Source organism: Rathayibacter sp. AY1D2 (assembly GCF_002932695.1).
Taxonomy (GTDB): domain Bacteria; phylum Actinomycetota; class Actinomycetes; order Actinomycetales; family Microbacteriaceae; genus Rathayibacter.
The window spans coordinates 1-49,603 of the sequence record NZ_PSVX01000025.1 but is presented as its reverse complement, the minus strand read 5'-3'; the positions used below and the strand labels follow the sequence as shown (position 1 = coordinate 49,603).

Below are 49,603 nucleotides of genomic sequence, written 5' to 3'. Positions count from 1 at the left end.
GCCATCACCTCCTGGCCGTGCCGCTCCCCCGCCCGCCGCCGGCTTCGGCACCCTCTCCGTCGCGGCCATCCTGGCGGAGGCGGCGCGGCGCACCCCTGACACGATCGCCATCCGCGTCGGCGAGCAGGCCGTCGACTACGCGACCCTCTGGCGGCAGACCCGTGCCTACGCCGGAGCCCTGCGCGCCCAGGGGATCGGACCGGGCGACCGCGTGGCCCTGCTCGTCCCGAACGTCCCCGACTTCCCCCGCGGCTACTTCGCCGTCCTCGCGCTCGGCGCCGTGGTGGTCCCCGTGCACGCCCTGCTCAAGCACGACGAGATCGCCTACGTCCTGCGCGACTCCGGAGCCGTCGCGCTCGTGTGCGCCGCTCCGCTGCTCGCCGAGGGGGCCGCCGGAGCGGACCTCGCCGACGTTCCCGTGCTGAGCGTGATGGTGCCCGACGGCACCGCCTCGCCCCTCCCGCGCCTGGAGGACCTCGCCGCGGAGGCGACCCCGATCGACGGCTACGTGCCCCGCTCCCCCTCCGACACGGCGACGATCCTCTACACCAGCGGCACCACCGGCCGCCCGAAGGGGGCGGAGGGGACGCACTTCGCGATCGTCTCGCAGTCGGACGTGCTGCTGATGAACACGTTCGACCTGCACCGCGGCGACGTGGTGCTCGGGGCGCTGCCGCTCTTCCACACCTTCGGGCAGGTCTGCGCGATGAACACGGCCTTCCGCACCGCCGCGACGGTCGTCCTGGTGCCGAAGTTCGACGGCGACGCCGCGCTCGAGGCGATGATCGCCCACGGCTGCACGGTCTTCGAGGGCGTGCCCACGATGTACGTCGCCCTGCTCGACGCCGCGACCCGGCGCGAGGACCGGCCGCCGCTGCGCTACGCGGTCTCGGGAGGCGCCGCCCTGCCCGTCGCCGTGATCGAGCGCTTCCGCGAGGTGTTCGGCGTCGAGATCTACGAGGGCTACGGGCTCACCGAGACCTCCCCGGTCGCCACCTTCAACCACGTCGGAGTCCCGCCGCGGCCGGGCACGGTCGGCACGCCGATCTGGGGCGTCGAGGTCGAGGTCGCCCGCCCCGACGTGACCGACCGCGTCGAGCTGCTCCCCCGGGGCGAGCTCGGCGAGATCGTGGTGCGCGGGCACAACCTGATGAAGGGGTACCTCGGCAACCCGGCGGCGACCGCGGAGGCGGTGATCGACGGCTGGTTCCGCACCGGCGACCTGGGCACGAAGGACGAGGAGGACTACATCCGCATCCTCGACCGCACGAAGGACATGATCATCCGCAACGGCTACAACGTGTACCCGCGCGAGGTCGAGGAGGTGCTGATCGGGCACCCGGCCGTACAGAACGCGGCGGTCTTCGGGATTCCGGACGAGCGCCACGGCCAGGAGGTGATGGCCGCGGTGATCCTCGCCCCGTCGGCGACCGCCACCGCGGAGGAGCTGATCGCCTACGCGAACGAGCATCTCGCCGCCTTCAAGTTCCCCCGCCGCGTCGAGTTCGTCGACGCCCTTCCGCTCGGGCCCAGCGGCAAGATCCTCAAGCGGGAGCTCGTCGCGCGCTACGCCGGCTGACCACTTCCGCGAGATGCCGCTCGGGTGAGCCCACCACGGCGTACCGCGCACCGGAGCGGCATCTCGCGGACGGCGACCAGAGGGCACACGGGAAGGGACGGACGTCAGCCGAGCAGGGACCAGACGGTCCCGGCGAGGACGGTGCCGACCGCGGCGCCCGCGAGGACCTGAGCGGGGGTGTGCGCACCGAGGCGCACCCTCGACCAGAGCACCCAGAGGACGATGGGCACGCTGATCAGCAGGGAGAGCGGTCCGTAGGCGATCAGCACGACGACGGCGCAGGTGGCGACCACCGCCGCGTGCCCGGACAGCTTCCAGACCAGGTTGACCACGCCGACGGCGAGCACCACGGCCACCGTCACCACGCCGAACGTGGTCACCGCGGCAGGAGCGCCGAGCACGGCGAGCAGTACCAGGCCGGCCGCGATCGACCCAAGCGCCAGCGCGATCGGCAGCGCCCGCTCGCGCCGGTCGGGCACGTGATGGTCGCCGTGGATCCGGCCGGTGCGCATCAGCAGGCGGATGACGAGGTAGGGCACCACGCCGACGAAGAGCGCCGCGAGCGCTCCCCAGGCGACGCCGAGCAGGGGCGGATCCGCGACGCGCGCGCCGACCACGACCGGCACGAGCACCGCGAGGACCGCCGGGGAGAACACCTCCGTCGCGAGCCGCGCGGCCGCCGATCCGGCCGCCACCGGACTAGATCTTCTCGATCGGCGCGACCTTGATCAGCAGCTTCTTCGCGCCCACCTGGTCGAAGAGCACGTGCGCGACGCGCTTCGAGCCCTCGCCCGTCACCGCGTTCACGCGCCCCTCACCGAAGTCGGTGTGCCGGATGCGGTCGCCTGCGATCAGCTCGAGGTCGCCGTTGTCGCGCACCATGCCGGTGATCCGGTTCGGGAACTCGCCCTTGGCCTTCGGCGCCGCGGCGAGCGCCTCCCGGAACTCGGTGTTCGATCGCGACTTGCCGAAGCCGGGCCGCTGAGCGTTCAGGGCCCGGGGCTGCGTGCCGCCGCGCGAGGTCGCCGCGCCGGGCGACTGGCGCCACTGGATCAGCTCTCCCGGGATCTCCTGCAGGAACCGGCTCGGCATCGCGACCGACGTCTCGCCGTACTGCGCGCGGGTCATCGCGAGCGAGAGGTAGAGGCGCTTGCGGGCCCGGGTGATCCCCACGTAGAACAGCCGCCGCTCCTCGGCCGGGCCGCCGGGCTCGTTCGCCGAGATGCGGTGCGGGAGCAGGTCCTCCTCGATGCCGGTGAGGAACACGGCGTCGTACTCGAGGCCCTTCGCCGTGTGCAGCGTCATCAGCGAGACGGTGCCGGAGTCGTCGTCGAGGTCGTCGGCCGCGGCGACCAGCGAGACCTCGGTGAGGAAGTCCACGAGCCCGCCGTCCGGGTTGTTGCGCGCGAACTCCTTGGTGACGGCGATGAGCTCGTCGACGTTCTCGGCGCGGGCCTCGTCCTGCGGGTCGCGGCTGGCGCGGAGCATGTCGAGGTAGCCGCTGCGGGTGAGGAGCGCCGTCAGCACCTCGTGCACCTTCGCCTCGCCGCCCTCCCGTGCGGGGTCGAGCATCAGCGCGCACTCGTCGAGGAGGGTCGCGAGGTCGACGATCGCCTTCGTCACCTTCGGGCCCATCCCGAGCGAGCCGGCGTTGCGCATCGCCTCCCGCAGGGTCACCGCGTTGGTGTCGGCGAACGACTGCAGCTGCGCCTCGGTCGCGGGGCCGATGCCCCGCTTCGGAGTGTTCATGATGCGCCGCAGCGCCAGCACGTCGGCCGGATTCGCCACCGTGATCAGGTACGCCAGGGCGTCCTTGATCTCGGCGCGCTCATAGAACTTCGTGCCGCCCAGGATCCGGTAGGGCAGCGCGGAGCGGATGAAGATCTCCTCCAGCGCGCGGGTCTGCGCGTTGGTGCGGTAGAAGACCGCGATCTCGTCGTAGCCGGTGCCCGCCGCGTGCAGGCGGGCGATCTCGTCGACCACGAACTGCGCCTCGTCGTGACCCGAGTAACCGGTGTAGCCGACGATCTTCTCCCCGTCGCCGCTGGAGGACCAGAGGTTCTTCGCGCGACGGTCGAAGTTGTTCGAGATGACGGCGTTGGCCGCCGAGAGGATGTTCTGCGTCGAGCGGTAGTTCTGCTCGAGCAGGATCACGCGGCAGCCCGGGAAGTCGCGCTCGAACTCGACGATGTTGCGGATGTCGGCGCCGCGGAACGCGTAGATGGACTGGTCCGAATCGCCGACGACGGTGAGCGAGGCCCCCGGGATGGAGCCGTCGGCCGTGACCGGTCCGCGGTAGGGGCGGTCGAACTGCGCCGCCGCCATCGTCGCCGGCGGCACGGGCCGGGTCAGCTCGTGGATCAGCGAGTACTGGGCGTGGTTCGTGTCCTGGTACTCGTCGACCAGCACGTGGCGGAAGCGCCGCTGGTACTTCGCGGCGACGTGCGGGAAGGCGCGGAAGAGGTAGACGGTCTGCGCGATCAGGTCGTCGAAGTCGAACGCGTTCGCCCCCTCGAGCGCCCGCGAGTAGGCCCGGAAGACCTGGAGGAACATCTCCTCGTTCGGGTCGCTGAGGTTCGCGGTGCGGGCGTAGGAGTCGACGTCGGCGAGCTCGTTCTTGAGCTTGGAGATCTTCGCGGAGGCGCTCGCGACGGTGATCCCGAGCGAGTCGGCCTCGAGGTCCTTCACGATGCGCTTGAGCAGGGCGCGCTGATCGCCCGAGTCGTAGATCGTGAACGACTTGGTCATGCCGAAGTTCTCGGCCTCGCGGCGCAGGATCCGCACGCACGCGGAGTGGAACGTCGAGATCCACATCCCCTCGGCGCTCTGCCCCACCAGCTTCTCGACGCGCTCGCGCATCTCGGCCGCGGCCTTGTTGGTGAACGTGATCGCGAGGATCTGGCTCGGCCAGGCCTCGCCGTTGCCCAGGAGGCTCGCGATGCGCCGGGTGAGGACGCTGGTCTTGCCCGAGCCCGCACCCGCGACGATGAGCAGCGCGTCTCCGCGGTACTCGACCGCCTCGCGCTGCTGCGGGTTCAGCCCTGCGACGAGCTGCTCGTGCGCCGGGTCGGTGCGGGGCGCGTCCCCGGGGCCGCCGGGGGGACCGACGATGACCGGGGTGGCGCGGGAGTCGCTCGGATCGAAGAGGAAGCTCATGTCCCTCCGAGTGTAGATCGCCCCTCCGACACCGGGAGCGGTCAGGCGGTCCGCTGACGCGGCGCGGGCGAGGTGAGCGCCCCGCCGACGTCCAGTCCGCGCCACGCGAGGGAGAAGCCGAGCACGGCGAGCGCCGACGTCGACACCGCCAGGAGCTGCAGGAGCGCGAAGGCGGTGAGGTCCTTCGTGTCGTCGGGGTAGTACTGGATGCCCTGGACGGCGAGAGCCGCGAGCAGCACCACCACGATCACCGAGCACACCAGGAGCAGCCGGTTCACCCCGCGACGCGCGGGCCTCTTCGGCGCTCGGCCCACCTGGGCCCTGGTGGTCAGCCACGCGCAGGCGGCGGAGGCGGAGGCGAGCGCGACGAGGTCGGCCCCGAGGACGTCGCTCGCCCGGTGCCAGGAGGCGGCCATCGTCAGGTTGCCGACCAGCACCACGACCGCGCCGCCCAGCGCGAGCACGACGGTCCGCGCGCGCCCGGGGACGACCATCGCCAGGGCGAAGACCACCGAGACGGCCGCCGCGGTGTGCCCGCTCGGGAAGCTGCCGCCGGTGTACCAGGAGTCGGTGTCGACCAGCTCGGGCCGCTCGAGGACCACGTTCTTGAGCAGCTGGGTGAGCCCGGCCGTGACGACGATCGAGCCGACGGAGGCGACGGCCAGCGCCGGGCGCCTCCGGATCAGTGCGATCGCCGCGACGAGCAGGGCGCCGACGACCATGGAGAGCGGGGTGACGTCCGCGAGCGCCCCCGCGGCGGCGCCGGTGGCGCGGCCGAAGACGAGGTCGGCGCCCCGGAGCCCCGAGTTCTCGACGCCCTGGCCCTGAGGGGTGAGCACGGCGAGCCAGTACACGACGGCGACGCCGATCACGGCGAGGACGGCGGTGGTGATCCAGCGGCGGGTGATGCGCTCTCGGGTGGACACGGGGCCTCCTCTCGAGGGTCGGGCGGGCGGTGGTGAGCCGATGATGCCAGCGCAGCCTCCGCGTCCGCTCGGCACGCGCCGGAGGAGCGCCCGATCACGATCCGGGTTCAGCCGCGGAGCAGACGCTCCTGCTCGGCCGCCCGCGCCTCGATCGCCAGATCGGGCTGGTCGGCGAAGACGCCGTCCACTCCCGAGCGGAGGATCATCGCGAACTCCTCCTGCCAGCCGCCGTACTCCGCCGGGTCCTTCCCGCGGCGGTGCACCTTCTCGAGGAATCGGTTCTCGGCGCGCAGCGTCCAGCAGTAGACCTCGAGCCCGGCCGCGTGGGCGTCCTCGACGAGCGGACCGGTCCCCGTCGCCCGGCCGGCCGCGTCCCGCGAGAAGAGCATGCTCTTGTCGACGCTGATCCCGTCGACGGCTCCGGCGAGGTTCCGCAGTCCCGGCGGCGTGGTGAAGGCGGAGTAGGGGGCCGCGTCGGCGCCGTGGGCGGCCACGAGGTCGGGCGGGGCGCCCCGCGACTCGAGCAGGTAGATCCGGCGGGTGCCGACTCCGCTCACCGCGAGCCGCTCCAGCACGGTCTTCTCGAAGCTCTCGATCGTGAGCCGCGGGTCGCGCGGTCCCCAGCCCGCGGCGGCGAGCTCCTCGCGAAGCAGCACGTCCAGCGGCAGCCCGATCCTGGCGAAGTACGTCGCGTGCTTGATCTCGGCGACGAGCCCCGGCGGAGCGAGCGGATCGTCCTCCGCCGCCCGGTCCAGCAGCGCCAGCAGCTCGCTGAAGCGCAGCAGCGGGAACTGGCCGTCGAACGTGGCGCTGGAGCCGCGCACCGCCGGCAGCCGCTCGCGGGCCCGCAGCTCCGACAGCTCGTCCCAGGTGAAGTCCTCGGTGAACCAGCCGGTGATCTCGCGGCCGTCGATCCGCTTGGTGGTGCGGCGCGCAGCGAACTCCGGGCGCTTCTCGACGTCCGTCGTGCCGGAGATCTCGTTCTCGTGGCGGAGGACGAGCACGCCGTCGCGGGTCGCCACCAGATCGGGCTCGAGCGCATCGGCGCCCAGCGCGATCGCCAGCTCGTAGGCGGAGCGGGTGTGCTCCGGTCGGTAGCCGCTCGCTCCGCGGTGGCCGATGACGAGCGGTGACTGGCGCGCGGGCATGCCGCGATCCTACGGGCGGCTCTGCACGGCTCGCAGCGGAGTCGAGGTCCGCTCGAAGAGAACAGCCAGACTCTGAGAGGTGCTCTCAGATAAGGTGGTGTCCATCGTCGCAGTCCTCTCGGATCCGCGGCGCACCCCGCACCCACAGCGACTCAGATCCGCGAGTTCCCTCGGAGACCAGCGCACCTGAGAGAAGAGGAACCATGGCAAGCAACAATCCGGCCTTCGGACGCCCGGAGTTCAGCAACCGCGGCTACGCCGGCCGCGTGCAGGACCTCCCGGACGTCTCCCCCGGCACGCTCGACCAGATGTACTCCCGTCCGGCCGCCGGCTCCGTCGAGACCGACCGGATGACCGTCGAGGACACCCTCGCCAAGACCGCCCTCGCCTTCGTCGTGCTCCTCGCGGGTGCGGCCGTCGGCTGGTTCGTCCCGGGCCTGATGCTCCCCGCCGTGCTCGTCGCGCTGGTGCTGGGCATCGTCAACGCCTTCAAGAAGCAGCCGTCGCCCGCCCTGATCCTCGGCTACGCCGCGACCCAGGGCATCGCTGTCGGCGCGATCTCGAAGTTCTTCGAGAGCGCGTACGCCGGAGCGGTCGTCCAGGCCCTCATGGCGACCGTCATCGTGATCGGCGTCACCCTGGCGCTGTTCATGAACGGCAAGATCCGCACCTCGCCGAAGCTCAACAAGATCTTCTTCATCGGCATGATCAGCTACGCGGTGTTCTCGCTGGTGAACCTGGGCCTCGGCCTCTTCGGCGTCGGCGGCGGCTTCGGTCTCCGCACCGGCTTCATCGGCATCGTGATCGGCCTCATCGCCGTCGCGCTCGCCACGTACTCGCTCGTGATGGACTTCGAGTTCATCCAGCAGGGCGTGCGCAACCGCCTCCCCCGCATCTACGGCTGGACCGGCGCCTACGGCATCCTGGTCACCGTCGTCTGGATGTACCTGGAGATCCTGCGCCTCGTCGCGATCTTCCGCGAGTAGCACGGCGCACCACGTCCGACGGGCGCTCGACCTCCGGGTCGGGCGCCCGTCGTCGTTCCCGGCCCCAGCGCCGTTCCCGGTGCACTGCCGGGAGCGCCTGGCACGATGGAGGGATGAGCGCCGCAGACTCCCGGATCGTCGGCCTCGACGTCGCACGCGGCCTGGCCGTCCTCGGCATGTTCGCCGCCCACCTCGCCCCCGTCGAGAGCGAGATGCTCTGGAACGGCCGCAGCTCCGTCCTCTTCGCCGTGCTGGCGGGAGTGTCGATCGGGCTGATGACGGGCGGCGCACAGCGCTCCTCGCGGCCCTGGCAGGACACGGGATCGATCCTGCTCCGCGGGCTGTACCTGCTCGTCATCGGCGTCGCCCTCACCCTGCTCGGGACGCCGATCGCGGTGATCCTGCCGCACTACGGGGTGATGTTCCTCGTCGCGGCGCTGCTGCTCTTCCTGCCGCGGGCGGTCCTCGCCCTGCTGGTCGCGGTCGCGGCGATCGCCGGGCCCCTCGCGGTCGACGCGCTGACGAGCGCCGGCGGCTCCTGGCTCTCGACCCTGTCGCCCGACGAGGCGCTCCTGGCCGCGCAGCCCCTCATCTGGCTCACCCAGTACTACCCGGTGCCGTCGTGGCTGGCGTACGTGGTACTCGGCCTCCTGATCGCGCGCTGCGACGTCCGGTCCGCGACCACCCAGCGCTGGGTCGTCGTCGGCGGCGCCGTCTCGGCCGTGCTCGGCTACGGCGGCGGGCTGCTGCTCGGGGGTCCGGAGGCGGTGGAGGCGCACGCCAGCACCACCGCCGAGCTCCTCGGGGCGGGCGGGGTCGCCTGCGTGGTCCTCGGCGCGCTGACGGCTCTGCTGCAGCGGCTGCCGCTCCTGGCACGGGCGGCGACTCCGATCGCGGCCGTCGGTGCGATGCCGCTGACGATCTACTCGCTGCAGCTCGTGGCGCTGGCGGTGTACCTGGTCCCGTACGAGCCGTTCGACTTCGAGGCGTGGCGCAGCTGGACGCTGCTCGGCGTCTTCGTGGTCGGCTCGATCGTCGCCGCTCTCCTCTGGAGGCGGCTCGTGGGGCAGGGCCCGCTGGAGTGGCTGCTCGCGCGCGCGTCGCTGCGGCCTCGGGGTCCGCGCGCGGCGCTGGGTTAGGGTGGCCGGATGATCACGCGTCGCGAGGCCGCTCAGCGCCTCGACATCCCCCTCGAGATGGCGACGCGGCACGGCATCCCCACCCGTCTGTCGGAGGAGGAGCTCGCCGCCCTCGAGCAGGATCCGCCCGCCTGGCTCGTCCAGTCGCGCGCGAACCGCACCGGCAGGCGTCCCGTGTGGGTGACCCTCGACTGCACCGTCTGCGGCCGCTCCGAGGCCGCCCGCCCGAAGAAGTGGTGGCCCGAGTTCACGTTCCTCGTCTGCGAGGACCACTCCCCCGCCTCCTGGCCGCACCACCCCGAGGGCCACCGCCGCGACGAGTACGACGGCATCGGCACCCGCTTCATCGGCGTGCTCGACACCCCCGCCTGACCCGCGCTCGCGAGCCTGCCGCCTGCACCTCGGCCCCCGGACCAGCGCCGACCCGCGTTCCCCGACCGCTCGGCAGGAGCTCGCTTCTCCGCCGGCACCCCAGGAACGTCCCCGCAGGGCCTCGTCCCGCTGACCGCCACTCGGAACGCCTCGCCAGGCACCGGTCAACCCCGACCGATCCCCCGGCCGAACCGCGGCCACCCGTTCCCTGAACAGCCACCTGAGCTCGTTCCCCGACCTGCATCCCGGGAACGGCCCCGCAGGGGCTCGTTCCCCTCTACCTGCACCCGGGAACGGCCCCGCAGGGGCTCGTTCCCCCACCCGCTCCCCTCAACAAGAAACGGCCCCCTTCGAAGGGAGCCGTTCCTGACGTTCCGCGGGTCTCCGCGCGGTCAGCTGCAAGGCGGAGAAGGGCGCGATACCGGAGGTATCGCAACCGCCGACAACGCCGCAGATGACCGTGCGGAGACCCGCGGAATCACTCCCACTCGATGGTGCCGGGGGGCTTGGACGTCACATCCAGCACCACCCGGTTCACGCCGCTCACCTCGTTGGTGATGCGGTTGGAGATTCTGGCGAGGAGGTCGTAGGGCAGGCGGGTCCAGTCGGCGGTCATCGCGTCTTCCGAGGAGACGGGGCGCAGGACGATGGGGTGGCCGTAGGTGCGGCCGTCGCCCTGGACTCCGACGGAGCGGACGTCGGCGAGGAGGACGACGGGGCACTGCCAGATCTCGGTGTCGAGGCCGGCGGCGGTGAGCTCGGCGCGGACGATGGCGTCGGCGTCCTGGAGGAGGTCGAGCCGCTCCTGGGTGACCTCGCCGACGATGCGGATGCCGAGGCCGGGTCCGGGGAAGGGCTGGCGGCCGACGATGACCTCGGGGAGGCCGAGCTCGCGGCCGATCGCGCGGACCTCGTCCTTGAAGAGGGTGCGGAGCGGCTCGACGAGGGCGAACTGCAGGTCCTCGGGGAGTCCGCCGACGTTGTGGTGGGACTTGATGTTGGCGGTGCCGGTCCCGCCGCCGGATTCGACGACGTCGGGGTAGAGCGTGCCCTGGACGAGGAAGTCGATCGTCTCGCCCTCGCCCTGCGCTTCGAGCACGAGCGCTTCGGCGGCGGCCTCGAAGGTGCGGATGAACTCGCGGCCGATGATCTTGCGCTTCTGCTCCGGGTCGCTGACGCCGGCGAGCGCGTCGAGGAACTGCTCGCGCGCGTCGACGGTGACCAGGCGGACGCCGGTCGCGGCGACGTAGTCCTCCTCGACCTGGCGGCGCTCGTCCTTGCGGAGGAGTCCGTGGTCGACGAAGACGCAGGTGAGCTGGTCGCCGATGGCACGGTGCACGATCGCAGCGGCGACGGCGGAGTCGACTCCGCCGGACAGGCCGCAGATGACGCGTCCGGTGCCGACCTGCTCGCGGATCACGGCGACCTGGTCGTCGATCACGTTGGAGGAGTTCCAGTCGGCCGGGATGCCCGCGGCGCGGTGGAGGAAGTTCTCGATGACGGCCTGGCCGTAGGCGGAGTGCTTGACCTCGGGGTGCCACTGCACGCCGTAGAGACGGCGCTCGTCGTTGCCGAAGGCGGCGACCGGGGTGGAGCTCGTGGAGGCGAGGACCTCGAAGCCCTCGGGCGCCTGTGCGACCGAGTCGCCGTGGCTCATCCACACCGTCTGGTCGGCGGGCTGCTCGCCGAGGAGCACGCCACCGTCGGTCGAGAGGGCGGCGTCCGTCGCTCCGTACTCGCGCAGCCCCGTGTTGGCGACCTCGCCGCCGAGCGTCTTCGCCATCACCTGGAAGCCGTAGCAGATGCCCAGGACCGGGACCCCGAGGTCGAAGATCGCGGGGTCGAGCTGCGGGGCACCCTCCTCGTACACGCTGGAGGGGCCGCCCGAGAGGATGATGCCGACGGGCGACTTCGCGGCGATCTCGGCGGCTGTGGCGTTGGAGGGCACGATCTCGGAGTAGACGTTCGCCTCGCGGACCCGGCGGGCGATCAGCTGCGCGTACTGCGCGCCGAAGTCGACGACGAGGACGGGCTGCGCGGCCAGGTGCGGCTGGGGAGCGGTGGGCTGCTCGCTAATGGGGGGCCTCCACGGAGTCGGTCGGGGTCTTCGGGTCGGTGCCGGCGGTCCGGCGCTCGAGGTACTGCTCGACCTCGCGGGCGATGCGGGTCTCGACGAAGAAGGAGAGGGTGGGCACCACGCCGCCGAGCGCGATGAGCACGAAGCGCGTGAACGGCCAGCGCATGAGGCTCCACAGGCGGAAGTCGGCGAAGAGGTAGACGACGTAGAACCAGCCGTGCGCGATCAGGATGCCGGTGGACAGGTTCGCGCCGGTGCCGCTCGACGTGAACTCACCTCCGGGCACCTCGTACATCGGGGCGAAGTGCAGGACGCCCTGCTGGCCGAAGGCGAACAGCTCGAGGTGGAAGACGTACTTGAGCAGCATCTCCGCGCAGAGCAGGAGCAGCATCACGCCGGTGATGATCGAGGTCACCCGGTAGAAGCGCAGCGCGCTCCGGATCGCAGGGAACTGCGCGGGCTTGGGCTCGAGGGGCATGACGACCAGTTTACGGTGCGGGGGCGGGGGCCTCGGCCCGGTCGCCCAGGTCGGCGCGGGCGCGCTCCTCGGCGTCGAGCGCCTCCTCGGCCTCGCGCTCCCACGCGTCCTTGACGAGGCGGAACCAGAGGTAGAGGGCGAAGCCGGCGAAGACGACCCACTCGATCGCGTAGAAGACGTTGAGCCAGTTCAGCGAGACGTCGCTCACGCGCGCCGGGGAGTCGATGGCCTCGAGGCCGGCGACCGGCTCGTCGACGACGACGTAGCCCTGGTAGACGTCCTGCGGCGGGTCCGGCCAGCGGTTGATCAGCGCGGGGACGGAGAGCGCGGTGAGGGTGGCGGGGTCCAGGCCCTCCGCCGGCGCCTCCGCGGCCTCGTTGGCCACGAGGCGGCCGATGAAGGAGGAGGGCGCCTGCTCGCTCCCGCTGTTGAGCGCGTCCGCGACGGACTGCGCCTGCGCTTCGTCCTGCGTCCAGCCGTAGGCGAGCACCAGATCGGCGTCGGCGGTGCGGGTACGGGCGATGACCCACCAGCCCGGCTGCTCGCCGTTCAGGCGGCCGCCGAGGATCTCGGCACCGCCCGGCACGAAGACGGACGAGCCCTCCACGCGCTGTCCGTCGGCGGTCGCCGTGATCGAGCGGGAGGGGGTCGCGACCTCGGCGAGCGGGAGCGTCGTCTCCGACGCTCCGGAGTCGGGCGCGGCGGCTTCGACCGCGCGGCCGACCTGCCACTGCCCGAGCGCGGCGAAGAGCCCGGCGATCAGGAGTGCGAGCGCCAGCGCGGCGATCCAGCGCGGGCGCCGGGCCACCTGCCCGACCGTGCTCTGCGTCATTCGTCCCTCGTCCGCCCTCGATCCGTGCGGTGTCCCGCGGGCCGGATCGAGCCTAACCCGTGAGTGTGGGAGCTCCGTGGGATCAGTAGTCGGGCTCCCTCGGGCGGCGGGGCCGGGCGTCGTCGGCGCCGTCGGACTGCTGCATCGCCTGGTCGATGAGCGCCTGGCGCATCGGATCGGGGAACTCGTCGTCGAGCTCGTCCGGCTCCGCGGGGCGCCTCGGAGGAGCGGGGGCCTCCTCCGCGGAGACGGCGGGCGCGGCCATCGCCGCCTCCACGAGCGCGAAGTCCTCCTCGTCCATGGCCGTGGCCGCTGCGGGTGCCGGGCGGTGCCGCCGCCGCGAGAGGAACGCGCCGATGCTCTCGGAGCGCGAGGCGAGGATCGGCCCGACGATCGCCATGATCAGCACGTAGAGGCCGGCGAAGGGCTGGATCCGCTCGTCTAGCCCCGCCGAGAGCGAGAGCGTCGCCAGGATGAGCGCGAACTCGCCGCGGTTGTGCAGGATGAACGCCGCGTTCAGGCCCGCGCGCGGTCCGAGCTTGTTGAGCCACGCGACGAACTGCCCCGCGCCGAGGTTGAGGACGATGGTCATCACCGCGGCGATCAGCACCGGGACCACGACGCTCGGGAACGCGCCGGGATCCAGCCCGAGACCGAAGTTGACGAAGAAGAAGGCGCCGAACACGTCGCGCAGCGGGATCGCGATGTGCTCGACCCTCGACCGGAACCGCGTCGCTCCGATGACCAGTCCGATCAGGAACGCACCGATCGCGTCCGTCACTCCGAGGACCTCGCCGATGCCGCCGAACAGGATGGCGAGACCGAAGAACAGGATCGTGAACAGCTCGTCGTCGCGGGTGCGGAAGAAGCGGGAGACGACCTTCCCGCCCCAGCGGGCGATCGCGAACATCACCACGAGGAACGCGAACGCGATGACGAGCTTGAGCACCACCGGCCACGGCTCCGTCTCGCCCGAGAGCACGACGGATACGATCGCCAGGTAGACCGCGATGAAGATGTCCTCGACGACCGTGACGCCCAGGATCATCGGCGTCTCGGGGTTCGCCAGGCGCTTGAGCTCGATCAGCAGCTTGGTGACGATCGCGCTCGAGCTCGTCGCCGTGATGCCGGCGATGATCAGCGCCTCGCGGCTCCCCCAGCCCAGCGCGAAGCCGAAGCCGAGGCCGACGGCCATGTTGACCGCGATGTAGGAGCCGCCGGAGAGGATCAGGCGGCCGGCGTTCCCGAAGAACTCGTCCTGGTCGAACTCCAGGCCGAGGTTGAACAGCAGGAGTATCAGCCCGAAGACCGCGGTCAGCTCGATGTAGCTCGACTCGAAGTCGAGCGGGAAGAGGTGGAAGTTCGGGCTCGCGAGGAGCCCGACGACCATGTAGATCGGGATGGCCGGGAGCCCGATCGTCCTCCCCAGCCGGCCGAGGACGTAGGCGACGACGAACAGGACGCCGAGGACGATGAGGTCTTCGCCGTGGTGCATCCTCAGGCTCCGGGCGGGGCGTCGACCGTCTTGGCGAAGCTGCCGGTGCGGAAGAACGCGAACGCCTTGGCGACCTTCTCGGGGCTGCCGGCGACCACGAGGGTGTCGCCGGGGAAGACGCGGAAGTCGGGGGCCGGCGCCGGATTGGCGGCGTCGCCCCGGACCACGGCGACGACGGTCAGCCCGACGATCCCGCGGTCGGCGGGCTTGCCGAGCTGCTGTCCGGCGATGTGGTCGTCGTAGTCGACGGTGAACCAGTCGATCGAGAGGCCCGGGATCTGGTCGAGCGCGGTCAGCGACTCCGTGATCTGCGTGCCGCCGAGGAGCTCGGCGAGGGTGTGCGCCTCGTCGTCGCTCAGGCGGAGCGACACCTTGGCGCCGTCCTGGTCGCCCTCGGCGAACGTGATCAGGTCGCTGTGGCCGGAGCGGTGGGCGATGACCCCGACCTTGCCGCCGTCGGCCGTCAGGAACGTGTGCAGAACGCCGACTCCGGGCAGTTTGACCCTGCGGACCTCGACCATGCGTGCTCCCTCCGCGCCGTGCGGCGCTCCCACTCGGGACTTCCAGCTTAGGCGCGTGCGGAGCCTCCCTACCGAGGGAACCCCGACCCGTCGAGGGATCCCGCCGTTTCCCGGCGGCCTCGGCGGTCCTGCGTCCCTCGCTGTCCACAGGGGGTGGGGGGAGTCTCCACAGGAGGAGCGGAGGGAGGGAAAGGGGGGCGGAAGCGTGCAGTGGGGATCTATCGAGGCGGGGCGTGAGGCCGGTCGGACGAGTCCGTGCGGCTGCGCCGCGGTACGCGCGGACCGGCGAGTGGGCGGGGGCCTCCGCGGACGAGCGGCAGCGGGCGCGGATCGACGCCGTGGCCGCGACCTGGAGCGCGCCCTTCGTCCTCCGCGAGTCGGCGGCGGCGGCGGCGGTCCGGGACGCCCCTTGGTCGAGCCTCTTGCGGAGACCGTGCATGTCGAGGGGCGACGGACCCGGGCAGCCGGACGTGGAACGGCGTCGCGGAGCGCGCGTCCGCCCTCACCCGCACTGATCGACGGACTCGCCGTCTCGGATCTCGCGCAGACCACCGTCGATCCGAACCGACCCGGCGTTCCTCGGGGGCCGCTCGCCCGAGCTCGTGCTTCTCGCCGAGAAGCGCCGGGAAGACCGGATCCGCGCGCGCGGGTCCGCAGCGTCGTCCGCCGGGCTGGCGCGAGGCCTACGACGCCAGCCCGTCCGGCCGACCCGCGCCGGCGTCCGCCGCGTCCAGGGACCCCCGGGCCGTCGAGGGAGCCCGCTGTTCGCGGCGGCCTCGACGGTCAGGATCGCCTCGGTCGGTGAGCGTCAGCTGGGCTGGTACGGCGCGACGACGACCTCGACCCGCTGGAACTCCTTGAGGTCGGAGTAGCCGGTCGTCGCCATCGAGCGGCGCAGGGCGCCGATGAGATTCGCCGTGCCGTCGGCGCCGGTTGCCGGGCCGTAGAGGACCTGCTCGAGGGTGCCGACGGTGCCGACCTCGACGCGGCGGCCGCGCGGCAGCTGCGGGTGGTGCGCCTCCGCGCCCCAGTGCCAGCCCCCGCCGGGAGCGTCGGTCGCGCGGGCCAGCGCCGAGCCGAGCATCACGGCGTCCGCGCCCACCGCGACGGCCTTCACGATGTCGCCGGAGGTGCCGAGGCCGCCGTCCGCGATGACGTGCACGTAGCGTCCGCCCGACTCGTCGAGGTAGTCGCGGCGAGCGCCGGCGACATCGGCGACCGCGGTCGCCATCGGAGCCTGGATGCCGAGCGTCGTGCGGGTGGTGGAGGCGGCACCGCCGCCGAACCCGACGAGGACGCCCGCGGCGCCCGTGCGCATGAGGTGCAGGGCCGCGGTGTAGGTGGAGGCGCCGCCGACGATGACGGGCACGTCGAGCTCGTAGATGAACTTCTTGAGGTTCAGCGGCTCGGTGTCGCGCGAGACGTGCTCGGCCGAGACGGTCGTGCCGCGGATGACGAACACGTCGACCCCGGCGTCGACGACGGTCTGGTACAGCTCCGCGGTCCGCTGGGGCGACAGGGCCCCGGCGACCGTCACGCCCGCGGCGCGGATCTCGGCCAGGCGCGCGGTCACCAGCTCGGGGCGGATCGGAGCGGAGTAGATCTCCTGCATCCGCTGCGTCGCGGTCTCGGCCGGAAGCCGACGGATCTCCTCGAGCAGCGGCTCCGGGTCCTCGTACCGCGTCCACAGACCCTCGAGGTCGAGGACGCCCAGCGCCCCCAGATGCCCGAGCCGGATCGCCGTCGCCGGCGACACCACCGAGTCCATCGGCGCGGCGAGGATCGGCGTCGCGAACTGGTACGCGTCGATCGACCACTTCACCGACACGACCTCGGGGTCGCGCGTCCGGCGGCTCGGGACGACGGCGATGTCGTCGAAGGCGTACGCGCGGCGGGCGCGCTTGGCGCGCCCGATCTCGATCTCCATGACGCAGAGTTTACTGTGGCTCGCTCCTCGCTCCGCTCGTCGCTCGCCCGCGGTCGGCCCGAGCGGGCGGTCGCGTTCCCAAGAGCGTCCCGCGTCCGCGCTACGACGATCCGCTCGCACGCGGATCGCCGGTCACCGCTGAGCGGTATCAGCCGTGGCTCGCTCCTCGCTCCGCTCGCCGCTCGCCCGCGGTCGGCCCGAGCGGGCGGTCGCGTTCCGCAGAGCGTCACGCGTCCGCGCTACGCCGATCCGCTGGAAAGCGGATCGCTTGCTTCCGCTCCCACCGGGCTCCACACCAGGCCGCGATCGACGCGAGCGGGCGCACACCACCAGCAGGTGAAGCCTGCGCGGCCGAGACGACGACTTGCTGGGACACGGGACGCCAGTCCCCACTCCGTCGCGCTCACGCGGTGAGGCACGACCACTCCCCCGCATGCGGAAAGGCGGAGGCCCTCCCCCCGCAGTCGCGGCGGCGCCCCGCGCCGCTCGCGCTGCGTCCCCCGCCCCTCAGCCGAGAATCGGTGCTCGTCTCCCGGAGGGAGGCGGCGGATCGGGATCCCGGCCCCTCCGGCGTGGTGGGCGTATGGGCCGCAGGCCCATCGGGCAGAGGGGCCGCGATCCCGATCCGCCGCCGGCCCCCACCAGACCCCTCAGCGCCGGTAGTTCGGCGCCTCCACCACCATCTGCACATCGTGCGGGTGCGACTCCTTCAGCCCGGCCGCCGTGATGCGCACGAACTTCCCGCGCTCCTTCAGCTCGGGGATGGTGCGCGCTCCGACGTAGAACATCGACTGGCGGAGCCCGCCGGCGAGCTGGTACGCCACGTTCGCGAGCGGGCCGCGGTAGGGCACCTGGCCCTCGATGCCCTCGGCGATCAGCTTGTCGTCGGTGGGCACGTCCGACTGGAAGTAGCGGTCCTTCGAGTAGGAGGTCCGCTCGCCGCGGGTCTGCAGGGCGCCGAGGGAGCCCATGCCGCGGTAGGTCTTGAACTGCTTGCCGTTCTGGAACACGAGGTCGCCGGGGCTCTCCTCGCAGCCCGCGAGGAGCGAGCCGAGCATCACGGTGTCGGCGCCGGCGACGAGCGCCTTGGCGATGTCGCCGGAGTACTGGAGGCCGCCGTCGGCGATCACCGGCACGCCGGACTCGCGCGCGGCGAGGGACGCCTCGTAGACCGCGGTGACCTGCGGGACTCCGACGCCGGCGACGACGCGGGTGGTGCAGATCGAGCCGGGGCCGACGCCGACCTTGATGGCGTCGGCGCCCGCGTCGACGAGGGCCTGCGCCCCGGAGCGGGTCGCGACGTTGCCGCCGATGACGTCGACGCCGGCGAACGCGGAGTCGGACTTCAGGCGGCGGATGATGTCGAGCACGCCGGCGGAGTCGCCGTTGGCGGTGTCGACGACGATCACGTCGACTCCCGCGTCGAGCAGGGCGGTGGCGCGCTGCCAGGCGTCGCCGAAGAAGCCGATCGCGGCGCCGACCCGGAGGCGGCCCTCGTCGTCCTTCGTGGCGTTGGGGTACTGCTCCGACTTGTCGAAGTCCTTGACCGTGATGAGGCCGGCGAGCTTGCCCTGCGCGTCGACGAGCGGCAGCTTCTCGATCTTGTGCTGCGCGAAGAGGGCGATGACCTCGCTGTCGGGGATGCCGACGCGGCCCGTGATCAGGCCGGTGCTGGTCATCACGTCGCGGACGAGCGTGGTCGCCTTCTCGAACGGCGAGACGAAGCGCATGTCGCGGTTGGTGATGATGCCCACGAGCACGCCGGTGGAGTCGACGACGGGGAGGCCGCTGATCCGGTACTGGCCGCAGAGGTCGTCCACCTGGGCGACGGTGGCGTCCGGGGTGGTGGTGACGGGGTTCGAGACCATGCCCGACTCGCTCCGCTTCACCCGGTCGACCTGGTCGGCCTGGTCGGCGATGGAGAGGTTGCGGTGCAGGACGCCGAAGCCGCCCTGGCGGGCCATCGCGATCGCCATGCGCGCCTCGGTGACGGTGTCCATCGCCGCGGAGAGCAGCGGGGTCGCCACGCTGATGCGCTTGGTGAGACGGGAGGCCGTGTCGGCCTCGCTCGGGATGACGTCGGTGTGCCCCGGAAGGAGCATGACGTCGTCGTAGGTGAGTCCGAGGAATCCGAAGGGATCCGGCTGGTCCATCAATGCCCCTTAGCAGGTCGAGTGCGGGAGCCCGGAGAGGACGGGAGGAGTCCGCTCACGAGCGCCACGGTTGTTCGATCTTAAGCGCCGCAGGGCCCGCGGTATTCCTCGACGGCGCGGCCGCCGGGCCGCGGATGGGCGCTGGAGCGCTCTCCTCTCCCTCATAATGTCGTCACGCGTAAGTGCGGACGGTGAAACACCGCCGACACATGCGGAACGTATGGTCAACCAACGTTGTTTGACGACGGCGATTCGGGCGTGCCCGGAGACCCCATCCGTCTGTGCACCCTGACGAGAGGTAGACGTCTTGCTCACAGCCAGCCGTTCGATGCGCCGCCAGCGCTCGACGACCCTGCATCCGACGGACCGGGAGGCGCCCCGTGGATAGGAGACGCCCGAGGCTCCGAGACCGGCTCCTGGCCCTGGGTCTGCTCGCCGCGACCCTCACCGGGATCGCCGCGGCGGCCCCTGCCGCACTCGCCGCCACCACCGCCGACCAGTCGATCATCGCCTGGGTCCGCGTGCAGGGGACGAACGAGAACCTGACGGGGGTGACCGTCGAGATCGGCGGCGACGCCTCCGCGACCGTGACCACCGGCGAGGACGGCCGGGCCACGTTCCCCCTCGACGCCGCGGGCACCTACACGGTGACCGTCGACGAGGAGTCCCTGCCCGCCGACAAGGGCTACCCCGCCGCGGGTCAGAACCCGAAGCAGGTGAAGATCGTCGCCTCGCAGAACCAGATCGTGAACTTCATCGTCTCGACGGCCAACCCGAAGGGCTCCGGAGCGACCGTCCCGGTCCCGACGGACTCCGCGGCTCCGACGAGCCCCGCGACCGAGGGCACGACCGGCAACGACGCGACGAACCCCGACGGCACGTCCAATGCGGTGAACCAGCCGGTGTCGGCCGACACGTTCTGGATCATCTTCTGGCCGAAGGTCGTCACCGGCCTGATCTTCGGGCTCCTGATCGCCCTCGCGGCGATCGGCGCCTCGCTGATCTACGGCGTGACCGGCCTGAACAACTTCGCCCACGGCGAGCTGGTCACCTTCGGCGCGCTGATGGCGTACCTCTTCTCCGGGGTCTTCGGACTCCCGGCGCTGCTGGCCATCCCGATCGCGGTGATCCTCGGCGGGGCCTTCGGCTTCGTCCAGGACGGACTGCTCTGGAAGCCGCTGCGGAAGAAGGGCATCCAGCTCATCCCGCTGATGATCGTGACGATCGGCCTCTCGCTGGCCCTGCGCTACGTGTTCGTCTTCTTCTTCGGAGCCGACCGCCTCTCGCTCCCCAACAGCACCGCTCCGTTCTTCACGGTGCCGGAGCTCGGGATCAGCCTGAAGTTCACCGACATCGTCGGCGCCGTCGTCGGCGTCGTCTGCATCGTCGCCGTGGCCTACGTCCTCACGAAGACGAAGATCGGCAAGGCGATGCGGGCGGTCTCGGACAACCGGGCCCTCGCCTCCGCCTCGGGCATCAACGTTGAGCGCGTCATCCGCGTCGTCTGGGTGATGTCGGGCGCTCTCGCCGCGCTGGCGGGCGTCTACATCGGCTACTACCAGTCGCTGCGCTGGGACACGGGAGCGTCGATCCTGCTGCTGATCTTCGCGGCGATCACGCTCGGCGGACTCGGCTCCGCCTACGGCGCGCTGGTCGGCTCGCTCATCATCGGACTGATGATGAACATCTCGACGATCTGGATCCCGGAGAACCTCAAGTACGTGGCTCCGCTCGTTCTCATGATCATCATCCTCCTGGTCAGGCCGCAGGGAATCCTGGGCCGCAAGGAACGGATCGGCTAGGACACCATGAACCTCAACTTCATCTGGCTGGCGATCGGGCAGATCGTCGATCCCACTGTCGCCGCGTACGCGCTGGCGACCATCGGCCTGGTCATCCACTTCGGATTCACGGGGCTGCTCAACTTCGGACAGGCCGGCTTCATGGCAGTGGGCGGCTACGCCTTCGCCATCACCTCGGTCAAGTTCGAATGGCCCGTCTGGGGCTCCTTCCTCGCGACGATCGTCGCGGCGACCGTCTTCGCGCTCATCCTGGGCATCCCGACGCTGCGGCTGCGGGCCGACTACCTCTCGATCGTCACGATCGCGGCGGCGGAGATCATCCGGCTCTCGGTCAAGACCCCCGAGTTCTCGGCGATCACCGGCGGCTCGGAGGGCATCAACGGCGCGGCGAAGGCGTTCAACGACCTCAACCCGCTCCCCGAGGGCCGCTGGGGCATCGGCGTCCTCACCTACAGCCAGGACCAGTGGTGGGTGCGGATCGTCGGCTGGGGCCTCGTGCTCCTGGCCTGCCTCCTGGTGTTCCTCCTGATGCGCAGCCCCTGGGGCCGCGTCATCAAGGGCATCCGCGAGGACGAGGACGCCGTGCGCTCGCTCGGCAAGAACGTCTTCTCGTACAAGATCCAGGCGCTCATCCTGGGCGGCGTGCTCGGAGGCCTCGCAGGAGCGCTGTTCATCCTCCCCCGCTCGCTCCAGCCCGACAACTACGGCACCCAGCTCACGTTCTTCCTCTACACGATCATGCTGCTGGGCGGCGCCGCGACGGTCTTCGGACCCGTCGTCGGCTCGATCATCTTCTGGGTCGTCCTCGGTCTGACCGACGGACTGCTCACGCTCGGGATCGACACCGGGGTCCTCAACAACGACCTCATCCGCCTCACCACCGTGCAGACCGGACCCATCCGGTTCATCGTGGTGGGGGTAGCCCTCATGCTCCTGGTGATCTTCAGACCCCAGGGGATCTTCGGCAAGAAGAAGGATCTGCACTTTGCCTAAGACGCCGGTCTCGGACATCACCGAGGAAGCAATCGTCCCCGGGGTCAGGAAGAAGGACCCCATCGTCGTCGCCGACAACGTCAGCCGCCGCTTCGGCGGCCTGACCGCGGTCGACGTCGAGCACCTCGAGATCCCCCGCGGATCCATCACCGCCCTGATCGGCCCGAACGGGGCCGGCAAGACCACGTTCTTCAACCTGCTGACGGGCTTCGACAAGCCCAATACCGGCAAGTGGAACTTTAAGGGCAAGAACCTCGCCAACGTCCCGGCCTACCGGGTGTCGCGGATGGGCATGGTGCGCACGTTCCAGCTCACCAAGGCGCTCGGCGGCATGACGGTGCTCGAGAACATGCTGCTCGGCGCGAAGGGGCAGAAGGGCGAGAACATCTTCACCTCGCTCATCCGCCCGCTGTGGTCGAAGGAGGAGGACTCGATCGAGCAGCGCGCGATCCGCCTGCTCGAGAAGTTCAAGCTGGACACGAAGCGGGACGACTACGCGTCGAGCCTGTCGGGCGGCCAGAAGAAGCTGCTCGAGATGGCGCGGGCGCTGATGTCGGAGCCCGAGCTCGTCATGCTCGACGAGCCGATGGCCGGGGTGAACCCGGCGCTGACGCAGTCGCTCCTGGGCCACATCGTGAACCTGAAGGACGAGGGCATGACCGTGCTCTTCGTCGAGCACGACATGCACATGGTCAACACGATCGCCGACTGGGTGATCGTGATGGCCGAGGGCAAGGTCGTCGCCGAGGGCCCGCCCTCGACCGTGATGAACGACCCGGCCGTCATCGACGCGTACCTGGGCGCGCACCACGACACCGACCTGGGCACGATCGAGGGCCAGCTCGAGATCGCCGAGGAGATGGACTCCGACCTCGTCCGCGAGGACGTGGAGCGGCAGGCGGAGCAGGCCGGCATCCCGACGCCCGGCCACGACGCTCCGGCGGCCGGAACGGCGTCCCCGTCGGCCTCCGCGCCGACGAGCGTCGCCCCGACGACCGACGCCCCGGCCGTCGAATTCGAGAAGGACGAGAGATGACCGCCGACACGACGACTCCGAACACCCTCGAGACGCACGATCTGCACGCGGGCTACGTGCCGGGGGTCAACATCCTCAACGGCTCGAACGTCTACGTGAAGCGCGGCGAGCTCGTCGGGATCATCGGCCCGAACGGCGCCGGCAAGTCGACGCTGCTGAAGGCGATGTTCGGCCTGGTCAACATCCGCCAGGGCACCGTCCTGCTGAACGGCGAGGACATCACCGGCCTCAAGGCCGACAAGCTGGTGTCCAAGGGCGTGGGCTTCGTGCCGCAGAACAACAACGTCTTCCCGTCGCTCACCATCGAGGAGAACCTCGAGATGGGCATGTACCAGAAGCCGAAGCTGTACAAGGAGCGGCTCGAGTTCGTCACCGAGCTCTTCCCGGAGCTCAGCAAGCGGCTCAAGCAGCGCTCGGGGTCGCTCTCGGGCGGTGAGCGCCAGATGGTGGCGATGTCGCGGGCTCTGATGATGGACCCGTCGATGCTGCTGCTCGACGAGCCCAGCGCCGGCCTGTCCCCGATGCGGCAGGACGAGACCTTCGTCAACGTGCAGCGGATCAACCGCGCAGGCGTCTCGATCATGATCGTCGAGCAGAACGCGCGGCGGGCGCTGCAGATCTGCGACCGCGGCTACGTCCTCGACCAGGGCCGCGACGCCTACGAGGGCGCGGGCCGGGAGCTGATGAACGATCCGAAGGTCATCGAGCTCTACCTGGGCACGCTCGCGACGACCAACGAGGTCACCACGAGCACCCCGACCGTCGGCGGCTGACCCCCGCTGCGAAGGGCCCGTCGTCTCCGGACGGCGGGCCCTTCGTCGTTGCCGGGGCGCGGAGCGGGCGCGAGCGGGGCCGAGGGGCCGGTGCGGCTCCGGGGCGGAGGCGGGGCCGCTCGCCCAGGGCGCCGGGCGGCTCGGAGACCACTCCGAGCAGGGCGGGAAGGCAGGCGGCTCGGTGCCCGGAGACGCGCCGGCACGGGGTGCCGCAGAAGGGAGGCGGGGGGGCCGCTCTCCCGGCGCGGACAGGCCTTCACCGGTCTCTCCGCGATGCCCGCCGAACCCCCGGGAAGTCGGCGGAACGGCGGGCCGGACCCTCGGTCTCCTGTCCGCGGTACGAGGGCAGGACAGCGAGAGTCTCTCCGCACCAGCGACCCCCACGAGGGGGACAGGATATCGCCCTGCCTGCCGTAGTTTTGGGGACACGGGACAGCCCTGCAGGGGGACGTCCCGCTCCCCTCTCCCCCGGTAGGGACCGCGATCGGTCGCCGATCTCCTCCCCTCCCCGCAGCGTCTCGATCGCCGCGTCGTCCGCCTCGAAGGAGCCGACCATGAAGAGCTACACCCCCGCCCCTGTGGAACTCGGAGCCGGCTTCGGCACCGGTGCGATCGGCGACTACGAGCGCTGGCGCGTCGTCGGCGTCTACGCCCAGGTCGTCATCGCCGAGACCACCGGCGGCAAGCGCCGCAACTACAGCCGTTCCTTCGTCACGTACCGCCTGGCGCAGGAGGCGGAGCTGCTCCGCGCCTCCTAGGTCCTCCGCACTGCGCGAGCGCGCGTCCTCCCTCGGGAGGGCGCGCGCTTCTGCCTTCCCGCTCGACGTCGTCGCTCCCGCCCGCGGTCCGGCAGGGCGCCCTCGAGGCCGGGAGAGGCGCTCGGAGGCGCGTGCAGGCCGTCCGAGCCGCTCCTCCCCGGAGTGGCTCCTCGACGCCACGCGGGGCCCTGGACGCCGCGGAGCCGTCCGCCCGCACCCGACAGCGGTCACCCTCCCGGACGACCGCCGCGCCTCGCTGCGTCCGCACGACCGGCGCGTCTCCTGCTCTGCGCTCCGGGAACGGCGGAGGGGCCCGGTCCGAAGACCGAGCCCCTCAGGGATGCGGCAGGAGCCGCGTCACCGCGTCGTCAGTTCAGCGAACCCTCGACGGTCTCCTCGAAGGAGGTGGTGTTGCCCGTGCCGTACTTGTAGATCGAGACCGAGGCCTCGCTGGTGTCGCCGTTCTCGTCGAACGAGATCGGGCCGGAGAGGCCGTCGTAGTCGACGTCCTCGCCGTCGGCGATGAGCTTCGCGCAGTCGGCGAAGGTCGTGCACTTGGTGCCGCCCTCCGAGACCGACATGAGGTTGTCGCGGATGGTCGCACCGTCCGTCGCCTTGCCCTGGAGCGCGGCGAGAGCGGTCAGGACCGTGGCGTCGTACGACTCCGGCGCATAGCTGAACACGGTCAGCGCGTCGTTGCCCTGCGACTCGACGAGCGACTGCAGCTTGCCCTGGAAGTCCTCGGACGCCTGGACGCCCGGGTTGGTGAACTGCGCGCCGGCGATGTCGACGTTGGTGTCGGACTCGCCGATGACGCCGTAGTTGCCGTCCGTGCCGTAGAGCTTCGAGAAGTCGAAGCCCTTGGCCGAGAGCTGCTCCGCAATGGTCTTGATCTCGTCGAACGAGATGACGACCAGCGCGTCGGGGTTCGGGGCGAGGACCGAGGTCAGCGCCGAGTTGAAGTCGGTCGAGGCCGGCTCGAAGATCTCCTCGGCCGCGACGGATGCTCCGCCCGCCTCGAGGGTCTCCTTGATGTTCTTCTCGAGGCCGGTGCCGTACGCGTCGTTCATGTACAGGATCGAGACGTTGGTCTTGCCGTCGCCGAGGATCTTGTTGCCGAGGATGCGGCCCTGGAGCACGTCCGAGGGAGCGGTGCGCCAGTAGTAGCCGTCGTCGTCGTAGGTCGTGAAGTCCGGCGAGGTGTTGGCCGGCGAGATCTGGACGACGCCCGCCTGGGTCACCTGGTCGATGAAGGTCTTCGAGACGCCCGAGGACGCCGCGCCGATGATGGCGGAGACGTTGTCGGCGATGAGGGACGTGGCCGACTGCGTCGCGATGTCGGTCGTGGTGTCGCCCGAGTCCTTCTGCTCCACGTCGATCGTGATGCCGGCCTTGGCGTCGTTGATGTCGACGACCGCCTGGTCGACGCCCGCGATCTCGGGCGGGCCGAGGACGGCGAGGGTGCCGGTCTGCGGGAGGATCGTGCCGATCTTGAGGGACAGGTCGCCCGAGCCGCTGTCGCCGCCCGATCCGCTGTCGCCGCCGCCGGCGCAGCCGGCGAGGACGAGAGCGCTGGCGCCCAGAATGGCGACGCCGCCGAGGGTTGCCCGGAGGGACCGCGCGCGGGCCGAGCCGGCCTTCGCGTAAACGCCCATGTTGCTCCTTGAGAAGTGTGTGTCAGTGGGAGCGGCGCCGGTGGCAACCGCTCGGCCAACCTAACCTCCGAAGCAGCCGTGAACAATACAGGGGTGTTACCAATACGTTTCGCGACCGGATCGTTACCATTCCGCTGTCGCGCCGCGCCAGGACGACGCGTTCCGCAGATCAGACGGAGGAACGGCGCCGTCTGCGCTCCGCGGCGACGAGGTCGCCTGAGAAGATCGCCAGGGCGGCCCACACCAGAGCGAAGCCGATCCAGCGCTCGAGCGGCATCTCCTCGTGCAGGACGAAGGCCCCGACGAGGAACTGCAGGAACGGCGTCAGGTACTGCACCAAGCCGACGATCGACAGCGGGAGCCGGCGGGCGGCGCCCGCGAACAGGAGCAGCGGGACGGCCGTGACGATGCCGGCCGAGGCGAGGATGAGGGCGTGCCCCGTCCCCTCCGTCGTCAGGGTCAGCCCCACGGTAGAGCCGACAACCGCCAGCTGCACGACGGCGAGCGGCGTCAGCCAGAGCGTCTCGAGCGTCAGCCCGCCGACCGCGTCCACCGTGCCGCCGACGCGGCTCTTCACCAGGCCGTAGAGGCCGAACGAGAAGGCGAGGGCGAGCGAGATCCACGGGAAGGATCCGTAGCCCACCGCGATGACCAGCACCGCGACCGCGCTGACGCCCATCGCGGCCCACTGCAGTGGCCGGAGGCGCTCGCGCAGCACCAGGACGCCCAGCAGCACCGTGACCAGCGGGTTCATGAAGTAGCCCAGGGCCGCCTCGATGACGTGGCCCGTGGTCGTGGCGATCACGTAGACCTGCCAGTTGACGTAGATGAGCACGCCCGCGATCGCCATCACGCCGAGCAGGCGGGGGCGGCGCAGCAGCGCGCCGAAGGAGCGCCAGCCGCGGAGGACCGTGAGCAGGATCACGCAGAAGACGAGCGAGAAGAGCACCCGGAACGCGACGATCTCGAACGGCGAGGCCGGCGCCATCGCGATGAAGTAGAGGGGCATCGCACCCCAGAGCAGGTAGGCCGAGAACGCGAACAGCAGCCCCGTGCCTGACATCCCGCCCGGGCGTCCCGCCGCTCCGAGCGCCTCCACTCCTTCGCCGACGGGCACGTCCGAAGGGGACGGCGAGACGGACTCGGCAGGGGTGCGGGAGCTGGTCACTCCCCCGATGCTACGCAGCCGCGCGGTGGGGAGACGGCCCCGTAGCGGGCGGATCAGGCCACTGGCCGCGAGGAGGACCGGGAACGACGGAAGGGCCCGCCGACCGAGGTCGACGGGCCCTTCCGAGGGATGCTGCCTAGCGGACGACGACCGCGAGGACGTCGCGAGCGGAGAGGACCAGCAGGTCCTCGCCACCGAACTTGACCTCGGTTCCGCCGTACTTGGAGTAGATCACCTTGTCGCCGACGGCGACGTCGAGCGGCACGCGGTTGCCGTTGTCGTCGATGCGACCGGGTCCGACGGCGACGACCTCGCCCTCCTGCGGCTTCTCCTTGGCGGTATCGGGGATGACGAGACCGGAAGCGGTCACCTGCTCCGCCTCGACCTGCTTGATGACGATGCGATCTTCGAGCGGCTTGATGGACACCGACACGGTTGACCTCTTTCTTGACGACGATGTGGGCGGAACGCGGTTCTGGCACACACGCTCCGAGAGTGCTAGATCCATCGTAGGGGCTCCGCTGGCACTCGTGCAATCAGAGTGCCAAGCGGGGCGGCGGACCCGCCGGGAGGCCGTGGCCTACCATGGCCGGATGCGACGCGACGAGCTGGTCGAGCTCCTCTCCCCCGAGGGCCTCCGGCTCCTCGACTCCCTCGACGGCTACCGGTCCGACGACCTGGTGCGGGCCGTGGCACGCCTCCGGGCCGCCGGCCACTACCCCGTCCTCGTCGCCGCGGTGCTCACCCAGGCGAGGCTCCGGCAGAAGGCGGAGGCGAAGTTCGGAGAGTTCGCCCGCTCGATGCTCTTCACGGACGCGGGACTCGAGCAGGCGACGCGGCTGCGCGTCGCCGCCCTGCACGCCGGCCGGTTCGCCGCGGCGGGAGCGGCGCGCGTCGCCGACCTCGGCAGCGGGATCGGCGGCGACGCCCTCGCGATGGCCGCGATCGACCTGGCGGTCACCGCCGTCGAGGCCGACGAGGTCACCGCGACCCTGGCCAGCTTCAACCTCGCCCCGTTCCCCGCGGCGAGCGCCGTGCACTCGACGGCCGAGGCCTTCGACCTCGACGGCTTCGACGCCGTCTACCTGGACCCGGCACGCCGCACGGCGGGCCACCGCGAGACCCGCCGGCTCGACGATCCGGACGACTACTCCCCCTCGCTCGACTTCGCGTTCGGCCTGGCCGAGCATCGTCCCGTGGGCGTGAAGGTGGGTCCCGGCTTCGACCGCGAGCGCCTGCCGCGGGACGCCGAGGCGCAGTGGGTCTCGGTCGACGGGGAGCTGGTCGAGACCGGGCTCTGGTTCGGTTCTCTGGCACGCCCGGGCGTGCGCCGCTCCGCTCTGCTGCTCGGCGCGACCGGCTCCTCCGAGCTCACCGCGGCGGGCGACAGCGAGGACGAGGAGGTCGGCCCCCTCGGCGCGTTCGTGCACGAGCCGGACGGCTCCGCGATCCGCGCGCGCCTCCTGGGCGAGCTCGCGCGCTCCAGCGGCTCGCGGATGCTCTCGCCCGGCATCGCCTACCTGACCGGCGACCATGCGGCCGCCTCGCCCTTCCTCCGCAGCTTCCGAGTCCTCGCCGAGCTGCCGCTGGACGAGCGCACGCTGGCGAAAGAGCTGCGCACCCGCGGCATCGGCGTGCTCGAGATCAAGAAGCGCGGGGTGGACGTCGACCCCGCCCGCTTCCGCAAGCGGCTGGGCCTCTCCGGCACCGGCAGCGCGGTGCTGATCCTGACGCGGATCGCCGGGCGCCACCGCGCGCTGCTCGCGGAGCGCGTCGAGCGGCCCGCGCCGGCTCAGTAGCCGGAGGTGCCGGCGGCGAGGGCCACCACGACGAAGACGAGGAAGACCGCCAGGTAGATCAGCGAGACGGCGATGCCGGCGAACCCGGTGATGATCGCGGTCAGCGCGAAGCCGCGTGCGGCCGGCTCGCGCCGGCGTCCGAGGAAGCCGAGCACGACGGCTGGAGCCGACAGCAGGAAGCCGAAGCCGGCGGCGAAGAGCGTGATGACCAGGCCGACGATGCCGAGGATCATCCCGACGAGGCTCAGCGTGCGCGGGACGACGGGCGCCGGTGCGGCCGCGTAGGCGGCGGGGTGGCCGGGCGCGGAGGAGTACGCAGGCGCCGAGGGGTACGCCGGCGGGGGCGGCGGCGACCCGTAGGTCGGCGGCGCGGAGTCGGCGAGCGGCACCGACGGCTGCGACGCGGCCGAGGGCGGAGCGGGCGGAGCCGGGGGGACGGGCGGGGCCGGCGGGACCGGGACGGAGCCGTGCTGCTCGTCGGAGCCGGGGCCGGGACGGGTGCTGTCGTCGCTCATGGCGCGAGTCTAGCCAGCACCCGGGCGGCGGCGGAGGGGTTCCGTCCGCTCACGCGGGCAGATACCCGCCGTCGCGCAGGTCGCCGACGAAGGCCGTCCAGGCGAGGTAGGCGATCACCGCGAGGACGATCGCGAGGTAGCCCAGCACGAAGCCGGCGACCGCGAGACCGCGGCCGCGCTGTCCGGAGCGTCGGGCCTGGGCGAAGCCGATGTGGCCGAGGACGATGGCGGCGGGCGCCAGCCCCAGCAGTCCGCACACCAGAGCCGCGACCGCGAGCGGGTTCATCGGCGGGCGGCGGGGCGGGAGCCCGGGGTAGGGATCGGCGGCGGCCGTCGGCGGCGGGTAGGCCGCCGACGGCTCGCCGAGCGGAGGGGCGAACGGCGCGGGCGCCGGTCCGGTCTGCGGTCCGGGCGCGGTGTCGTCGGTCACGGTGTCCTCCTGGTGGTGCGGGCGCCCCCGAGCCTCGGAGGCGTGTCGATCAGTACCCGGTCGAGGGCATGGTCGCCGCGATCGAGAAGAGCGCGACGAACGAGATGATGGTGATGATGATCGCGACGAAGCCGATGATGACGGCGGCGAGGGCGAGGCCGCGGCCCTTCTCCCCCGTGCGCTTGATCTGCGACAGGGCGATGAAGCCCAGCACGATGCCCACGATGGAGACGAAGAACGAGGCGATGAAGCCGATGATCGCCAGGATGTTGTAGCGGTCGGACGCGGGCGTGTACGGAGTGGTCATGGAATCCCCCAGGGTCAGGAACGAGCGGATGCGGCCAAGAGTGGCAGTGGCACGATCCGCCTGTCAAAAAGCTGGACGGCGCTTGCGCGGCCCGGCCGCCGCCCGGTAGAGGCCTCAGCGGACCTGGATCTCGGTGACCGGGAGGGTCGAGTCGGCCCCGAAGCCGAGCCCCGACGGCGGATGCCCCGCCTCGATCAGCTGCGCCGCCAGTGCGGCGATCATCGCGCCGTTGTCGGTGCAGAGCGAGAGCGCCGGGATCCGCAGGGTCACTCCCGCGGCCGCGCACCGCTCCTCCGCAAGCGCGCGCACCCGGGCGTTCGCGACCACGCCGCCCCCGAGCAGGAGGCGCGGCACGCCCCGGTCGCGGCAGGCGGCGAGCGCCTTCGTGAGCAGGACGTCGGCGACCGCCTCGCGGAAGCTCGCCGCGACGTCGGCCACGGGCACCTCCTCCCCCGCGTCCTGGCGCTTCTCGACCCAGCGGGCGACCGCGGTCTTCAGCCCCGAGAACGAGAAGTCGTAGCGGTGGCGCTCGAGGTCCTTCGGCAGGCTGAGCCCGCGGGGGAAGCGGATCGCCTTCGGGTCCCCGTCCGCCGCCACCCGGTCGATCTGCGGTCCGCCCGGATAGGGCAGGCCCAGGACTCGCGCCACCTTGTCGAAGGCCTCGCCGGCGGCGTCGTCGATGGTTTCGCCGAGCAGCTCGACGTCCGACACCAGATCGCGCACGTGCAGGAGCGAGGTGTGCCCGCCCGAGACCAGCAGCGCGATCGTCGGCACCTCGACGGGGCTGCCCTCGCTGCCGTCTGCACGGAGGACGTCGGCTCCCACGTGGCCGACGAGGTGGTTCACGGCGTAGAGCGGCAGGCCGAGCGAGACGGCGAGCGCCTTCGCCGCTCCGACGCCGACCATGAGGGCGCCCGAGAGCCCCGGTCCGCTGGTGACCGCGATCGCGTCCAGGTCGCCGAGCGCGACACCGGCCTCGGAGAGCGCCGCGTGCAGGGCGGGCTCGAGCGCCTCCAGGTGCGCCCGGGCGGCCACCTCGGGCACGACGCCGCCGTAGCGGGCGTGCTCCTCCATCGAGGAGGCGATGGTGTTCGAGAGAAGCGTCGTGCCGCGGACGATGCCGATCCCCGTCTCGTCGCAGCTGGTCTCGATGCCGAGGACGAGGGGTCCGGTGCTCACGGGGTCTCCTGGGTCGGGGTCGGCGGCCGGCGCATCACGATCGCGTCCACTCCGTCGGGCTGGTAGTAGGCGGGGCGGACGCCGATCTCCTCGAAGCCCTCCGAGCGGTAGAGGGTCTGCGCGGCGGGGTTGTCGGCGCGGACCTCGAGGAAGACCTCGCGGGCGCCGCGCTCGCGGGCCGCCTCGAGGAGCGCGCGCAGCAGTCGGCGGCCGAGGCCGGTGCGGCGGACCCGGGCGACGACCGCGATCGTCTGCACGTCGCCCTCGTGGGCGCCGACGGGGCAGAGGAGCCCGGCGTAGCCGACCACCTCGCCGTCCTGCTCGGCGACCAGGTACCGGGTGTGACGGCTCCGGATCTCCTCCGCCATCATCCCGCGCGACCAGGCGTCGCCGGCGAACTCGGACTCCTCGATCGCCATGACGGCGTCGAGGTCGTCCGCCTGCGCGTCGCGGAGCACGGCCTCGCTCATGCGGTCACCCGCTTGGGGCCGGCGGACAGCGTGACGTCGGGCGAGCGGAGGTAGAGGGGCTCGTCCGCGGCACCGGGCCGACCGGCCGCGCGCAGGCGGGCGGCCACGACTCCGAGCTCGCCGGCGGAGACAGACTCGGCCTCCAGGCGCGGGAGCTCCGGATGCGGGAGGGCCGGCGGCTTGTCCAGGCCCGGGCCGGCGAGGCGGACGGGGAGCCCCTGATCGTCGAGCCCGTCGTAGGCGCTCCAGTACAGCTCTCGGCGGCGGGCGTCGGTGACGACGAGGAAGCCCGCGGCGCGCCCGTGCCGCAGCGCGGCGAGCGCGATCGCGTCGTGCGAGACCACGGGGAGGGTGCGGACGCCGCGGCCGAGCGCGAAGGCCCGGGCGGCGGCGATCCCGACTCGGAGGCCGGTGAAGGGGCCGGGGCCCATGCCCACGGCGACCGCCTCGATGCCCCCGGGAGCCACGTCGGCCGCCTCGAGCGCCTCCTGGATCAGCCGGCCGACCACCTCCGCGTGGCGCATGGTGTCGGTCTCGGTGCGCTCCGAGCGCACGGCGCCCGCGGAGTCGACGACGGCGACGGAGGTTCCGGAGGAGGTGTCGATCGCGAGGAGCACGCGTCCAGGGTACCCGCGGGCTCAGCTCCAGCCGGTGCCGCGGAAGCGGACGGTCCGCGGCTCGATCGGCTCCTCGCCCTCCTCGGCGTCGGAGCCGGCGGTCGGCCGCTCGATGACCACGTCGAGCCAGGACTCCGCGACGCCGTCCAGCATCCCGGCCCCCCACTCCACGACGACCACCGAGCGCGCCGGATCGAGGTCGAGGTCGTCGAGCTCGACCGGCGAGCCCACGCGGTAGGCGTCGACGTGCACGAGCGGCGGCCCGTCGTGCAGCGGCGGATGCGTCCGCGCGATCACGAAGGTGGGGCTCGTCACGGGACCCCGCACGTCGAGGCCCTCGCCGAGCCCGCGCGTGAAGGTCGTCTTGCCCGCGCCGAGCGGCCCGGTCAGCACCAGCAGGTCGCCGGCGCGCAGCACTCGGCCGAGCTCGCGGCCGAGCTCCGCCATGGCCTCCGGATCGGCGACCTCGACGACGCGGTCCGCGAACCAGGAGCGCTCAGGCACGGCCGTCCGCCGCGCTCAGCAGCCGCCGCTGGACCCGCGGCCCGAGCCGGGTGACCAGCTCGTAGTTGATGGTGCCGCACCACCGCGCCCACTCGTCGACCGAGGGGACGCCGGTCGTCGGGTCGCCCCAGAGCGTCACCGGGTCGCCCGTCGCGACGCTCGCATCCCCCACGTCGACGACGAACTGATCCATCGCGACCCGCCCGGCGATCCGGTGGCGGCGGCCGCCGATCGAGACCTCCGCGACGCCGGAGGCGCTCCGCGGGATGCCGTCCGCGTAGCCGAACGGCACGAGCGCGAGGGTCGTCCCGCCCTCGGCCCGCCAGGTGTAGTCGTAGCTCACGCCGGTCCCGTGGGGCACCCGGCGGACGCCGGCGACGCGGCCCTGCAGCGTCATCGCCGGGACAAGCCCGAGCTGGAGCGAGGTCTCGTCCTCGAACGGCGAGAGTCCGTAGAGGGCGATGCCGCTGCGCACCATGTCGAGGCGTGTCTCCGGGAGGCGCAGCGCCGCCGCCGTCGCCGCGAGGTGCAGGACCGGCACCTGCACCCCGTGCGCGGCCAGCACGGCCTCGGCGCGGCGGAGGAGCGCGAGCTGGGCGAGGTCGTCCTCGCGCGAGGTGTTGGACAGGTGCGAGAAGAGCCCGGTGAGGTGGACGGTGCCGCGAGCGCTGTGACGGGCGAGCGACTCCGCCAGGTGCGGCCACTCCTCCTCCGCGGCGCCGTTGCGGCTGAGGCCCGTGTCGACCTTGAGCTGCACGGCCGCGCGCACGCCGCGGTCCTCCGCCGACTGCGCGAGCGTGTCGAGCTGGTCGGCCGAGGAGACGGCGACGTCGATCGAGTGCTCGAGCGCCGCGTCGAAGTCCTCGCCGGGGTCGTGCAGCCAGCAGAGGATCGGAGCGACGACGCCTGCCTCGCGCAGGGCCACGGCCTCCCGCAGCTCCGCGGTGCCGAGGGCGTCCGCGCCGCCGTCGAGCGCCGCCTGCGCCGCGGCCAGGGCGCCGTGCCCGTAGCCGTTGGCCTTGACGACGGCCATCAGCCGTCGGGCACCGGTGAGCTCGCGCAGACGCGCGGCGTTCGCCGCCATCGCGTCGACGTCGATCACCGCCTCGCGGTACGACGCGGGGACGCTCACGACTCTGCCACCACGAACGCGCAGGCCACGCCCGCGTCGTGCGTCATCGAGAGGTGCACGCGCGTGATCCCGCGCGCTTCCGCGGCCGCCCGGGCCGGGCCGTGCAGCGCGAAGGACGGATTCCCGTGCTCGTCCCGCTCGACGACCATGTCGTGCCAGCGGGCGCCCACGGAGTCGCCGAGCGCCTTGATCAGCGCCTCCTTGGCGGCGAAGCGGCCCGCCAGCGAGGCGACCGGGAGCGAGCGTTCGCTCTCGGCGAACAGCCGGTCGCGGAGCCGGGGCGTGCGCGTCAGCGAGCGCTCGAAGCGCGCGAGGTCCACGACGTCCACCCCGATCCCCACGATCACGGCTCGATCACTCGACCGTGACCGACTTGGCGAGATTGCGCGGCTGGTCGACGTCGAGGCCCTTGGCGGCGGCGAGCTCCATCGCGAACATCTGCAGCGGGGTGACGGCGAGCAGCGGCTCGAACAGCGGGTCGGCGAGCGGGATCGGCACGACCTCGTCGGCGATCTGGATCGCGGCCGTATCGCCCTGCTCCGCGATCGCGATGACGCGGGCGCCGCGGGCCTTGATCTCCTGGATGTTCGAGATCACCTTGCGCTGCAGCTCGTACGACTCGCTCGGGCTCGGCACGATCACGAAGACGACCTGGCCAGGCTCGATCAGTGCGATCGGGCCGTGCTTGAGCTCGCCCGCCGCGAAGCCCTCGGCGTGGATGTAGGCGAGCTCCTTGAGCTTCAGCGCGCCCTCGAGCGCCACCGGGTAGCCGACGTGGCGGCCGAGGAACAGCACCGCGCGGGTGTCGGCCATCCAGCCGGCCAGCTGGGCGATGTCGTCGGAGGCGTCGAGCACGCGGGAGAGCTTCTCCGGGATCGCGGCGAGCTGGGCCGCCTGCGAGGCGACGAGCTCGGTGGAGGCGGCACCGCGCACCGCGGCCAGGTGCAGCCCGAAGAGGTAGAGCGCCGCGATCTGGGCGACGAAGGCCTTGGTCGAGGCGACCGCCACCTCCGGGCCCGCGTGCGTGTAGAGCACGGCGTCCGACTCGCGTGGGATCGTCGCGCCCTGGGTGTTGCAGACCGAGAGCGTCTTGGCGCCGTGCTCGCGGGCGTACTTGACCGCCATCAGCGTGTCCATCGTCTCACCGGACTGGCTGATCGAGACGACGAGGGTGCGCGGGGTGAGCACCGGGTCGCGGTAGCGGAACTCGTGGCTGAGCTCGACCTCGACGGGGACGCGCGCCCATTTCTCGATCGCGTACTTGGCGACCATGCCCGAGTAGGCGGCCGTGCCGCAGGCGATGATCGTGATTCGGTCGATCTCCGTCAGCACCGGACCGAGCGCGTCGAGCTCGGGCAGCGTGATCGCGCCCTCGTGGATGCGGCCGCGGAGCGTGTTCGCGACGGCCTCGGGGCCCTCGGTGATCTCCTTCGCCATGAAGCTCGACCAGCCGCCCTTCTCGGACGCCGACGCGTCCCAGGCGATCTCGAACGGCTCGGTCTCGACGGGGTTGCCGAAGAAGTCGGTCACCGTGACGAGCTCCGGGGTGATCGTGACGATCTGGTCCTGGCCGATGGCGACCGCGCGGCGGGTGAACTCGACGAACGCCGCGACGTCGGAGCCGAGGAAGTTCTCCCCGTCGCCCAGGCCGATCACGAGCGGCGAGTTGCGGCGCGCGCCGACGACCACGCCGGGCTGGTCCTGGTGCAGGGCGAGCAGAGTGAACGCGCCCTCGAGGTGCGCGACGACGGCCTGGAAGGCGAGCACGAGGTCGCCGGTGCGGCGGTACTCGCGGGCGATCAGGTGCGCGGCGACCTCGGTGTCGGTCTCGCTCTCGAAGACGGCGCCCTCGGCGAGCAGCTGCTCCTTGAGCGGCTGGAAGTTCTCGATGATGCCGTTGTGGATGACGGCGAGCCTGCCCTCGTCCGCGAGGTGGGGGTGGGCGTTGCGGTCGGTCGGGCCGCCGTGCGTCGCCCAGCGGGTGTGGCCGATGCCCGTGGTGCCCTCGGCCAGCGGGTGCGCCTCGAGGTCGTCGACCAGGACGCTGAGCTTGCCCGAGCGCTTGCGGCTGTCGAGCTGCCCGTCGGCGTCGATCACGGCCACGCCGGCCGAGTCGTAGCCGCGGTACTCCAGACGCTTCAGGCCCCCGAGCAGCACGGCCAGGCTGTCGCGCTCACCGACGTATCCAACGATTCCACACATGCGCTCGATTCTAAGCGGCGCGGAGGCGCCTCCCGCGGCGTCGGGCACCCGGCGGGGCGGACGCTAGGATCGGTCCCCATGCCGTCGTCTCCTCGCGATCCCGCGCGCGACGCGCACCCCTCCCCCTTCGTCGAGATCGTCCGCTCCGACTGGGCCGAGCTCGCCCGCACCACGGAGCTGCCGCTGTCGGAGACCGAGGTCGTGCAGCTGCGGGGGCTGGGCGACCGGCTGAGCCTCACCGAGGTCGCGGAGGTCTACCTGCCGCTCTCGCGCCTGCTGAGCCTGTACGCCGGTGGCGCGCGGCACCTGCACCGCGCGACGAGCACGTTCCTCGGGGAGCGCGCGCAGCCGACTCCGTTCGTGATCGGCGTCGCGGGGTCGGTCGCGGTGGGCAAGTCGACGATCGCGCGCCTGCTGCGGGAGCTGCTCGCCCGCTGGGAGGACACGCCCCGCGTCGAGCTGGTGACCACCGACGGCTTCCTGCTGCCCAACCGCGAGCTGGAGCGCCGCGGTCTGATGAGCCGCAAGGGCTTCCCCGAGTCGTACGACCGGCGGGCGCTGCTGCGCTTCGTCTCGGAGGTGAAGGGCGGGGCCGCGGAGGTGCGCGCGCCGTTCTACTCGCACCTGTCCTACGACATCGTCCCCGACGCCGAGATCGTCGTGCGGCGGCCGGACGTGCTGATCGTCGAGGGCCTGAACGTGCTGCAGCCGCCGGTGCCCGGTCACGGCCTGGCGGTGAGCGACCTGTTCGACTTCACCGTCTACGTCGACGCCCGGACCAGCGACATCGCGCGCTGGTACGAGGAGCGCTTCCTCACCCTGCAGCAGGGCGCGTTCGCGAATCCGAACTCCTACTTCCACCGCTACGCGGCGCTCAGTCCGGACGAGGCCCGTGAGCGCGCGCGGAGCATCTGGGCCGCGATCAACGAGCCGAACCTGCTGCAGAACGTGCGCCCCACCCGCTCCCGCGCGAGCCTGGTCCTCCGCAAGCAGGCCGACCACACGGTCTCCTCGGTCCTCCTCCGCAAGATCTGACCGCGCCCCCGGTCGCTGTTCGCCGCCGCGCGCACCGCGCAGCCACCGACCCAGCGCGACCACCTCGACAAGCCGACCGCGAGGGGCCGCGCAGGGAGCGGCCCCGCAACGAACACAGCCGTCAGCGTGAATCGCGTGCCAAGCGATTCCCGCGCGGCGAACGCGACCCGCTCCCTCCATCGTGACCACCTCGCCAAGCCGACCGCGAGGAGCCGCGCAGGGAGCGGCCCAACCTACGAGCCGTCGTGGGAATCGCGTGCCAAGCGATTCACCCGCGGCGAACGCGCCCCGCTCCACCCATCGCAACCACCTCGCGAAGCCGACCGCGAGGGGCCGCGCAGGGAGCGGCCCCTCAACGAACACAGCCGGGTGCCAAGCGATTCACCCGCGGCGAACGCACCCCGCTCCACCCATCGCGACCACCTCCCCAAGCCGACCGCGAGGAGCCGCGCAGGGAGCGGCCCAACCCACGAGCCGTCGTGGGAATCGCGTGCCAAGCGATTCACCCGCGGCGAACGCACCCCGCTCCACCCATCGCGACCACCTCCCCAAGCCGACCGCGAGGAGCCGCGCAGGGAGCGGCTCCTTAAGAACGCAGCCGCTCGAGCACGACCGCGGCGAGCGATTCGGCGAGGCGGTCGGCCGTCTCCTGCGTCTTCGCCTCGACCATGACGCGCACCATCGGCTCCGTGCCGGAGGGGCGCAGGAGCACGCGGCCGTCGCTGCCGAGCTCGGCGGTGGCGTCGGCGACGGCGGAGGCGATGACCTCGTCGTCGCGGACGCCCTCGCGGTCGACGCCGCGCACGTTGAGGAGGGTCTGCGGGAAGACGGACATGACGGCGGCCAGGTCGGCGATCGTGCGTCCGGTCCGGGCCATCTCGGCCGCGAGCTGGAGGCCGGTGAGCACGCCGTCTCCGGTGGTGGCGTAGCGGCTCATGATGACGTGGCCGGACTGCTCCCCGCCGAGCGAGTAGCCGCCGTCGTTCATCGCCTCGAGGACGTAGCGGTCGCCGACCGCGGTCTCGATGACGCGGATGCCGGCGTCGCGCATGGCGAGCTTGAGGCCGAGGTTGCTCATGACGGTGGCCACGAGGACGTCGTCGCGGAGGGCGTCGCGGCGGGCCATGGCTGTCGCGAGGATCGCCATGATCTGGTCGCCGTCGACGATGCGGCCCTCGGCGTCCACCGCGAGGCAGCGGTCGGCGTCGCCGTCGTGGGCGATGCCGATGTCGGCGCCGGCCGCGCGGACGGCGTCGGCGACGTTGTCGAGGTGGGTGGAGCCGACTCCGTCGTTGATGTTGAGGCCGTCAGGGTCGTTGCCGATGACGGTGACGGTCGCTCCGGCGTCGGTGAACACCTGGGGCGAGATGCCGGCGGCGGCGCCGTGCGCGCAGTCGATGACCACGTGCAGGCCGTCGAGACGGGTGCCCTCGAGGGATCCGAGCAGGTGGAGGACGTAGCGGTCCTCCGCGTCGGAGAAGCGGGTGATGCGGCCGACGTCGGCTCCGGTCGGCGTGAGCGGGGGGACTCCGAGGGCCGCTTCGATGCGGTTCTCGAGCTCGTCCGGGAGCTTGCGTCCGCCGGCGGCGAAGAACTTGATGCCGTTGTCGGCGGCGGGGTTGTGCGAGGCCGAGATCATCACGCCGAAGTCGGCGTTCTCGTCGGCGATGAGGTAGGCAGTGGCGGGCGTCGGGATGACGCCGGCGTCGAGCACGTCGACTCCCGCGCTCGCGAGACCCGCCGCGACCGCGGCTCCGATGAACTGACCGGAGATGCGGGGGTCGCGGGCGAGCACGGCGACGGGCCGACGGCCCTCGGCCCGGGCGGCCGCTCCGAGTACACGGGCGGCCGCCTGGGCGAGGCCGAGAGCCAGGTCGGCCGTGACCTCGCGATTAGCGAGGCCACGGACGCCGTCTGTTCCGAACAGGCGCGGCATGGTGCGCAGTCCCTTCTCGAGCTGCTGGTCGTGCGGCCGTCAGGCCGCGTCGACTAGCGCTTCGAGAACTGGGACGCCTTGCGGGCCTTCTTGAGACCGGCCTTCTTGCGCTCGATGACGCGGGCGTCGCGGGTCAGGAAGCCCGCCTTCTTCAGGATCGCGCGGTTGTTCTCGCGGTCGATCTCGTTGAGAGCACGGGCGATGGCGAGGCGCAGCGCGCCGGCCTGGCCGGAGGGGCCGCCGCCGGTGATCTTGGCGACCACGTCGTAGGAGCCGATCAGGTCGAGCACCTTGAAGGGGTCGGTGATCAGCTGCTGGTGCAGCTTGTTGGGGAAGTACTCCGCGAACTCGCGGGCGTTGACGGTCATGCCGCCGTTGCCGGGAACGAGGCGCACGCGGGCGATGGCCTGCTTGCGTCGGCCCACGGCTGCGCCGGAGACGTTGAGGACGGCGCGGGGCGTCGTGGACGCCTCGGTGGCCGGGCTTTCGGTGGAGTAGCTCTCGGGAGCCACGTCGATCTGGTCTGCGATCTTCGCCACGGTGTAGGTGATCCTTTGTCTTCGAAGTCTGGGGTGTCGGGGAGGGCCGGAGCCTACTGGGCGACCTGGGTGAAGGCGTACGCCTGCGGCTGCTGGGCCGCGTGGGGGTGCTCGGATCCCGTGTAGACCTTCAGCTTGCGCAGCTGGGCGCGGCCGAGGGAGTTCTTGGGGAGCATGCCGCGGATGGCCTTCTCGACGGCGCGGACCGGGTTCTTCTCGAGGAGCTCGGCGTACGTGGTGGCCGAGAGGCCGCCCGGGTAGCCGGAGTGGCGGTAGGCCTTCTTCTGGAGGAGCTTCTGGCCGGTGAGGGCGACCTTCTCCGCGTTGACGATGATGACGAAGTCGCCCATGTCCATGTGCGGCGCGAAGGTGGCCTTGTGCTTGCCGCGCAGGAGCGCCGCGGCGTGGGTGGCGAGACGGCCGAGCACGACGTCGGACGCGTCGATGACGATCCAGTCGTGCTGGACGTCAGCCGGCTTCGGAGAAAAAGTGCGAGTCACGTGAGTGCTGCTTTCTGGTCGGAGTGAGGTGTTCGTGGATCCCGCTCCGTGGCCGTTCGACCCTCGAGGGGGACGAACCGATCCGGTGGAGGGCTCAACTTCGGGCGCTCGGCACACGGCCGAAAACACCAAGGGTCGACATTACAGCAAAGCCCTCGTGCGGCCAAGCACGGATCGTGGCGGCAGGGGCTCCGGCGGCGGGAGGTGCGACCCGAGCCGCCACGGGTCGCGGGGCGCGGGCGCGCGCCCTCGCCTCACTCCGAGTCCTCCGGGTCCGGCCCCTCGGTCCGCACGGTGCGCTTCGCGCGGGTGAGCAGGGCCCGCTCGGCGAGCGCGTCGTCCTCGGGGTAGTCGACCTCGCGGAGGATGAGGCCGCGGGCCGGCATCACCGCGAACGCGTTGGTCCGTCTAGCGGCGTCCCGCAGCAGCGGGACCGCCCCCGCCTCGAGCTTCCCGGCGCCGACCGCGACGCACGCCCCCACGAGGGCCCGCACCATGCTGTGGCAGAAGGCGTCCGCGCGCAGGTGCGCGTGCAGGACTCCGTCGGCGTCGCGCTCCCAGGTGAAGTCGAGCAGGCTCCGGATGGTGGTGGCCCCTACGCGGGCACGGCAGAACGACGCGTAGTCGTGCAGGCCCAGGAGCGAGCGGGCCGCGGCCGACATCGCGTCGAGGTCGAGGGAGTCGGTGATCCAGGTGGTGTACGTGCGGTCGAGCGGGTGGCGCATCGAGGAGGCGTCGGCCAGCCGGTACTCGTACCGCCGCCAGCGCGCCGAGAACCGCGCGTCGAACCCCTCCGGCGCCTCCGTCACCCGGTGCACCGAGACGTCGGTGTACTGCCCGAGGATCCCGCGGAGCCGCCGCTCCAGGATCGACGCGGGCGGGAACGGCTCCTCCCCCGGTCGGCGCCTGCCGCTGCTGATGCGGCCCCACTGCTCGGGGGTGAGGTCGACGTGGGCGACCTGGGCGCTGGCGTGCACGCCGACGTCGGTGCGCCCGGCGACCGTCACGGTCGGGTGCTGCTCGGAGCGCAGCACTAGGGCGAGCGACTCCTCGAGCACCCCCTGCACGGTGCGGAGGCCGGGCTGCTTGGCCCAGCCGGAGAAGTGCGAGCCGTCGTAGGCCAGGTCGAGGCGGACGCGGTGGAGCATCAGACGAGTCTAGAGCGCGCCGTGGTCGCGGCTCAGGCGACCGCGAGCGGGACGTCGACGGTCGCCAGGGCCGAGACCGCCCAGCCGACCAGCGTCGACTGCTCGCCGACCGAGGAGACGATCCGCGCCTCCCAGCCGCCTGCGAGCACGGCCAGCTCGGAGGGGGCGGAGGCGATGCCCTGCACCCAGTAGGCGGCCGTGCCCAGCGAGACCGGCACGGCGCCGAGCGCCTCGCCCGCACCGGTGAAGGTCTCGACGAGGGGCCCGCGGTGCAGCGTCAGCACGACGACCGGGTCGCCGCCGTCGACGGCGTAGGAGCACGTGTCTCCCGCGGCGGTGATCGACACGGTGCCCGCCGTCAGGCCGGCCTCCTGCTCGACGAGGGAGGCGGGGAGAGCGGTCGCGCAGTCCACACCCTCGCTCGACGGCACGGAGGGCACGGAGGACACGGTCGGTGCGGCCGACGGCACCGGGGTCGTGCTCGCGAGGCCCGCCGACTCCGGCACGTCGATCACCTCGCCGGAGGCGCAGCCGCTCACTCCGGCCGCGAGTGCCAGGGCGAGGAGCGCCGCAGCGGCCGAGGAGCGCAGTCGCACAGGAGTCCTCCGAGGATCGTCGGGGCGGACCCCGGGAGCGCCGGTCGTGACGCGGCCGCACCCGACGAGCGCAGCCGTGCCATCGTAAGCGACGATTCGCGCCACTCGGCCCCGTGGAACGACGAGAGCCCCCCGCCCCGGAGGGGACGGAGGGCTCTCGGCAGAGGGGGCGTGACTACTTGGTCGCGCCGGTCTCCTCGACAGGAGCGTCCTGCGCGGCGTCCTCGACGGGAGCGTCCTGCACGGGCGCCTCCTCGACGGGGGTCTCCTCGGCAGTGGTCTCCTCGGCGGGGGCCTCGTCCACCAGAGCGGACACGGGCGCCGTGGCGGTGCGCGACTTCTTCGCTTTGGGCGTGACGGGCTCGAGGACGAGCTCGATCACGGCCATGGGCGCGTTGTCTCCCTTGCGGGGGCCGATCTTGGTGATGCGGGTGTAGCCGCCCTCGCGCTCGGCGACGAGCGGAGCGATCTCGGTGAAGAGCTCGTGGACGACCGACTTGTCGCCGATCGTCGCGAGGACGCGACGGCGGGCGTGCAGGTCGCCGCGCTTGGCGAAGGTCACCAGGCGCTCGGCGAGCGGACGAAGGCGCTTGGCCTTGGTCTCGGTCGTCTTGATGCTCTTGTGCGTGAACAGGGCCGCGGCCAGGTTCGCCAGCAGCAGGCGCTCGTGTGCGGGTCCGCCTCCGAGGCGGGGGCCCTTGGTGGGCTTGGGCATGGGTTTACTCCAGTACTAAAGGGGTGTCAGCAGGTCGGACGCGAGGAGCCGGGGCTCCGGAGCGGAGGACCTAGATGCTCTCGTCGTCGTAGCTGTAGAAGTGGGCGCCGTCGAACCCGGGGACCGAGTCCTTGAGCGACAGGCCGAGCTCCGTCAGCTTCTCCTTGACCTCATCCACCGACTTCTGACCGAAGTTGCGGATGTTCATGAGCTGCGTCTCCGAGAGGGCGACGAGCTCATTGACGTTGTTGATGCCCTCGCGCTTGAGGCAGTTGTAGCTGCGCACCGAGAGGTCGAGGTCCTCGATGGGCATGGACAGCTCGGTCGAGAGGACCGCGTCGACCGGCGCGGGGCCGATCTCGATGCCCTCGGCCGCGTTGTTCAGCTCGCGGGCGAGACCGAACAGCTCGGTCAGCGTGCGTCCGGCGGAGGCGATGGCGTCGCGCGGCGAGATCGCGGCCTTCGTCTCCACGTCCACGACCAGGCGGTCGAAGTCGGTGCGCTCGCCGGCACGGGTGGCCTCGACGCGGTAGGTGACCTTCAGCACGGGCGAGTAGATCGAGTCGACCGGGATCTGGCCGGCCTCGGAGAACTCGCTGCGGTTCTGGGTCGCCGAGACGTAGCCACGGCCGCGCTCGATCGTGAGCTCGAGCTCGAACTTCGCCTTGTCGTTCAGCGTGGCGATGACGAGCTCCGGGTTGTGGATCTCGACACCGGCCGGCGCCGAGATGTCCGCGGCGGTGACCTGGCCGGCTCCCTGCTTGCGCAGGTAGGCGGTGATCGGCTCGTCGTGCTCGGAGGAGACGACGAGTCCCTTGATGTTCAGGATGATCTCGGTGACGTCCTCGCGGACGCCCGGGACGGTCGTGAACTCGTGCAGGACTCCGTCGATCCGGATGCTGGTGACAGCGGCGCCGGGGATGGAGGACAGCAGGGTGCGACGCAGCGAGTTGCCGAGCGTGTAGCCGAAGCCGGGCTCGAGGGGCTCGATGACGAAGCGGGAACGGAACTCCGAGATGTTCTCCTCGGTGAGCGTCGGACGCTGTGCGATAAGCACTGATGATTCCTTTCGATCACGTGTCCGCTATATGACACGTGCGTTTGCGAGGTGTGGAGTTGTGAAAGAAATGCGCGATCCGCCGGTCGGCCGCACTCCCCGCCCGGAGGCGGTTCGTGCGGCCGACCGACGGCTGCGAGTGCTGCTTAGACGCGACGACGCTTGGGCGGGCGGCAGCCGTTGTGCGCCTGCGGGGTGACGTCGTTGATCGAGCCGACCTCGAGGCCTGCGGCCTGGAGCGAGCGGATCGCGGTCTCACGACCCGAGCCGGGGCCCTTCACGAAGACGTCCACCTTCTTCATGCCGTGCTCCTGAGCCTGGCGCGCGGCCGACTCGGCGGCGAGCTGGGCGGCGAACGGCGTCGACTTGCGCGAGCCCTTGAAGCCGACTCCACCGGACGAGGCCCAGCTGATGACGGCCCCGGAGGGGTCGGTGATCGAGACGATGGTGTTGTTGAACGTCGACTTGATGTGGGCCTGGCCCACAGCGATGTTCTTCTTCTCCTTGCGGCGCGGCTTGCGCGCGGCCGACTTGGGGGTAGCCAATTCTGTATCTCCTCTAGGTCCGTGTCGCCCGCGTTACTTGCGGCCGGCCTTCTTCTTGCCGGCGACGGTGCGCTTGGGTCCCTTGCGGGTGCGCGCGTTCGTCTTGGTGCGCTGTCCACGGACCGGGAGGCCGCGACGGTGGCGGAGGCCCTCGTACGAGCCGATCTCGACCTTGCGGCGGATGTCGGCGGCGACCTCGCGGCGGAGGTCGCCCTCCACCTTGTAGTTGCCCTCGATGTAGTCGCGGAGCGAGACGAGCTGGTCGTCGCTGAGGTCCTTGACGCGGATGTTGCCGTCGATCCCGGTGTCGCTCAGGGTCTTGAGCGCGCGAGTGCGGCCGACACCGTAGATGTAGGTCAGTGCGACCTCCACGCGCTTCTCGCGCGGGATGTCTACTCCTGCCAGACGTGCCATTGTGGCTTCTCCTGTGAGTGAGTGGAGGTGTGAAGCAGCACCGGTGCCTCGGCCTCCGACCGAAGGTGTCCTCGCCGTCCACCCCGGGGTCGCCGGGGTGCTGCGCGATTTCTGGTGCTGCGGGTGTGTTCAGTTGTGCAGTGGGGGCGGCATGCCGCCCCAACGCTCCCTCGCGGAAGCAGCGGGACTAGCCCTGGCGCTGCTTGTGGCGGGGGTTGCTGCTGCAGATGACCATCACGTTGCCGTGGCGGCGGATGATCTTGCAGTGGTCGCAGATGCGCTTGACGCTGGGGTTGACCTTCATTGTTCTTGTCCTTGTTTTCGCTGGCGTCGTGCTCCCGGCGGATGCCGGGGCCGTTCCTTACAGGACACGCACGTCGCGAACGTCAGCGGAGCGAACGCCTACTTGTAGCGGTAGACGATCCGGCCGCGGGTCAGGTCGTAGGGGCTCAGCTCCACGATCACCCGGTCCTCGGGGAGGATCCGGATGTAGTGCTGACGCATCTTGCCCGAGATATGGGCGAGAACTTTGTGTCCGTTGGTCAGCTCCACGCGGAACATCGCGTTGGGGAGCGCCTCGACAACCGCACCTTCGATTTCGATGACACCGTCTTTTTTGGCCATAGCCTCACTGTCGTTCGGAAGTAGTGTGTGTACTGGTCGTGCGAATGTTTCCGCGACGAGCCACCACCGGGCGAGAGCCCGGATCGGGGTTCGCGGGCATGCCGGAGCACGCGCAAAACACCAAGGGTCGATGCTACGCGAATCGCGGCCGCTCCGCCACCTCGGGCGTGTCGCCCCCTCCTCCGCCTCCGCGCCCGATGCGCGCCCCCTGCCCGGCCCTGCGTCCGCCGCCGCCTAGGCTGGCTCCGTCGAGCCGGAGGGAGAGCACATGGCGCGCACGACGAGGTCAGCGACCGCGAGGCGGAGCTGGTACTCGCACCCGATGGTGACGATCCTGGCGGCGATCGCGGTCATCGCCCTGGTGCAGACCTTCTTCGTGAAGGTGTACACGGTGCCGACCGGATCGATGGAGAACACCCTCCAGGGCGGCGGGTTCTTCGGCGACCGCATCCTGGTCGACCGCACCCTCGCCCTCCAGGGCGGGCCGGAGGAGGGGCAGATCGTCGTCTTCTCGCGCGACGCCGACTGGGGCGCGAGCGACGAGGCCGGCAGCCCCCTCTCCGAGATCGTGAAGACCTTCGGCGACGTCACCAGCATCGGCCCCTCCCACGAGGAGTTCCTCGTCAAGAGGCTGATCGCCGAGGGGGGCCACACCGTCTCCTGCTGCGACGCCGACGGGCACGTGCTGGTCGACGGGAAGCCGCTGGACGAGTCCTACGTGTTCGAGGACTTCCCCTTCACCCCCGGGACCCTCGACTGCACGACGAGCCCCGCGTCCCTCCGCTGCTTCGACGAGTACACCGTCCCTGAGGGCTCCCTCTTCGTCCTGGGCGACCACCGGTCGAACTCCAACGACTCGCTCGGCGAGTGCCGCGGCGCCGGCGGGCCGATCGACACGTGCGTGAAGACCGTGCCGATCGACAGGGTCACCGGACGCGTCTTCGCCGTGGCCTGGCCGCTCACCCGCTGGCGGCTGTTCTAGCGCTCCGCCCGAGCCGCCGCAGACGACGACGAGGTCCCCCGCGGGAAGCAGGGGACCTCGTCGTCGTTCGCCGCCGTGCGGCCACGGGACTAGCCGCGGACGACCGCCACGACCCGGTCGAAGAGCGGATGCTCGGCCGTGAGGCCGGTGACCTCCGCCACGAACTCCTCCGGGCTGAGCGCGGTCAGCTTCTCGTGGAGCTCCACGCTCTGGGGGTCCTCGGGCACGTCGAAGCGGAGCGCGGCGCCGATGGCGGCGAGCAGTCCCTCCGGCGTGCGCCCGCGCTCGGCGAGCTCGGCCGCCGGTCCGATGAAGCGCTCGTGCCGCGACAGCTTCCGCAGCGGCTGGCGTCCCACCCGGTCGACCGTGTCGGTCAGGTACGGGTTCGCGAAGCGCTTCAGCGTCTTCTCGAGGTAGGCCTGCTGCTCCTCGTCACTGAAGCCGTGCTTGGCCACGATGAGCGCCTTGGTGTCCTCGAGCGCGGCCTTGACCGCGTCGTGCACCTCGGGCATCGCCAGCGCGTCGGAGAGCTTGTGCGCTCCGGCCGCGAAGCCGGTGTAGGCGGCCGTCGCGTGGCCGGTGTTCACGGTGAAGAGCTTCCGCTCGATGAACGGCTCGAGGTCGTCGACCCAGGTCGCGCCCGGGATCTCCGGCTCGGTGCCCTCGAAGGGAGTGCGGTCGACGACCCACTCGAAGAAGCTCTCCACCGTCACGTCCAGGCCCTGGCCCGGGTCCTGGTTCGGGACGATGCGGTCCACCGCGGTGTCGGCGAAGACGGCGCGGGTGCGCAGGCGCTCCCACTCGTCCGCACCGAGGTTCGCGGCGACCTCGGTCTGCAGGAGGCGCGTGGCGTTGATCGCGTTCTCGCAGGCCATGACCGCCAGCCGCGGCGCCGACTCGTCGCGGGCGGCGAGGCCCTTCGCGATCACGGGGGCGACGAAGCGCAGGATGTTCGGGCCGACGGCCGTGGTGACGATGTCGGCGGCGGCGATCTCGCGGACGAGAGCCTCCTCGTCGGCGGCCGAGTCGATCGCGCGGAAGCGGTCGACGACGTGCGTGGCCGCCTCCTCCCCCACCTCGTGCACCTCGTAGCTGTCGGCGGCGGCGAGGCGGCCGATCAGCTCGGAGTTGACGTCGGCGAAGACGAGCTCGTAGCCGGCGCCGTGCAGGATCAGGCCGACGAAGCCGCGGCCGATGTTGCCGGCGCCGAAGTGGACGGCGGTGGGCATCAGGAGTTGACCTCGCCCAGCAGGCTGTAGAGCGACTGCGCGTCCGGGGCGTCGAGGAGCTTCTGCACCTCGTCCTCCTCCGAGAAGATGATCGCGATCTTGGAGAGGATCTCGAGGTGCTCGTTGTCGACGCCGGCGATGCCGACGACGAAGCGCACCTCGTTGCCGTCCCAGTCGATCGGCTGCGCATAGCGCACGAACGAGAGGGCGGAGGAGCGGATCTCGTCCTTCGCGTCGTTGGTGCCGTGCGGGATGGCGAGCAGGTTGCCCATGTAGGTCGAGACGGTCGCCTCGCGGGCGAGCATGGCCTCGTAGTAGGCGGGGGTGACCGCGCCGACGCCGACCAGCATGTCGGCGGCCTCCTTGATGGCGGCCTCCTTCGTGGTGGCGGTGCCGGAGGCGTCGATCTGTCCGATGGTGAGCACGTCGCTCATGGGGTGCGTCCTTCCGTGGAGGTGCTGACAGCGAGGGAACCCGCAGGGGCGAGCGGAGCGTGTCCGCTCTGTCGCACCCTACGGGTTCCCTCCGAATGGTTGGCGTACTACTTGCCGTGCTGCTCCGCGACCAGCGAGACGACCTCGTCGTACTTCGGGCTGTTCATGAAGTTGTCCACGGAGACGTGGATGGCGCCCGGGGTACGCTGGCGGGCGCGCTCCGTGAGCTCGGCCTGGGTGATGACCAGGTCCACGTCGTCCTCGAGAGCGGCGATCGCCTTGTTGGTGACCGTGACGTCCTCGAAGCCCGCCTTCTTCATCTTGTTCCGCAGCACCGAGGCGCCCATCGCGGACGAGCCCATGCCGGCGTCGCAGGCGAAGACGATGTTCCGGACCTGGGTCGCGGTGGCCGTGGCCCCCGCGGTCGAGGCGCCGGCCGAGTCCTGCGGAGCGTTGGCGCCGCGGGCGTTGATGAGCGAGCCGACGGCGCTCTCCTTGCCCTTGTTCGCCTCGTTGGCGGCGACGGCGGCGGCGAGCTTGTCGTCGCCCTCCTGCTCCGCGGCCAGGTCGCGCTTGCGGCCGGACCGGATGATGACCGAGGCCACCAGGAACGACACGGCGGTCGCGAGGACCACCGAGAGGATGACGCCGAGGAAGCTGTCGTTCGCGGTCTGGAGGAGCACCGCGATGATCGAGCCGGGCGAGGCGGGGGCGCGGAGGCCGGAGTTGAACGCGACGTTCGTCGCAACACCGGTCGCACCGCCGAGGATGACGGCCGCGAGCAGCGCCGGCTTCATCAGCACGTACGGGAAGTAGATCTCGTGGATGCCGCCGATGAAGTGGATGATCGCCGCGCCGGGAGCCGAGGCGCGGGCCGCGCCGACGCCGAAGAACGCGAATGCCAGGAGCACGCCCATGCCGGGGCCGGGGTTGGCCTCGAGAAGGAAGAGGTAGGACTTGCCCGCCTCCTCCGCCTGCTGCACGCCCAGCGGCGTGAGGATGCCGTGGTTGATGGCGTTGTTCAGGAAGAGGATCTTCGCCGGCTCGATGAAGAGCGAGGTCAGCGGGAGCAGGCCCGCGTTGACCAGGAACTCCACGCCCGCACCGAGGGCGGTCGAGAGGCCGACCACGAGCGGCGCGACGCCCGCGAAGGCGAGGAGCGCGAGGAGGAGGCCGAGGATTCCGGCGGAGAAGTTGTTGACCAGCATCTCGAAGCCGGGCTTGATCTTGCCGTCCCAGATCGAGTCGACCTTCTTCATGAGCCACGCCGACAGCGGGCCCATGATCATGGCGCCGATGAACATCGGGATGCCGGCGCCGACGATGACGCCCATGGTCGCGATGGTGCCGACCACGCCTCCGCGGGCGCCGTAGACCATGCGGCCGCCGGTGTTCGCGATGAGGAGCGGGAGGAGGTAGGTGATCATCGGGGCGACGAGGCCGGTGTTGACCACGTCGGGATCCGTGCTCCAGCCGCCGAACTGCTGGACCCAGGTGGCGTCGATGCCGAGGAGCGGGAGCCATCCGGTCTGGATGAAGAGGGCCGTGATGAAGCCCCAGGCGATGAAGGCCGCGATGTTCGGCATGACCATTCCCGAGAGGAAGGTGCCGAAGCGCTGGACGTGGACGCGCGCTCCACCGCGCGTCGACGTCGCTGACGTCGTTGTCATGTGGTGTGTTCTCCGATTTCTAGGGGCGGGCGACCGGGACGCTCCTGAGG

General features: G+C 71.4%; 50 protein-coding genes. 12 read left to right on the top strand and 38 right to left on the bottom strand.

Features of this window, described 5'->3' with window-relative positions:
- Positions 1 to 67 precede the first annotated feature (67 nt).
- Positions 68 to 1,579 (top strand): long-chain fatty acid--CoA ligase, encoded by a 1,512-nt coding sequence (locus tag C5D04_RS08440; protein WP_104347568.1) that lies wholly within the window; start codon positions 68 to 70, stop codon positions 1,577 to 1,579.
- 104 nt (positions 1,580 to 1,683) lie between these two features.
- On the opposite strand, the gene C5D04_RS08435 is transcribed toward C5D04_RS08440, so the two are convergent.
- The 4 genes from C5D04_RS08435 to C5D04_RS08420 form a co-directional block, all read right to left on the bottom strand.
- A complete protein-coding gene (locus C5D04_RS08435) occupies positions 1,684 to 2,274 on the bottom strand; it encodes a phosphatase PAP2 family protein (protein WP_104292887.1) in 591 nt (196 codons plus the stop codon).
- 4 nt (positions 2,275 to 2,278) lie between these two features.
- A complete protein-coding gene (locus C5D04_RS08430; protein ID WP_104261607.1) occupies positions 2,279 to 4,735 on the bottom strand; it encodes an ATP-dependent helicase in 2,457 nt (818 codons plus the stop codon).
- A 41-nt stretch (positions 4,736 to 4,776) separates the two neighbouring features.
- The gene (locus C5D04_RS08425) at positions 4,777 to 5,661 is read right to left on the bottom strand and encodes a phosphatase PAP2 family protein (protein WP_104224743.1); all 885 of its coding nucleotides are present in this window, start codon (positions 5,659 to 5,661) and stop codon (positions 4,777 to 4,779) included.
- A gap of 107 nt (positions 5,662 to 5,768) precedes the next feature.
- Entirely contained in the window at positions 5,769 to 6,809 is a 1,041-nt protein-coding gene (locus C5D04_RS08420; RefSeq protein ID WP_104267786.1) for a glycerophosphodiester phosphodiesterase family protein, read from the bottom strand.
- A gap of 203 nt (positions 6,810 to 7,012) precedes the next feature.
- Here C5D04_RS08420 and C5D04_RS08415 point away from each other — a divergent pair, with 203 nt between their 5' ends.
- The 3 genes from C5D04_RS08415 (at position 7,013) to C5D04_RS08405 (ending at position 9,306) form a co-directional block, all read left to right on the top strand.
- Positions 7,013 to 7,795: a Bax inhibitor-1/YccA family protein gene (locus C5D04_RS08415; RefSeq protein WP_104224741.1), complete on the top strand. Its 783-nt coding sequence runs from the start codon at positions 7,013 to 7,015 to the stop codon at positions 7,793 to 7,795.
- 113 nt (positions 7,796 to 7,908) lie between these two features.
- Positions 7,909 to 8,934 carry a DUF418 domain-containing protein gene (locus C5D04_RS08410; RefSeq protein ID WP_104267787.1) on the top strand — a complete coding sequence of 342 codons (1,026 nt, stop codon included), beginning with the start codon at positions 7,909 to 7,911 and terminating at the stop codon, positions 8,932 to 8,934.
- A 9-nt stretch (positions 8,935 to 8,943) separates the two neighbouring features.
- Positions 8,944 to 9,306, top strand: a complete 363-nt coding sequence (locus tag C5D04_RS08405; protein ID WP_104267788.1) for a DUF5997 family protein — start codon at positions 8,944 to 8,946, stop codon at positions 9,304 to 9,306.
- Positions 9,307 to 9,784: 478 nt separating this feature from the next.
- Here the strand turns inward: C5D04_RS08405 and guaA are convergent, their stop codons facing one another.
- From guaA to guaB, 7 genes are all read right to left on the bottom strand, one after another.
- Positions 9,785 to 11,350: a glutamine-hydrolyzing GMP synthase gene (gene guaA / locus C5D04_RS08400; protein ID WP_104227304.1), complete on the bottom strand. Its 1,566-nt coding sequence runs from the start codon at positions 11,348 to 11,350 to the stop codon at positions 9,785 to 9,787.
- 28 nt (positions 11,351 to 11,378) lie between these two features.
- Entirely contained in the window at positions 11,379 to 11,861 is a 483-nt protein-coding gene (locus C5D04_RS08395; RefSeq protein ID WP_104234169.1) for a DUF3817 domain-containing protein, read from the bottom strand.
- A 10-nt stretch (positions 11,862 to 11,871) separates the two neighbouring features.
- Positions 11,872 to 12,693, bottom strand: coding sequence for an SURF1 family cytochrome oxidase biogenesis protein (locus C5D04_RS08390; protein WP_104347566.1), 822 nt, complete (start codon positions 12,691 to 12,693; stop codon positions 11,872 to 11,874).
- 82 nt (positions 12,694 to 12,775) lie between these two features.
- The gene (locus tag C5D04_RS08385; RefSeq protein WP_104234167.1) at positions 12,776 to 14,188 is read right to left on the bottom strand and encodes a cation:proton antiporter; all 1,413 of its coding nucleotides are present in this window, start codon (positions 14,186 to 14,188) and stop codon (positions 12,776 to 12,778) included.
- A gap of 2 nt (positions 14,189 to 14,190) precedes the next feature.
- The gene (locus C5D04_RS08380; protein WP_068256939.1) at positions 14,191 to 14,709 is read right to left on the bottom strand and encodes a cation:proton antiporter regulatory subunit; all 519 of its coding nucleotides are present in this window, start codon (positions 14,707 to 14,709) and stop codon (positions 14,191 to 14,193) included.
- An 808-nt stretch (positions 14,710 to 15,517) separates the two neighbouring features.
- Positions 15,518 to 16,636: a GuaB3 family IMP dehydrogenase-related protein gene (locus tag C5D04_RS08375; RefSeq protein WP_104224734.1), complete on the bottom strand. Its 1,119-nt coding sequence runs from the start codon at positions 16,634 to 16,636 to the stop codon at positions 15,518 to 15,520.
- Positions 16,637 to 17,286: 650 nt separating this feature from the next.
- The gene (gene guaB / locus C5D04_RS08370; RefSeq protein WP_104256107.1) at positions 17,287 to 18,789 is read right to left on the bottom strand and encodes an IMP dehydrogenase; all 1,503 of its coding nucleotides are present in this window, start codon (positions 18,787 to 18,789) and stop codon (positions 17,287 to 17,289) included.
- Positions 18,790 to 19,169: 380 nt separating this feature from the next.
- On the opposite strand from guaB, the gene C5D04_RS08365 reads away from it, so the two are divergent.
- From C5D04_RS08365 to C5D04_RS08345, 5 genes are all read left to right on the top strand, one after another.
- Complete coding sequence (locus C5D04_RS08365) at positions 19,170 to 20,591, top strand: branched-chain amino acid ABC transporter permease (protein WP_104224732.1); 1,422 nt, start codon at positions 19,170 to 19,172, stop codon at positions 20,589 to 20,591.
- A 6-nt stretch (positions 20,592 to 20,597) separates the two neighbouring features.
- Positions 20,598 to 21,584: a branched-chain amino acid ABC transporter permease gene (locus C5D04_RS08360; RefSeq protein ID WP_104224731.1), complete on the top strand. Its 987-nt coding sequence runs from the start codon at positions 20,598 to 20,600 to the stop codon at positions 21,582 to 21,584.
- Positions 21,577 to 22,620, top strand: a complete 1,044-nt coding sequence (locus C5D04_RS08355) for an ABC transporter ATP-binding protein (RefSeq protein WP_104251056.1) — start codon at positions 21,577 to 21,579, stop codon at positions 22,618 to 22,620. Before C5D04_RS08360 ends, C5D04_RS08355 begins: the two co-directional genes overlap by 8 nt.
- Positions 22,617 to 23,393 (top strand): ABC transporter ATP-binding protein, encoded by a 777-nt coding sequence (locus C5D04_RS08350; RefSeq protein ID WP_104224729.1) that lies wholly within the window; start codon positions 22,617 to 22,619, stop codon positions 23,391 to 23,393. Before C5D04_RS08355 ends, C5D04_RS08350 begins: the two co-directional genes overlap by 4 nt.
- A gap of 554 nt (positions 23,394 to 23,947) precedes the next feature.
- Complete coding sequence (locus C5D04_RS08345; protein ID WP_104234164.1) at positions 23,948 to 24,151, top strand: hypothetical protein; 204 nt, start codon at positions 23,948 to 23,950, stop codon at positions 24,149 to 24,151.
- Positions 24,152 to 24,519: 368 nt separating this feature from the next.
- Here C5D04_RS08345 and C5D04_RS08340 read toward each other — a convergent pair whose 3' ends face one another.
- The 3 genes from C5D04_RS08340 to groES all read right to left on the bottom strand — a co-directional run bounded on the left by C5D04_RS08340 (position 24,520) and on the right by groES (position 27,407).
- A complete protein-coding gene (locus tag C5D04_RS08340; RefSeq protein WP_104238457.1) occupies positions 24,520 to 25,806 on the bottom strand; it encodes an ABC transporter substrate-binding protein in 1,287 nt (428 codons plus the stop codon).
- Positions 25,807 to 25,975: 169 nt separating this feature from the next.
- Complete coding sequence (gene rarD / locus C5D04_RS08335) at positions 25,976 to 26,869, bottom strand: EamA family transporter RarD (protein ID WP_104347565.1); 894 nt, start codon at positions 26,867 to 26,869, stop codon at positions 25,976 to 25,978.
- Positions 26,870 to 27,110: 241 nt separating this feature from the next.
- Positions 27,111 to 27,407 (bottom strand): co-chaperone GroES, encoded by a 297-nt coding sequence (gene groES / locus C5D04_RS08330; RefSeq protein WP_097167691.1) that lies wholly within the window; start codon positions 27,405 to 27,407, stop codon positions 27,111 to 27,113.
- Positions 27,408 to 27,567: 160 nt separating this feature from the next.
- On the opposite strand from groES, the gene C5D04_RS08325 reads away from it, so the two are divergent.
- Positions 27,568 to 28,773 carry an SAM-dependent methyltransferase gene (locus tag C5D04_RS08325; RefSeq protein ID WP_104347564.1) on the top strand — a complete coding sequence of 402 codons (1,206 nt, stop codon included), beginning with the start codon at positions 27,568 to 27,570 and terminating at the stop codon, positions 28,771 to 28,773.
- On the opposite strand, the gene C5D04_RS08320 is transcribed toward C5D04_RS08325, so the two are convergent.
- The 10 genes from C5D04_RS08320 to glmS all read right to left on the bottom strand — a co-directional run bounded on the left by C5D04_RS08320 (position 28,767) and on the right by glmS (position 36,129).
- Positions 28,767 to 29,288 (bottom strand): DUF4190 domain-containing protein, encoded by a 522-nt coding sequence (locus C5D04_RS08320; RefSeq protein ID WP_258068869.1) that lies wholly within the window; start codon positions 29,286 to 29,288, stop codon positions 28,767 to 28,769. The two genes, C5D04_RS08325 and C5D04_RS08320, sit on opposite strands and share 7 nt — an antisense overlap.
- Before the next feature lie 49 nt (positions 29,289 to 29,337).
- On the bottom strand, positions 29,338 to 29,718 hold the full coding sequence (locus C5D04_RS08315; protein ID WP_104234159.1) for a DUF4190 domain-containing protein: 381 nt from the start codon (positions 29,716 to 29,718) through the stop codon (positions 29,338 to 29,340).
- 49 nt (positions 29,719 to 29,767) lie between these two features.
- Positions 29,768 to 30,025, bottom strand: coding sequence for a DUF4190 domain-containing protein (locus C5D04_RS08310; protein WP_104225014.1), 258 nt, complete (start codon positions 30,023 to 30,025; stop codon positions 29,768 to 29,770).
- Between the two features lie 114 nt (positions 30,026 to 30,139).
- Positions 30,140 to 31,204, bottom strand: coding sequence for a tRNA (adenosine(37)-N6)-threonylcarbamoyltransferase complex transferase subunit TsaD (tsaD, locus tag C5D04_RS08305; protein WP_104225013.1), 1,065 nt, complete (start codon positions 31,202 to 31,204; stop codon positions 30,140 to 30,142).
- Positions 31,201 to 31,674, bottom strand: coding sequence for a ribosomal protein S18-alanine N-acetyltransferase (rimI, locus tag C5D04_RS08300; RefSeq protein ID WP_104314880.1), 474 nt, complete (start codon positions 31,672 to 31,674; stop codon positions 31,201 to 31,203). Before rimI ends, tsaD begins: the two co-directional genes overlap by 4 nt.
- Positions 31,671 to 32,291 (bottom strand): tRNA (adenosine(37)-N6)-threonylcarbamoyltransferase complex dimerization subunit type 1 TsaB, encoded by a 621-nt coding sequence (gene tsaB, locus C5D04_RS08295; protein ID WP_104347563.1) that lies wholly within the window; start codon positions 32,289 to 32,291, stop codon positions 31,671 to 31,673. Before tsaB ends, rimI begins: the two co-directional genes overlap by 4 nt.
- A gap of 21 nt (positions 32,292 to 32,312) precedes the next feature.
- Positions 32,313 to 32,738 (bottom strand): tRNA (adenosine(37)-N6)-threonylcarbamoyltransferase complex ATPase subunit type 1 TsaE, encoded by a 426-nt coding sequence (gene tsaE, locus C5D04_RS08290; protein WP_104225016.1) that lies wholly within the window; start codon positions 32,736 to 32,738, stop codon positions 32,313 to 32,315.
- A gap of 49 nt (positions 32,739 to 32,787) precedes the next feature.
- A complete protein-coding gene (gene alr / locus C5D04_RS08285) occupies positions 32,788 to 33,927 on the bottom strand; it encodes an alanine racemase (protein WP_104347562.1) in 1,140 nt (379 codons plus the stop codon).
- Complete coding sequence (locus C5D04_RS08280) at positions 33,924 to 34,274, bottom strand: holo-ACP synthase (protein ID WP_104225009.1); 351 nt, start codon at positions 34,272 to 34,274, stop codon at positions 33,924 to 33,926. The genes alr and C5D04_RS08280 overlap by 4 nt, the downstream gene beginning before the upstream one ends.
- A gap of 7 nt (positions 34,275 to 34,281) precedes the next feature.
- Positions 34,282 to 36,129, bottom strand: a complete 1,848-nt coding sequence (glmS, locus tag C5D04_RS08275) for a glutamine--fructose-6-phosphate transaminase (isomerizing) (protein WP_104227413.1) — start codon at positions 36,127 to 36,129, stop codon at positions 34,282 to 34,284.
- 78 nt (positions 36,130 to 36,207) lie between these two features.
- Here glmS and coaA point away from each other — a divergent pair, with 78 nt between their 5' ends.
- Complete coding sequence (coaA, locus tag C5D04_RS08270) at positions 36,208 to 37,164, top strand: type I pantothenate kinase (protein ID WP_104234153.1); 957 nt, start codon at positions 36,208 to 36,210, stop codon at positions 37,162 to 37,164.
- 586 nt (positions 37,165 to 37,750) lie between these two features.
- On the opposite strand, the gene glmM is transcribed toward coaA, so the two are convergent.
- The 11 genes from glmM to infA all read right to left on the bottom strand — a co-directional run bounded on the left by glmM (position 37,751) and on the right by infA (position 45,238).
- Positions 37,751 to 39,100 (bottom strand): phosphoglucosamine mutase, encoded by a 1,350-nt coding sequence (gene glmM, locus C5D04_RS08265; RefSeq protein WP_104326427.1) that lies wholly within the window; start codon positions 39,098 to 39,100, stop codon positions 37,751 to 37,753.
- 53 nt (positions 39,101 to 39,153) lie between these two features.
- A complete protein-coding gene (gene rpsI, locus C5D04_RS08260; RefSeq protein ID WP_104225004.1) occupies positions 39,154 to 39,639 on the bottom strand; it encodes a 30S ribosomal protein S9 in 486 nt (161 codons plus the stop codon).
- A gap of 53 nt (positions 39,640 to 39,692) precedes the next feature.
- Entirely contained in the window at positions 39,693 to 40,139 is a 447-nt protein-coding gene (gene rplM, locus C5D04_RS08255) for a 50S ribosomal protein L13 (RefSeq protein ID WP_104225003.1), read from the bottom strand.
- Between the two features lie 254 nt (positions 40,140 to 40,393).
- Positions 40,394 to 41,287 (bottom strand): tRNA pseudouridine(38-40) synthase TruA, encoded by an 894-nt coding sequence (locus C5D04_RS08250; RefSeq protein WP_104347561.1) that lies wholly within the window; start codon positions 41,285 to 41,287, stop codon positions 40,394 to 40,396.
- Between the two features lie 32 nt (positions 41,288 to 41,319).
- A complete protein-coding gene (locus C5D04_RS08245) occupies positions 41,320 to 41,883 on the bottom strand; it encodes a hypothetical protein (RefSeq protein WP_104251132.1) in 564 nt (187 codons plus the stop codon).
- A 175-nt stretch (positions 41,884 to 42,058) separates the two neighbouring features.
- Entirely contained in the window at positions 42,059 to 42,598 is a 540-nt protein-coding gene (gene rplQ / locus C5D04_RS08240; RefSeq protein ID WP_104347560.1) for a 50S ribosomal protein L17, read from the bottom strand.
- Between the two features lie 70 nt (positions 42,599 to 42,668).
- Positions 42,669 to 43,655 carry a DNA-directed RNA polymerase subunit alpha gene (locus C5D04_RS08235; protein WP_104224999.1) on the bottom strand — a complete coding sequence of 329 codons (987 nt, stop codon included), beginning with the start codon at positions 43,653 to 43,655 and terminating at the stop codon, positions 42,669 to 42,671.
- A gap of 146 nt (positions 43,656 to 43,801) precedes the next feature.
- Positions 43,802 to 44,200, bottom strand: a complete 399-nt coding sequence (gene rpsK, locus C5D04_RS08230) for a 30S ribosomal protein S11 (protein ID WP_055787170.1) — start codon at positions 44,198 to 44,200, stop codon at positions 43,802 to 43,804.
- A 33-nt stretch (positions 44,201 to 44,233) separates the two neighbouring features.
- Positions 44,234 to 44,614 carry a 30S ribosomal protein S13 gene (rpsM, locus tag C5D04_RS08225; RefSeq protein WP_068251511.1) on the bottom strand — a complete coding sequence of 127 codons (381 nt, stop codon included), beginning with the start codon at positions 44,612 to 44,614 and terminating at the stop codon, positions 44,234 to 44,236.
- 187 nt (positions 44,615 to 44,801) lie between these two features.
- Positions 44,802 to 44,918, bottom strand: coding sequence for a 50S ribosomal protein L36 (gene rpmJ, locus C5D04_RS08220; protein ID WP_055787164.1), 117 nt, complete (start codon positions 44,916 to 44,918; stop codon positions 44,802 to 44,804).
- A gap of 98 nt (positions 44,919 to 45,016) precedes the next feature.
- Complete coding sequence (gene infA, locus C5D04_RS08215; RefSeq protein WP_022883252.1) at positions 45,017 to 45,238, bottom strand: translation initiation factor IF-1; 222 nt, start codon at positions 45,236 to 45,238, stop codon at positions 45,017 to 45,019.
- Between the two features lie 268 nt (positions 45,239 to 45,506).
- Between infA and lepB the strand changes: the two genes are divergently transcribed.
- The gene (gene lepB / locus C5D04_RS08210; RefSeq protein WP_104347559.1) at positions 45,507 to 46,220 is read left to right on the top strand and encodes a signal peptidase I; all 714 of its coding nucleotides are present in this window, start codon (positions 45,507 to 45,509) and stop codon (positions 46,218 to 46,220) included.
- Positions 46,221 to 46,309: 89 nt separating this feature from the next.
- Here lepB and C5D04_RS08205 read toward each other — a convergent pair whose 3' ends face one another.
- The 3 genes from C5D04_RS08205 to C5D04_RS08195 form a co-directional block, all read right to left on the bottom strand.
- Positions 46,310 to 47,449 carry a mannitol-1-phosphate 5-dehydrogenase gene (locus C5D04_RS08205; protein ID WP_104251135.1) on the bottom strand — a complete coding sequence of 380 codons (1,140 nt, stop codon included), beginning with the start codon at positions 47,447 to 47,449 and terminating at the stop codon, positions 46,310 to 46,312.
- Positions 47,449 to 47,883, bottom strand: a complete 435-nt coding sequence (locus tag C5D04_RS08200) for a PTS sugar transporter subunit IIA (protein ID WP_104224996.1) — start codon at positions 47,881 to 47,883, stop codon at positions 47,449 to 47,451. Before C5D04_RS08200 ends, C5D04_RS08205 begins: the two co-directional genes overlap by 1 nt.
- Positions 47,884 to 47,990: 107 nt before the next feature.
- Positions 47,991 to 49,553, bottom strand: a complete 1,563-nt coding sequence (locus C5D04_RS08195; protein WP_104251136.1) for a PTS mannitol transporter subunit IICB — start codon at positions 49,551 to 49,553, stop codon at positions 47,991 to 47,993.
- Positions 49,554 to 49,603 lie beyond the last annotated feature (50 nt).

What these genes read in the sequence shown, in the direction of transcription:
- C5D04_RS08380 (WP_068256939.1), bottom strand. Translation starts at nt 14,709, where the DNA reads ATGGTCGAGGTCCGCAGGGTCAAACTGCCCGGAGTCGGCGTTCTGCAC.
- C5D04_RS08310 (WP_104225014.1), bottom strand. Translation starts at nt 30,025, where the DNA reads ATGACCACTCCGTACACGCCCGCGTCCGACCGCTACAACATCCTGGCG.
- rpsM (WP_068251511.1), bottom strand. Translation starts at nt 44,614, where the DNA reads ATGGCACGTCTGGCAGGAGTAGACATCCCGCGCGAGAAGCGCGTGGAG.
- C5D04_RS08385 (WP_104234167.1), bottom strand. Translation starts at nt 14,188, where the DNA reads ATGCACCACGGCGAAGACCTCATCGTCCTCGGCGTCCTGTTCGTCGTC.
- rarD (WP_104347565.1), bottom strand. Translation starts at nt 26,869, where the DNA reads ATGTCAGGCACGGGGCTGCTGTTCGCGTTCTCGGCCTACCTGCTCTGG.
- C5D04_RS08420 (WP_104267786.1), bottom strand. Translation starts at nt 6,809, where the DNA reads ATGCCCGCGCGCCAGTCACCGCTCGTCATCGGCCACCGCGGAGCGAGC.
- rimI (WP_104314880.1), bottom strand. Translation starts at nt 31,674, where the DNA reads ATGAGCGAGGCCGTGCTCCGCGACGCGCAGGCGGACGACCTCGACGCC.
- C5D04_RS08205 (WP_104251135.1), bottom strand. Translation starts at nt 47,449, where the DNA reads ATGCCCACCGCCGTCCACTTCGGCGCCGGCAACATCGGCCGCGGCTTC.
- guaB (WP_104256107.1), bottom strand. Translation starts at nt 18,789, where the DNA reads ATGGACCAGCCGGATCCCTTCGGATTCCTCGGACTCACCTACGACGAC.
- rplQ (WP_104347560.1), bottom strand. Translation starts at nt 42,598, where the DNA reads ATGCCCAAGCCCACCAAGGGCCCCCGCCTCGGAGGCGGACCCGCACAC.
- C5D04_RS08200 (WP_104224996.1), bottom strand. Translation starts at nt 47,883, where the DNA reads ATGAGCGACGTGCTCACCATCGGACAGATCGACGCCTCCGGCACCGCC.
- C5D04_RS08390 (WP_104347566.1), bottom strand. Translation starts at nt 12,693, where the DNA reads ATGACGCAGAGCACGGTCGGGCAGGTGGCCCGGCGCCCGCGCTGGATC.
- C5D04_RS08410 (WP_104267787.1), top strand. Translation starts at nt 7,909, where the DNA reads ATGAGCGCCGCAGACTCCCGGATCGTCGGCCTCGACGTCGCACGCGGC.
- C5D04_RS08325 (WP_104347564.1), top strand. Translation starts at nt 27,568, where the DNA reads ATGCGACGCGACGAGCTGGTCGAGCTCCTCTCCCCCGAGGGCCTCCGG.
- C5D04_RS08250 (WP_104347561.1), bottom strand. Translation starts at nt 41,287, where the DNA reads ATGCTCCACCGCGTCCGCCTCGACCTGGCCTACGACGGCTCGCACTTC.
- C5D04_RS08195 (WP_104251136.1), bottom strand. Translation starts at nt 49,553, where the DNA reads ATGACAACGACGTCAGCGACGTCGACGCGCGGTGGAGCGCGCGTCCAC.
- glmS (WP_104227413.1), bottom strand. Translation starts at nt 36,129, where the DNA reads ATGTGTGGAATCGTTGGATACGTCGGTGAGCGCGACAGCCTGGCCGTG.
- lepB (WP_104347559.1), top strand. Translation starts at nt 45,507, where the DNA reads ATGGCGCGCACGACGAGGTCAGCGACCGCGAGGCGGAGCTGGTACTCG.
- C5D04_RS08395 (WP_104234169.1), bottom strand. Translation starts at nt 11,861, where the DNA reads ATGCCCCTCGAGCCCAAGCCCGCGCAGTTCCCTGCGATCCGGAGCGCG.
- C5D04_RS08430 (WP_104261607.1), bottom strand. Translation starts at nt 4,735, where the DNA reads ATGAGCTTCCTCTTCGATCCGAGCGACTCCCGCGCCACCCCGGTCATC.
- C5D04_RS08375 (WP_104224734.1), bottom strand. Translation starts at nt 16,636, where the DNA reads ATGGAGATCGAGATCGGGCGCGCCAAGCGCGCCCGCCGCGCGTACGCC.
- C5D04_RS08415 (WP_104224741.1), top strand. Translation starts at nt 7,013, where the DNA reads ATGGCAAGCAACAATCCGGCCTTCGGACGCCCGGAGTTCAGCAACCGC.
- C5D04_RS08405 (WP_104267788.1), top strand. Translation starts at nt 8,944, where the DNA reads ATGATCACGCGTCGCGAGGCCGCTCAGCGCCTCGACATCCCCCTCGAG.
- rpmJ (WP_055787164.1), bottom strand. Translation starts at nt 44,918, where the DNA reads ATGAAGGTCAACCCCAGCGTCAAGCGCATCTGCGACCACTGCAAGATC.
- tsaE (WP_104225016.1), bottom strand. Translation starts at nt 32,738, where the DNA reads ATGGCGGAGCTCGGCCGCGAGCTCGGCCGAGTGCTGCGCGCCGGCGAC.
- C5D04_RS08340 (WP_104238457.1), bottom strand. Translation starts at nt 25,806, where the DNA reads ATGGGCGTTTACGCGAAGGCCGGCTCGGCCCGCGCGCGGTCCCTCCGG.
- C5D04_RS08345 (WP_104234164.1), top strand. Translation starts at nt 23,948, where the DNA reads ATGAAGAGCTACACCCCCGCCCCTGTGGAACTCGGAGCCGGCTTCGGC.
- C5D04_RS08320 (WP_258068869.1), bottom strand. Translation starts at nt 29,288, where the DNA reads ATGAGCGACGACAGCACCCGTCCCGGCCCCGGCTCCGACGAGCAGCAC.
- coaA (WP_104234153.1), top strand. Translation starts at nt 36,208, where the DNA reads ATGCCGTCGTCTCCTCGCGATCCCGCGCGCGACGCGCACCCCTCCCCC.
- infA (WP_022883252.1), bottom strand. Translation starts at nt 45,238, where the DNA reads ATGGCCAAAAAAGACGGTGTCATCGAAATCGAAGGTGCGGTTGTCGAG.
- C5D04_RS08350 (WP_104224729.1), top strand. Translation starts at nt 22,617, where the DNA reads ATGACCGCCGACACGACGACTCCGAACACCCTCGAGACGCACGATCTG.
- glmM (WP_104326427.1), bottom strand. Translation starts at nt 39,100, where the DNA reads ATGCCGCGCCTGTTCGGAACAGACGGCGTCCGTGGCCTCGCTAATCGC.
- C5D04_RS08360 (WP_104224731.1), top strand. Translation starts at nt 20,598, where the DNA reads ATGAACCTCAACTTCATCTGGCTGGCGATCGGGCAGATCGTCGATCCC.